The following is a 57671-nucleotide window of genomic DNA, read 5'->3' as shown; positions in this document are numbered from 1 at the left end:
GCTGGGCGTTTCGTGGACGCTCACCTGGAGTCGCATGTCGGCGGCGCTTAAGATGCTGCGCCTGCCCGACGAGGTCATCTTTACCTTTGATATGGCACTCAAGCATATCGAGGTGCTGGGACGCACGGCGCACGATCTGTGCGAATCGGTCATGCTGCGCAGCGTTGGCCGTGCGCCTGAGGGATTTTCGCGCACCGACTCGCTGGCGGGTATCATGGGCATGACCTTTATCAAGGCGATGGAGTGCAGCCACACGATGGACGAGGCTATGCTCTGCCGCGGCTTTGCCGGTGCGTACCCGGCGCCCGGGCGGAGCGGCTTTGGCTGGCGCGATGCGGTTTATGCGGCCGTCGTGGTGCTGCTCGCCGTGTTGTGCGTGGTGCTGTAGCGCGGGCGGCCGAGCCGTCGATGTGGATAGGGAAGGGCGACGTTTTGGCAAACGATACGAATGGCGTGATGGGCGCGAGCGGTGCTACTGGCGCCAAGAGCGTGCCGCTCATCGAGTTTCGCGACGTGGTGTTCTCCTATGCGGGGCATACGGTTGTCGATGGTGTGTCGCTGCAGGTCGATCGTGGTGAACTCGTTGCCCTACTCGGTCCCAACGGCTGCGGTAAGACGACGATTATGCGCCTTATCAACGGTCTTGAACTAGCGGACGCGGGTGCGTGCCTGTTTGACGGGCACGTGATCGATGCGGCATATCTCAAGGATTCCGCAGCCGCTCAGCGGTTCCATCAGCGCGTGGGCTTTGTGTTCCAGAATGCCGACGCCCAGCTGTTCTGCGCTACGGTGGGCGAGGAAGTTGCTTTTGGCCCCGCGCAGATGGGGCTGCCGACAGACGAGCTCGAGCGCCGCGTCCGCGATGCCGTGGAGCTGTTCCAGGTTGCCGATCTGGTCGATGCCTCGCCCTGTCAGCTTTCGGGCGGGCAAAAGAAGCGCGTTGCGCTGGCTGCGGTGGTGTCGATGAACCCCGATATCCTAGTGCTCGATGAGCCCACCAACGGGCTCGATGAGGACTCGTGCGACATCGTAGTCAACTTTTTGCTGGCCTACGTTGCTGCCGGTAAGACGGTTTTGATGAGTACGCACCATCAAGATTTGGTGCGCCGCCTGGAGGCCCGTGCCATCTATATCGATCGATATCACCATGTGGTCGAGGCGCCCGTGCCGTCGTATGGAACCGAAAGCGGTGCTGCGGAATAGTTGCTGCGTAGGGTATGTATGGCCGCCTGTGCGACTCTGCCGTGATGGTATAGTTAACCAGGTTTTATGGGGGTGGCTATGCCAAGTTGGAACATTCATATCGCTCAAACGGAGCGCTTGCTGGCACGTGCTAGCGTGCTTGCCGATAGCGTGCGCGACCGCAATGCCTTTTTGTTTGGCTGCGTGGTTCCGGATATCTTCGTGGGCTATATGGTCCCTGGCATCGCCGATCCCATTCCGTATCGCATTACGCACTTTGCAAAGCCCGAGCCTATCCCTAAGCCGCGCGAGCACGAGTTCTGGGATACCTATGTGGCGCCGCTGCTTAAAGGCGCACCCGCGGGCGAACCTGCTGAGGCTACCTCGATTGTCGAGGAGCGCGAGCGACTGAACCGCGTGCACTATCCTCAGCGCTACAGGGATGCCGAGCCGGTTGTCGGTCCCGGCGCCTGTGAGTTCTCGCTTGCGTCCGAAGATGTGGCGCAGTCGCTGCTCGATTTAACGCTGGGCGTCTGGTCGCATCTGGTGGCCGACACGGTATGGAACACGCGTGTGAACCAGTATCTGGAAGCACACGGCGGCAAGCCGTGCGAGGAATTCCGCATTAAAAAGCAGGGCGATTTTGACTGGTTTGGCAAGACGCTGGGCATCGTTTCCATTCCGCGTGCGACCGATCGCCTCTATACCGCTGCGACGCGTTTTGGGCAGTATCCCATCCATAAAGAATATGTGCTCAAGACTATCGGCGTCATGCACGAGATTGTACGCGAAAACCCCGGCGAGCCCGATCATCCGCCGTATCGCCTGCTAACCGAGGAGTTTTTCGATGCAACGTTTACCGAGGTCATCGAGCTGACCGAGGCGGGATTTGCGGCTCGCGTTGCTGCTTCTGACGTTCCCGCAGTCCCCCTGATCGCTAGCTGCTAGCCGGCCGGCTTAACGGTGAACAGTTCATTCCAATTGACCAACGGCTCCCGTCGCAGGGCGTCTTCGGTGGTGCGCTCGGCATCGGAGAGGCTTGCGACTGAACACAAATCGATGATGCGGCATACGAAGAAGGTCTAAAAAGGGCCCGGAAGGCAAAGCCTTCCGGGCCCTTTTGCAATGCAAGCGTGCTTGCAAGTGCGATTTAGCGCACCTGAGCGACGTAAGCGACGTTGGTCGAGGAGACCTTGTCCTCGAGCTGAACACTCATGCGGGGATCGCCGGCGGTAGCGACGGTCAGATCGCCGGCCTCGACGTAGCCGAGCTCCTTAGCGGTCTCGATCGCCTTGACGATCGTGCCGTTGACGGTGCCCTGGGTAATCTCGGCCTGGTGCGGGATAACGCCCCAGTACATGATCATCTGCTGGACGGCCCACTCGTGGCGGGAGAACGCGCAGATCGGCATGTTGGGACGGAAGTGCGAGATCAGGCGTGCGGTACGACCGGTGGTCGTCGGCACGGTGATGCACTTGGCGCCAACGGTGGTGGCCATGTTCACAGCGGACATACCCACAACGTTGTTGACGACGCGGGTGCCGTGAGCGTCGGCCGGAACCTCGAGCGGAGCGTGGGCCGGGAGGTACTTCTCGGTCTCGAGAGCAATGCTGGCCTGCATCTTAACGGCCTCGACCGGGTACTTACCGGCAGCGGACTCGCCAGAGAGCATAACGGCGTCGGTGCCGTCGTAGATGGCGTTAGCAACGTCGGCAACCTCGGCGCGCGTCGGGCGCGGGTTCTGCTGCATGGAGTCGAGCATCTGCGTAGCGGTGATAACGGGCTTGTAGGCCGCGTTGCACTTGGCGATGATCTCCTTCTGGATGTGCGGAACGAGCTCGGGCTTGATCTCGATACCCAGGTCGCCACGGGCGACCATGATGCCGTCGGAAGCCTCGAGGATCTCGTCGAAGTTCTCGACGCCCAGGGCGCACTCGATCTTCGGGAAGATCGTCACGTGCTCGCCACCGTTCTCGCGGCAAAGCTTGCGGATGCCGCGGACGGACTCGCCGTCACGGATGAAGGAAGCGGCGATGTAGTCGATGTTCTCGGTCAGGCCAAAGAGGATGTCCTGACGATCGCGCTCGGTGATGGCGGGCAGCGAGATGTTGACGTTGGGCATGTTGACGCCCTTGCGCTCGCCGATCAGGCCGTCGTTCTTAACGACGCAGGTCATGTCCTGGCCGCTGACGGACTCGACCTCGAGGGCAACCAGGCCGTCATCGATCAGGATGAGGGAGCCCTTCTCGACCTCGGAAGGCAGAGCCAGGTAGTCGAGGGAGATGTGCTCAGCGGTGCCGTGGAAATCCTCGGACGTGGGCTGAGCGGTGACGACGATCTTATCGCCGGTCTTGACGGCAACCTTCTTGCCGTCGACCAGAAGGCCGGTGCGGACCTCGGGGCCCTTGGTGTCGAGCAGGATGCCGACAGGCAGACCGAGCTCCTTGGAAATACGGCGGACGCGCTCGATGCGACCGTGGTGCTCGTCGTAGGAGCCGTGCGAGAAGTTAAAACGGGCGACGTTCATGCCCGCCTTGATCATCTCGCGGATGGTCTCGTCGCTATCGCAGGCGGGACCCATGGTGCATACAATCTTAGTGCGCTTGTACATTCAGACCTCCATCTGACATCGTCTTGCGCTGATAGATAAACCATAAGAAATAAAACCGAGATGATTATAACGAAATGCCGACCGAATACCCCAAAAAATCGACCGTATGCCGAAATGGAAGTTCATTTTTTGCGGGAAAAACGGTATATGAAAAATCTTTACCAACCACTCCAACCGCTGCTATCTGGGAGATATGTCAGTTTGGCGATGTGCCGAAGAAAAAACGTTTTACCAATGTTGAGCATCACACGGTCTGCACCGTTGCGTGCGGACCATATTTCCAAACCGATTGTTTTGGCTAGACGCGTCGCTTTGGGGTACCATAGCTCCACTATCAACTGCCGCTCAGCACGGCAGCCTTGATGAGCCCTTGCCCTTCTCCTGGGAATTATGATCGGGCATCAATCTGCTGAGTGGCCCGAATCCCAGGAGGGGACTCTATATGCAAAAGGAATACCTGTCCGCCGCGGCGGAGGTGCTCAGCGACCAAGGTGTCGATGAGAACCTCGGCCTGAGCAACGACGAGGCGTCTTCGCGCCTCGCCAAGACAGGCCCTAACAAGCTCGAGGAAGCCGAGAAGACACCGCTGTGGAAGCGTTTCTTTGAGCAGATGGCCGACCCCATGGTCATCATGCTGATCGTTGCCGCCGTCATCAGTGCGCTCACGGGCATGGTCAAGGGCGAGCCCGACTTTGCCGATGTTGCCATCATCATGTTCGTCGTTATCGTCAACTCGGTGCTGGGCGTGGTCCAGGAAGCCAAGAGCGAGGAGGCCCTCGAGGCCCTGCAGGAGATGAGTGCGGCGCAGTCCAAGGTGCTGCGCGACGGCAAGCTCGTGCACCTGCCGAGCGCCGAGCTCGTGCCCGGCGACGTGATCATGCTCGAGGCGGGCGACTCCGTCCCGGCCGACTGCCGCGTGCTCGAGAGCGCCACGATGAAGATCGAAGAGGCCGCGCTCACCGGCGAGTCCGTGCCCGTAGAGAAGCACGCCAACGTGATCGAGCTCGCTGCGGGCACCGATGACGTGCCGCTCGGCGACCGTAAGAACATGTGCTATATGGGCTCCACCGTCGTGTACGGCCGTGGTCGCGCCGTCGTGGTCGGCACCGGCATGAACACCGAGATGGGCAAGATCGCCGGCGCCCTGGCCGAGGCCAAGGAAGAGCTCACGCCGTTGCAAGTGAAGCTCGCCGAGCTCAGCCGCATCCTTACCATTATGGTTATCGTCATCTGCGTCGTCATCTTTGGCGTTGATATCATCCGCCACGGCGTGGGCAACGTTCTTACCGACCCGACCGCCCTGCTCGATACCTTTATGGTCGCCGTCTCGCTCGCCGTCGCTGCCATCCCCGAGGGCCTGGTCGCCGTCGTGACCATCGTGCTATCGCTTGGCGTGACCAAGATGGCTAAGCGCCAGGCAATCATCCGCAAGCTCTCTGCCGTCGAGACTCTCGGCTGCACGCAGACCATCTGCTCCGACAAGACCGGTACCCTTACCCAAAACAAGATGACCGTCGTCAAGCACGAGCTCGCTGCGCCCAAGGAGAAGTTCCTGGCCGGCATGGCGCTGTGCTCCGATGCTCAGTGGGACGAGGAGCTGGGCGAGGCCGTGGGCGAGCCGACTGAGTGCGCGCTCGTCAACGACGCCGGCAAGGCGGGCCTCACTGGCCTGACTGCCGAGCATCCGCGCGTGGGCGAGGCCCCGTTTGACTCGGGCCGCAAGATGATGTCCGTGGTCGTCGAGACCCTGGATGGCGAGTACGAGCAGTACACCAAGGGTGCGCCCGACGTGGTGATCGGCCTGTGTACCCATATCTACGAGGGCGATAAGGTCGTCCCCCTGACCGAGGAGCGCCGCGCCGAGCTCGTGGCGGCCAACAAGGCCATGGCCGACGAGGCCCTGCGCGTACTGGCGCTGGCAAGCCGCACCTACACCGAGGTTCCCGACGACTGCAGCCCCGCTGCGCTCGAGCATGACCTGGTCTTCTGTGGCCTGTCCGGCATGATCGACCCGGTCCGTCCCGAGGTGGCCGACGCTATCCACGAGGCGCACGACGCCGGTATCCGCACCGTCATGATCACGGGCGACCACATCGACACCGCCGTGGCCATCGCCAAGCAGCTGGGCATCGTCGCCGATCGCAGCCAGGCCATCACCGGTGCCGACCTCGATCGCATGAGCGACGAGGAACTCGACGCGCACATCGAGGACTACGGCGTGTACGCCCGCGTCCAGCCCGAGCACAAGACACGCATCGTCGAGGCTTGGAAGTCGCGCGACCAGATCGTGGCCATGACGGGCGATGGCGTCAACGACGCCCCGTCCATCAAGCGCGCCGACATTGGCGTTGGTATGGGCATCACCGGTACCGACGTCACCAAGAACGTCGCCGACATGGTACTTGCCGATGACAACTTCGCTACCATCATCGGCGCCTGCGAAGAGGGTCGTCGCATCTACGACAACATCCGCAAGGTCATCCAGTTCCTGCTTTCGGCCAACCTTGCCGAGGTGTTCTCGGTGTTTATCGCCACGCTCATCGGCTTTACCATCTTCCAGCCGGTGCAGCTGCTGTGGGTGAACCTGGTCACCGACTGCTTCCCCGCGCTTGCGCTGGGCATGGAGGATGCCGAGGGCGACATCATGAAGCGCAAGCCGCGCAACGCCAAGGACGGTGTCTTTGCCGGACATATGGGTCTGGACTGCGTGGTCCAGGGCCTAATCATCACCGCGCTGGTGCTGGCGAGCTTCTTTGTGGGCGTGTACTTTGACATGGGCTACATCCACATCGCCGATATGATCGCCGGCAATGCCGACGAGGAAGGCGTGATGATGGCGTTCATCACGCTCAACATGGTCGAGATTTTCCACTGCTTCAATATGCGCAGCCGTCGTGCGTCGCTGTTCACCATGAAGAAGCAGAACAAGTGGCTGTGGGCTTCCGCCGCGCTGGCACTGGTGCTGACGGTGATCGTGACCGTGCAGCCGACGCTTGCCGAGATGTTCTTTGGCCCCGTGACGCTTGAGCTCAAGGGCGTTGTCGCTGCCCTGGGCCTGGCCTTCCTGATCATCCCGCTGATGGAGATCTACAAGGCGATCATGCGCGCGGTCGAGAAGGAGTAAGTTAACCTGTCCGGGCCCGCCCCTGCGTGTTTTCTTCTTCGCTGGTCCTCGCGCTTCGCGCTGCGGGATCGCTCAGAAGAAAACGCTCCCAGGGTGGGCCCTACGGTATCCTTACTGGCTTTTCTCCCGCGCGGATGATAAAGGGCTGAGGGAAAGTGTGTGAGTCGGTCGAGCATTTGCTCGGCCGACTCTTTTTTGTGGGAAAATACCTGCTCAGTTGTGATTTATGGTGCTGGGAGGCGCTTGTGGGCAAGGCTAAGGCTAAGGCGAAGAAAAAGACGACGGGGGCGCGGGCTAAGCGTGATCGTCGTCGGAAGCTCGCGACCGAACCCCCTGCATCTGCTGAGGAGTTGCTGGCGAGTGTACCGGGGCTTGACGCGCTGCAGGATGTTCCGGCGTTTGATGACCTGCCGGTCGATGAAGCTCAGCAGGCTGCCTTTGATGATTTCTGCGCACATGCCGAGGAGCCCGAGCAGATGCAGCTTGGCGCCGTGGTGCGCTTGGATCGTGGGTTTCCGCTGGTGGCGACTGCCGACGATACCTTCCGCGCCGAGCATGCCGTGGGATTTGCCAAGTCGCGCGGTGGGGACGAGGTCCTGCTGCCTGCCGTGGGCGATCGTGTGGCGGTGCGCCGCGCTCCCGGGCACGATATGGGCGTGATTGAGTGCGTGCTGCCGCGCCGTACGAGCTTTGAGCGTTGGCGCGGCCGTGCCCGCGGAGAGCGCCAGGTGCTCTGCTCCAACGTGGATAGCGTGCTAATCGTGCAGGCGCTCGGTCCCGGTGGGGTGCTGCTCGACCGCGTGGCGCGCTCGCTGGTGTTGGCGCTCGACTGCGATGCCGAACCGGTGGTGGTGCTCACCAAAGCTGACCGCTGCGATGCCGAGGAGCTCGAGCGCGATCTGGACCGCGTGCGTCGTCTGGTGGGTCCGGACGTGCGCGTGATCGTGACGTCTTCTGCCGAGGGCCGCGGCCTGGACGAGGTCCGTGCCTGCGTGCCTGCCGGGAGCTGCGCCATGATTCTGGGCGAGTCGGGTGCCGGCAAGTCGACGCTGCTCAATGCGCTGCTGGGCCACGATACGTTGGCGACCGGCGGTGTGCGCGAACGCGACGACCAGGGCCGTCACACTACCGTCGCGCGCGTGATGGTGACGCTGCCGGGCGACGCCGGCGTGATCGCCGATGCCCCGGGCCTGCGCAGCCTACCGCTCGTGGGTCACGAGCGGGGACTGGCCCGCGCCTTCCCCGAGATTGTCGAGGCATCGCGCGCGTGCCGGTTTGGCGATTGCACGCATACCCATGAGCCGGGTTGCGCCGTTCGCGAGGCCGAGGACGCCGGGCAGATCGATAGCCTGCGTCTGGAAACGTTCCAAAACCTGGCGTTATCCATGCGCGTGAGTGCTCAAATGCTCGATCCCGATGTCCATCTGTAATTGATTTTTCCTATGACAGCCGTTTCCCAACTGTTCGGGAGACGGCTTTTTGCTGCGGAAAAGCCTCGAAACATGCAGTTTGCTGACGTGCTGACCAAAACCTTGCCACGAGCTTGACGGGCTGGTCAGCTTTTGGTCAGCGATTGGTTTGACATCGAAAACCAAGATTGCGATTGCGCCGCTTTGCACTCTGACCGCCCAGACAATGGTGGTACGGGCATTCGCCCGGCACTGCCATGAGAGGAGCGGCCGTGAACAAGAGCAAGCGCATCGCCATCAGTCTGGTCGCGGGCGTGCTCGCTGCTCTGCTCTGCATGGTTTACGGCTCATCGATCCGCTCACAAGCCGAACAGGTCCAGGCTGAGACCTTGGCCAAGTACGGTGGCGATCGCGTCGAGGTATGCGTCGCGGCGCGCGATATCGATGTGGGCGAGACCCTCGATGAGACCAATGTCATAACCCAGGAGTGGCTGACGAGTCTGCTGCCGCGTGACGCGGCGACCGAGCTGCGCCAGGTGCGCGGCGACGTGACGACTTCGCGTATTCCCAAAAACGCCGTGATCTGCAATGTCTACACCAAGGTCGAGAGCCGCAAGCTCGAGGTGCCTAAGGGCAAGGTCGCCGTTTCGGTGGCGGTCGATGCCGAGCACTCGGTCGGCGGTGCTACGGGCGTGGGCAGCTACGTGGATGTGTATGTGCAAAAAGACGGCGTGACCGATCGGCTGTGCGGCGCGTACGTGATCGATACCAGTGAGGATTCCGGTGCCACGCGCGAGGGCAAGATCGAATGGGTGACGCTGGCGGCTGACCCCGAAGACGTCAAGGAACTGCTGGGAGCCTCGGGCAAGGGAACGGTCAGCTTGACGATTCCCGCCACGGCGCGCGGCAAAAAGAGCGGAGGCGACGAGTGATGAAGGCGATCTGGCTTGCGTGCTGCGCGTGCGGCGATTACGGGCTGTTGCAGCGGGAAGTCGAGGGCCGTGATGTGGGTGCACAGGTGCTTCGCGTGGGTGACCTGGACGGGCTGGTTTCCATGGCGCGGGCGTTTCCGTCGCGCCGCGGGGCTGCCATCATCGCGGCGTCTCTGTTTGATACTGAAGATGTGCGCAAGACTGTTGCGCGCCTGACGGCCGAAGGCCGCGTGAGTCGCGTGGTCGTGTTGATAGAAGCGCTCGATCCGTCGGATATCGAGGGGCTGTTTCGCGCGGGGGCGACCGAGGTCATCGCTGCACACAGTATATGCGGCAACGGGCGTGCGGGCGAGGGAGCGGTTGATTCCGATCGGCGCATGACGATTGAGCCCGATGCTTTTGTTGATAGGGAACCCGGGGCGCCTCGCGCTACAAGAGGCCCGCGTGTTGATGATTATGGAAAAGCGGAAGCCGAGCATGGTCGGCGCCCCCGGAACCCCCTTGTAGACGATGACGCTGGAGGGCCGGCGCAGCATGCTGGCGACTCCCCGGCTGTAGATATGGGATACGTGCACGGCGTGAATCTGGCGGATGAACTCGACGAAGTTGAGGGCTTTGCCGGGTGCGGCGAGTTGTCGCTGATGCAGCATGAGCAGATTGTACAGAACGAGCCTGCCTCGCAGACCGAACAAGCTGCCATGCCGGCTTGGACGCAGCGTGTGGTTGCGGCGGGGGAGACGGGTGCGCTGCCACCGACGCCCGCCCCGCCGCCTCCGATGCCGCCGGCAGACGCTGCCGCTCCGCCGCATCGAGCTCCGGTCATCTGCGCTATTTCGGGTTCGGGCGGTTGCGGCAAGTCGACGATCGTTGCCGCCATGGCACACACATCGTCGCTGTTGGGCTTGCGTGCCGCCGTGCTCGACCTGGACCTGATGTTTGGAAACCTTTACGACTTGTTAGGCGTCGATGCTCCGCGCGATATGGCGGCACTTATCGAGCCGTCGGCGGCGGGCACGCTCACCGAGCCGGATATCGTAGCCACATCGATGCGCGTGGCGCCGGGCGTTACGCTCTGGGGTCCCGTCGCGGCGCCCGAGCAAGCCGAGCTCATGGCGCGTCCGGTGGAGCTACTGCTTGATGTTCTGCGTCGCGAATCCGACGTGGTCTTTATCGATACTTCGGTCTTTTGGGGCGACGCCGTGGCGGCTGCGGTGGCGGCGAGCGACCGTTGCCTGGTCGTTGGCGATGCGGCGGTGTCGTCCGCGACATCGGCGTCGCGCGTCATCGAACTGGCAAGTCGAGTAGGTGTGCCGCGCACGCGCATGAGCGCCGTGTTCAACCGGTTCGGTGCGCGCGGGGCAGACGAGGACGTCGCCATGCGCTTTGAGATTGCCTGTGCGTTGAGCTCCAAGATTCGTATCGCCGATGGCGGGCAGGATCTCGCCGCGCTCATGGCGTTTGGGCGCGCTGACGAGGCGGTGGGGCAGACCAGCGCTTTTGCGACTAGCATGCGCGAGGCCACGCGCGAGATGCTCGTGGAACTGGGGTGCGCCGTCGGCCCTTGGAGCGATATGGTCGCCGACCGTGCAACGCGTACCGAACGCCCGCGTATCCGCCTTCCCTGGTCGCGCGAGGGTGATCAGCGATGAGCCTGCAAACGAGGATTAAGGCTGCCGGCGCTGCAGCGGCGGCAGCGCCTGTAGATGCGGGGCGTCGCCGCGCGGTGAAACGACGCACCAAGCGCGCCGTGATGGACCGCATGGGTTACGACGAAGTGGCGCGTATCAGCGCCTATATCGACCCGGCACTTGCCCGCTTGGAATTGCGTCCTGCGGTGGAGGCGGCGCTCAATGTTGAGGAGTCGACCGATCTCGCGACGCCCGAGCGCGAGACCATCATCGACGAGATCTTGGATGACGTGGTGGGCTTGGGGCCGTTGCAGCCGCTCATCGAGGACGACACCGTTACCGAGATCATGATCAACGGCTGCCGCTCGGCTTTCTTTGAACGCGGCGGCGTCTTGTACCCCATCGAGCATGCGTTTGAGGATGATGAGCAGATCCGTGTGCTTATCGACCGCATTATCTCGCCACTTGGCCGCCGTATCGACGAGCGCAGCCCCATCGTCAACGCCCGCCTCAAAACGGGCTATCGCGTCAACGCGGTGATTCCGCCTGTGGCGATTGACGGACCGATTCTCACCATCCGAAAGTTCTCGGACCGTATCTGCTCGCTGGACGAGCTCGTGGGGTTGGGATCGCTGCCGCTTTGGTATGCGCAGCTGCTGTCGTGTGCGGTGTCGCTGCGACAGGACCTGGCGGTTGCGGGAGGCACGGGATCTGGTAAGACCACCCTGCTCAACGCGTTGTCATGTGAGATTTCCACCGGCGAGCGCATCGTGACGATCGAGGACTCTGCCGAGCTCAAGTTTGCGCATCATCCGCACGTGGTGCGCTTAGAGGCGCGCGAGGCTTCAATTGAGGGCGAGGGCGCGGTGACGATCCGCGACCTGGTAACTAATGCCCTACGCATGCGCCCCGACCGCATCGTGGTGGGCGAGGTGCGCGGTGCCGAGTGCTGCGACATGTTGCAGGCCATGAACACGGGCCACGACGGGTCGCTCACCACACTTCATGCGGGTTCAGAACAGGAGACCGTGGTGCGTCTGACGTTGCTTGCACGTTATGGCATCGATCTGCCGAGCGAGCTCATCGAGGAGCAGATTGCCATGGCGCTCGACGGCATCGTGATGTCCGAGCGCCACGCCGATGGCAGGCGTTTCGTCTCCTCGTATTCGGGGGTGCGACGCGCCGCATCGGGTGGCGTAGAGCTCGAGCGCTATGTGACGTTCGATGCCGCCGAGCGCACCTGGACGCTTGACCGCGAGCCGCCGTTTATCGCAGAAGGCCTGCGGTCGGGGACGCTCACACAAGAGGAGGTGGACGAATGGAGATCACTGTGCCCCTCGTCGTAGGGGGCTTGGCAGGGCTTTCTGTCGCGACGGCGTGCGGAGTGGAACCTCGTGTGCCGCAGGTACCGCCGGCGGAGCTGGCACGTCAGGCGCTCGAGACGGTGGCAGAGAAGCTGCCGCGTGAGCTGGTGGAAAACGATCTGCTGAAAAAGATCGCCCGTTCGTGGGCATCGCTGGCTCCGGCGCATCGCCTTGGCCTCGTGATCGAAGATGCTTCGGGACGTTTGGCGTTTCTGCTGCTATCGAGCGGTGTCTGCTGCGTTTTACTAACGATGGTGTCGTTATCGCCCCTCGGATTTGCCTCGGGACTTGTTGCTCCGTTTGCCGTTGGTGCCGCTTGGGATGGCTTTGAGAGCCGGCGCGAGCAACACGATGCAGAAGAGGCAATGCCCGAGGCGTTTACCGCACTTTCCATGTCGCTTGCCTCGGGACATTCGCTGGCCCAGGGCATGCGCTTTGTGGGCGCTCATGCGCAAGAGCCAGTGCATACCGAGTTTTTGCGGGTGGCGGCGGCGATCGATTGCGGCATCTCGGCGACCGACGCGCTCGATGACTTGCTCGTGCGTATCGACGCCCCCGGTCTTTCGCTTGTGACCTTGGCGCTTAAGGTGTCTCAGCGCACCGGCGCTCCGCTTGCCGACTTACTGTCCGAGGCGTCGAGCATGGTGGGGGAGCGCATCGAGCTCAAGCGCCGCCTGGATGTTAAGACGTCGCAGGCTCGCATGTCTGCGCATATGGTCGCGGCGATGCCGGCGGGCATGTGCGCGGTGTTGGCGCTGCTTTCGGCAGATTTTCGTCGCGGTCTTGCGACGCCCGCCGGCGCGGGCGCTGTGGTGTTGGGTCTTGCCCTCAACGCCGTTGCCCTGGTGGTTATCCGGCGCATTATGCGGGTGGAGCTATGAGCTCCCCGGTTGCAGTTGCGGCTTGCCTGTGCGCCCTGAGTGTATTTGTCGCGACGGGTTTGGATCGGGCGGATGCACGCAAGATCGCAGGGGCCTGCAAGCGCGAGGCGGTGCTGGTCGCTGCCGCGGGTCGCTCGGTGGTCGATGCTCTGACCGCGCGAGTGAAGGGCGCGGTTGGAGCGGGCGGCCCGGCGCGAGTGTCGCTCGGCGAAGTTTCCGAGATGATTGATGTTGTGCGCTTGGGTCTTTCGGCCGGTCTTTCGTTTGATGCGGCGCTTGAGATTTTCTGCGCCAACCGCCGGTCAGTGCTGGCTCTTCGCCTTGAGCGCGCCTGCATGGCGTGGCAGGTGGGCGTGGGCACGCGTGAGGACGAGTTGTTGGCCGCCGCGCGCGACCTGGACGTGCGAGCGCTCGAGACCTTTGCCATCACGGTGGGGCAGGCGCTCGCCCTGGGTGCCCCACTTGCCGAGACGCTGGCCGCTCAAAGTCGCGAGATCCGTGCGGCTCATCGCGCCGCGGTCGAGCGCGAGATCGAGCGTGCGCCCGTCAAGCTGCTGATTCCCACCGGCACGCTCATCTTGCCGGCGTTGCTTCTGTCCATATTGGGCCCGCTGCTGGGAGCAGGCGGGATGATGTAGGGAGGAATACATGAACACGATGACTGACACTGCTGGCAAGGTGCAGGGCTGGGCGTTTTGCCGGGCGGCACATGTTCGTCAGCGCGCCAAGGAACTATTGCAGGAGGAGAGTGCGCAGGGTACCACCGAGTATGCCATCTTGGTCGGCGTGCTCGTGGTGATCGCGATTATCGCCATCGTCGCATTTAAGGGCAAGGTCCAAGATCTATGGAACGCTATCAGCGAGGGCATCAACAGCCTGTAGAGGGCGAGCGCCCCGTCGGGGTGCTGCTGGTGCTTGCTTGCCTGACCGTGGCGATAGCGGCGGTGCTTTGGGGGCTTAACGCCGCGCGGCAGCAGCGTCCTGGGACCGCCTCCGATTTGGGCTCAGATTCGGCGGTGGCGTCTCAAAAAGATGAGATGCGAGATGCGGACGATTCGGATGTCGCTGTCACGGCGCAAACCTTTCTGCGGACGCTCGACAAGCGGTCTGGCACTGCGACGGATTCGCCTGGGGGCAACGCGATTGTGGTCCGGCTTGCATGGTCCGAGGACCGACCGATGACCGAAGCGGCGGCGGATATGCTGCGTTCCTATCGCGAGGTACCCACGGCGCAACTTGCTCTGAGCGGCTATCTCGACATCAAGGGAAACGTGTGGGGCGCCATCGTGCGTGACGGACGCGGCTGGGTCGATATGGTGACGGTTGCTGCGGATACTGGCGATGCTTCGTGTCGTCTGCGCGCCGTGCGCCTGGTCCCGCAAACAATAAGCTCAAAGGAGGGGTCGTGAAATGCATGGCGTTCTGCGTGAGGAGGTTGCCCAAGCGACTGTGGAATACGCCATCGTCACGGTGGCGCTGTTATCGATCGTGCTGGCGATTGCGGGGCTTTGGCGTGCTGGCACCGATGGGCGCTTGGCGGCGCTGGTCGAGCGGGCGGCGTCTCACGGCGTCACCTCGACATCGGTTGTCGACGCTGCTGCGGGTGCTGAGGACATCGCGCTGTATTGATATCGCGCGCGAGGACCGGGCGCAGTCTACGGTCGAGGCCGCTTTTTTGCTGCCGACGTTTCTGACGCTCATCCTTCTCGCACTGCAACCGGTGTGTCTGCTCTATACGCGCGCGGTCATGGAGTCTGCCGCCGCCGAGACCGCGCGGCTCATGACCACGACGACGGCGGAGGACGACGATCTTAAGGAGTTCACCCGCCGCCGACTTGCCGCAGTGCCCAACGTTTCGATCTTTCATGCCGGCGGGCCGTTGTCGTGGGATATCGAGCTTGGCCGGGTCGGTGCGGGTGGCGCCTCGTCCGTGTCCGTTTCCGGCGAGGTCAAGCCGTTGCCTGTGATCGGTGCGTTTGTGCAGGCTATGGGTGGTACCGCCGAGGGCGGCTACGTTGAGCTCAAGGTCGATGTCTCGTATCAATCGCGTCCCGAATGGCTGGAGGGAGATTATGATTCGTGGATTGCTGCATGGGATTAAGCGTTTCTGGTCTAGACGCGTTTTGACGCACCGTCCGAGCTGCCATCGCAAGCGAGGCGGCTTTATGGGTCGAGCCGGTGTCGATCTGTTTATCGAAGACGGTGCCTATACCACGCTTTCTTCTGCCGTGGTCATCCTAGTGGTGCTCACATTGTTGTTTTCGTCGACCGCGGCGATATGGAGCATGTCGCGTGCCGGGGACACCCAGGTGGCGGCTGATAGCGGCGCGCTGGCGGGTGCCAACGTGGTGTCGTCCTATCACACGGCTGCCACGGTGGTTGATGCGAGTATCTTGAGTCTGGGGCTGGCGGGGTTTGCCACGATCGGGACGGGCCTGGTCGCCATCCTCATCCCGGGTGCCGAGCCGGTTGCCGGCAATATGGTCGACACCGGGATCGAGATCATTAAAACGCGCAACAAGTTTGCCAAAAGCGCATCGGAAGGCTTACAGAAAATCGAGACGGCTCTGCCGTATCTGATCGCCGCGCGTGCCACGCAGGCGGTGTCGGCGCAGGATACCGATAGTGTGACCTATACCGGTACGGCGCTTGCCGTGCCCAGGACATCCGAGTCTGACTTCGCTGCGCTCGAGGGGTCCGAGATCTCGACCGATGCCATTAAAGACACATCAGATGATTTAGAGTGTGCGGCCGAGGAGCTGCGGAAGGCTTCTGAGGACACGGCGAAGGCTAAAGAGCGTGCTTGGCTGGCGGATTGTGGTGGGTCTGACAAGGGCTCGGTCGGCAGCTGTTCTTGCATGTGGGAGCGTGCGAAAAGCCTAACGGATCTCTCCGGTGTTCAAAATCCGCATTACTCATCGAGCGTTACGTGGGAGCCCCAAGTTGCCCTTGATCGCGCGAAGGACTACTACCATTGGCGTCTGACAAATGAGAAGCCCCACGGCTCGAGTGTCGAGATGAAGGCAGAGTCTGCGGCGCGTAAGGCGTTTTATACCTATGCGAGCGCGGAGGTCGATCGGGCGCATATAACCGAGAACGGAGACAGGGTTTCCTCCTATATTCCGCTGCTGCCGCGCAACTCTGATGAGGTTCGGGCGACGGAACTCTATACCGATGCGGTGTGGCCGACTAGCGTGAACGATGACAAGGCGTATCTGCATTACGGGACGACCTGCCCTAACTATAAGAAAGGGACGCCGAGCGGATTTGCTTCGGTTGCCGATTACGATGGACAGGATAAATGCAGCAAATGCCATTTTGGCGTTTTGTCGCTTGGTGCTGTTGCGGCGCCTTCAACCTCTATCGAAAACGGCTTCGAATATCACTTCGACGAGTTCAAAAAGGCCTTGGAGGAATACGTCAAATGTCGGAACAAAGAGCTTGAGCTCATGCGTCAGACCGAGGATGAGGCCGACCGTGCGAGCAATGCGTTTGACCAGGCCATTAAAGCGCTTTCGGGCGAGCGTCCGCGTATCGCTCCGCCCGGTCGCAACGGCGTGGTTGCCTTTGCGGTTTCGGGTGCCATCTCGAGCCCCGATGAGCTCAACTCTTCGTTTAACACGGCAGTCAGGCTTGGCGATCGCGGTGCCATCTCTGCCGCGGTGCTGGCGCCCGATGAGGCGACGGCGCAAAACAACGTGCTTTCGCGATTTTTCTCGACATTGAAGGAACGCTCGGGTGGCGTTGCCGGCGTACTCGATGGCGTCATGGATGTCTGGGGACGGCTGCTTGTGGGATACGGAGACATCCAAGGTTCGGCCGACGAACTTATGGACGAGATGATTAAAGGCCTAGGAGGGGGCAGCGGCGCGTTGGGCTCCATCGCATCGTGGCTCGGCGATACCGTTTCGGCGTCCGTGGCGGCGCTGGGTTTGGAACCGTGCGACTTGCGCCTGCGAAAGCCGGTGCTGACTGATTCCGCCAACGTCATTAAGAGCCCGGGGTCTGACATTGCTGGTCTCTCTCAAGCGCAAGACAAACTGCGAAGTATTCCGTTGGGCGTGACCGATCCCAAGGCGCTTTGCGAGGCGTTGGAATATCAAGTCGAACGCACCATCAGCGGTACGGTGTTCACGCTTGCGGAGATTCCTCTGCCCGGCGGCGGCTCCATCCCACTTACCGTCGATGTCACCACACTGGCGGGTGCCCTGGGCGGTGGGTCGTAATGGGCATCCGCACGCGCCTGTGCGAGGAGTGCGCCCAGGCGACGGTCGAGATGGCCGTGGTCACGCCCGTCCTGCTGGTTCTGGCGCTTATCGTGTACAACGTCATGGTCTTTGCCGGTGCGGTCGCACGCTTCGATCGCGTGGTGCCCGATATCGTGCTAGCACATGCCGTGGCGCCGAGCGGGGAGGGCGATGGCAGCTCCATCGATGCTTCCGCGACCGTTCAGGCTCAGATCCAACATGCCATGGAAGGCTATGACTTGCTGATCGAGGTCTCGAGCGAACAGGGTGCGACGACATCGGATGGCGGTTTGCTTTCGCTTTCCGGCACGTTTAGGACCTACACCTGCACCATGCACTATGAGCCGTGGCCGACTTCTCTCAGCATCGCTGGCGTTCCGCTGGGGGCGCCGACAACGTTGTCGCACGAGCGCGCGGTGACGGTCGATCCATGGCGCCCGGGGGTGGTCATGTGACCGCGGTCTCGTCCTACATCGCCTACGCGCGGGCACTCAATAGGCTGGGTTGGACGCCGGCGGAGTTTGTGGTGGCGGAGTCGTTTGTCGTGCGCCTGCGCGGCATGCTGGGACGGCATCCGGTTGCCGCCAACGGCTTGCCGCTCGTCATGGCGTTTCCACGCTGCTCTTCGGTCCATACGTGTTTTATGGCCTATCCCATCGATATCGCCTTTATCGATGCACGTGGCTATGTCCTCGTATGCTACGAAAACGTACGTCCCTGGCGTATGTGCTCCTGCCCCGGCGCCTGGGCCGTACTAGAGCGTCCTTCAATCATTGTTTCGACCCCTGCTCTCCAACGCGTGCCGGCTTAAGAATTGGCGACAGCGGACTTTCGTCATACGAAATTGGGTAAGATGGAGGAGAAGATGCATGGATGTTGAGATCCATCCCAACGCTAAAAAGCACCTGACGGAAAAGCAGGTGCTTAGCGCTTGGCTTGCGGTTACTGAGTGCATTCGTCGCGAGCCGAAGGGCGAGCCGCTGAGATGGCTTGCGATTGGATGGCTCCCAGACGGACGAAGCGTGGAGCTTGTCGCGGTCGAGCTTGTCCGTGGGGGCTTATCATTCATGCCTTGTCTCCAGTCCAGAAGAAATTTTGGCAGGAGATTGAACGGGCTCGGCAAAGGGGTCGATGATGGGCAAGACGTATACGGCCGCTAATGGTCAGGTTGTAACGGATGAAATGATTGACGCGTGGTGCGAGTCGTACGAGCGCGGAGAGTTTCCGGATGGCGAACACACCGTTGGTGGGATCGTGCATGGACGGCCCCCACTCTCAGGTGAGGGGACGGCAACGCTGTCGGTCAAGATTCCTCTGGGAATGAAGGAGGCCATTCGTCGACGGGCGGCTGCCGAGGGGATGACTCCAAGTGAGTTTGCCCGTGCGGCTCTGAGCGAAAAACTTCTTGCTGCCGGCTGATGCCTCTGACGTGCCGATTTAAAGAACCGAGGCTGTGCTCAAAAACTTTTTTAAAATTCTCGGTTGACCGGAACGCGTCCTTGGTTATACTAATCAAGCCTTGAAACAAGGCACACCTCAAATGGCTGGGTAGCTCAGTTGGTAGAGCAGAGGACTGAAAATCCTCGTGTCAGGGGTTCGATTCCCTTCCCCGCCACCTTGAATTGACTAGGACCTCTGCAAAGGGGTCCTTTTCTTTTATGCAGCTCCCACATGGAATCGAACCCCGTGAGGGCGCGGAGCTGAGTAAACGCGTAAGCGTTTGCCAGCGCAGCTCGCAAGGCGCGTAAGCGCCGCAGCGGTCCGTCCGCGCAGCGCGCGGACGCGATTCCCTTCCCCGCCACCTTGAATTGACTAGGACCTCTGCAAAGGGGTCCTTTTCTTTTATGTAGGGTTCTGCGGAAACTGCGTCCCAGAATAAGGGCTCAGAACGGGACACACTTTCCGGTGCCTGCCTCCGGCGCGCGTACACACCTCGTCGCACCATTCCGAGCCCGCCCGCCCCAGACATTCCTCCCACTTTCGCGTCACTTTACAGACCGTTCGGTCGCCTGTCCGCACACGCGGGTATACTCAAAACGATACTTATCCTATGCAATACGATGCGGGTTCGACCTGCATGATCCGAAGGGGGCAGTGATGGAGAGGATACTCGGCGTTAATCTCTCTGGCTGGTTTATTCCCGAGCCTTGGGTGACCCCGTCGCTGTACGCGGCGACCGGTACATCCAACGCGGCCGAGCTACAGGAGGCCATGGGTACCGCCGCCTATAACGAGCGCATGCGCCGCCATTACGAGACGTTTGTGAGCGAGGACGATTTTCGTCGCATGGCGCAGATCGGTCTCAATGCCGTGCGTCTGCCGGTGCCCTGGTATGCCTTTGGCTCACAGGAGTCCGATGCCTCCTACATATCGGTTGTCGATTACATCGACCGCGCAATTGAGTGGGCTGCCAAATACGACATCCGCGTGCTGCTCGATCTGGCAACCGTGCCCGGTGGCCAGGGCGATTCCAACGATTCGCCCACCACGCCGGAGGCTGTTGCCGAGTGGCATTCGTCCACCAACGGCCGTCATGTCGCACTCGACGTGCTCGAGCGCTTGGCCGATCGCTATGGCGAGGCCGAGAGCCTGCTGGGCATTGAGCTGCTGGACACGCCGCAGATGAGCGTTCGCAAGAGCCTCTTCACCATGACGGATGGCATTCCCGCTCACTACCTGCGCAATTTCTATCGCGATGCCTACGAGCTCGTCCGTTCGTATATGCCCGAGGATAAGATCGTCGTCTTCTCGTCGTCGGGGCATCCCAGCGAGTGGAAGCATTTTATGCGCGGCGCCAAGTACAAGAACGTCTACATGGACCTTCACCTGTACCATTACCGCGACGAGTATGCGCTCGACATCACGAGCCCCCGCGGGCTGACGACGGCGATTTCGCGTAACAAGCGCGAGCTTAAAGAGGCGATTTCGACTGGGTTCCCCGTGCTGGTGGGCGAATGGTCGGGCGCGGCGATCTTTGCTAACTCGTCGGTTACGCCCGAGGGCCGCAATGCCTACGAGCGCGTGTTTATCGCCAACCAGCTGGCTTCGTTTGCGCCGGCTGCCGGTTGGTTCTTCCAAACGTGGAAGACCGAGAAGCGCATTGCAGCATGGGACGCCCGCGCGGCGCTCGGTACGCTCGAGCGCGGCATGATTGAATAGGTTGATATGACGCAAAACAGCGCCCATACGGGCAAACTCTATGTGGTCGGCACGCCCATCGGCAACCTAGGCGACCTGTCCCCGCGCGTTGGCGAGGCTTTTGCCGCCGCCGATGCCATTTGCTGCGAAGACACGCGTGTGACGTCAAAGCTGCTGATGCACCTGGGTATTTCCAAGCCGCTTGTCCGTTGCGACGAGAATGTGATCGCTAGCCGCGCTGCCGGCCTGGTCGACCGTCTGCTGGCGGGGGAGACCCTCGCCTTTGCCTCGGACGCCGGCATGCCGAGCGTGTCCGATCCCGGCCAGGCGCTGGTCGAGGCGGCGCGTGAGGCCGATGTGCCTGTCGAAGTTATTCCCGGACCCTCTGCTTGCGTCACGGCACTCGTTTCGTCCGGCATTCCCTGCGAGCATTTTTTCTTCGAGGGCTTTTTGGGCCGAAAGCACGGCGACCGTGTGCGCCGTTTGCAGCGCCTTGCCGTGGTGCCCGGCGCACTCATCTTCTACGAGTCTCCACATCGCATCGTGGCGACGCTCGAGGCCGTGGCGGAGGTCTTTCCCCAGCGTGAGCTTGCCGTCTGCCGCGAACTCACCAAGCTGCACGAGGAGGTCTTGCGCGGGCTCGCTGACCAGCTTGCCGAGGAGCTGCGTGCTCGCGGCGAGGTAAAGGGCGAGATTGCGCTGGTCATCGCGCCGCCGAGCGAGGACGAGGAGGCCGGCATCGCGCCGGTTGGCGCTGCGGTAGCGGATCCCGACGATGCCCTGCGCGAGGATATCCGCACCGCGCTCGAGGAGGGGGAGCCCGCCTCTGCGGTGGCCAAGCGCCTGTCTCAGAAGTATTCGCGCCGCAAGCGCGATGTCTATGCCATGGTGCTCGATATGCAATAGATGGAGGATATCCAGCCCTTGCGCTAGAATCATCCCCTGTATGCAACGTTTTTCTGGAGGACAAACCCCATGGATCAAAGCAAGCCTTCGTTCTTTATCACGACGCCCATCTACTACGTCAACGCCGATCCGCACCTGGGCACGGCTTATTCCACCATCATCGCCGACGTTCAGGCTCGCTATCGCCGCTCCGCCGGCTATAACGTCAAGTTCCTGACCGGCATGGACGAGCACGGCGAGAAGGTCGCCGAGGCCGCAGCCAAGCATGGCATGACGCCGCAGGAGTGGACCGACAGCCAGGCTCCGCACTTCAAGGAGCTTTGGAGCAAGCTCGAGATCTCCAACGACGACTTCATCCGCACCACCGAGCCGCGCCAGCATCATGCCGTGCAGTACCTGTGGGAGCGCATGAAGGAGTCCGGCTATCTGTATAAGGGCAGCTACGACGGTTGGTATTGCGTGCCTGACGAGACCTACTTCACCGATACGCAGGTCCAGAAGGGCGACGAGGAGTACGGCAGCGTCGGCCAGCATCTATGCCCCGACTGCCACCGTCCGCTTGAGCGCGTCCAGGAGGAGTCCTACTTCTTTAAGCTTTCCGCCTTCCAGGACAAGCTTCTCAAGCTCTATGACGAGCACCCCGACTTTGTCGAGCCTGCGTTCCGCATGAACGAGGTTCGCAGCTTTGTCGAGGGCGGCCTCAACGACCTTTCCGTGAGTCGCACGAGCTTTGACTGGGGCATCCAGGTTCCGTTTGACGAGGGCCATGTGACCTATGTATGGTTTGACGCGCTGCTCAACTATATGACGGCCGTCGGCTACGGTGTCGACACCGACGAGGCGCGTGCCGAGCTGGCCTATCGCTGGCCCGCGCAGTTCCACATCGTGGGTAAGGACATCATCCGCTTCCACTGCGTCATTTGGCCCGCCATGCTCATGGCCATCGGCGAGGCCCTGCCCGAGCACGTCTTTGCCCACGGCTTCCTGACCGTGCGCAATGCCGAGACCGGCAAGGCCGAGAAGATGTCCAAGAGCCGCGGTAACGCCATCGCTCCGCAGGATGTTATCGACATGCTGGGCGTCGAGGGCTATCGCTACTACTTTATGACCGATGTCGTTCCCGGTACCGACGGCGCCATCAGCTTCGATCGCATGGAGCAGGTCTACAACGCCGACCTGGCCAACAGCTGGGGCAACCTTATCTCGCGTTCGCTCAACATGAGCGGCAAGTACTTTGACGGTTGCGCGCCCGCCAAGCCCGCATCGTTCGATGCGTTCGACAACCCGCTGGCAAAGATCGCCGATGGCCTGGTCGACCGCTACATGGCCAAGATGGACGTGCTCGATTACGGCGGAGCCAAGGATGAGGTCATGGAGCTCATCCACGCCGCCAACCACTACATCGAGGACTCCGAGCCCTGGGCACTTGCCAAGGACGAGGCCAAGGCTGACGAGCTGGCGTTTGTGATCTACAACCTGCTCGAGGCCATCCGCATTGCCGCTCACCTGCTGATGCCGCTCATGCCTCAGACCTCTGCCGAGGCCCTGCGCCGCCTGTCCTGCGAGAACGAGGCCGCGACCGACGACCTCAAGGGCATTTGCGCTTGGGGCCTGCTTGCTGGTGGTCAGCCCGTCGAGAAGGGCGATCCGCTGTTCCCGCGTCTGGCGTAGAGACCGCGCGAGCGCCATATCGGCAATTTGCTGTTTAGATGTAAGGGCATGGCCGCAACGGTCCATGCCCTTTCGTTTCAAGACGCCGCCATCATGCTAAGGAGGCAACTATGACAACTTCGCCTTTGGCAAACCCCACGGCAACAAGGGAGCTGCTGGAGGAGTTTGGCCTTGCGACCAAGCATCGCCTGGGCCAGAACTTTCTAATCGACAATCATGTGATCGAGCGTATCTGCGAGCTTGCCGAGCTTGCAGGTGACGAGCGCGTACTCGAGGTGGGTCCGGGTTGCGGTACGTTGACACTTGCGTTGCTGCAGGAAGCGGCGTGCGTTACGTCCATTGAGGCCGATCCTGAGCTCGAACCGGTGCTCGACGCCCACGCCGCCGACTATGCCAACTTCCGCTTTATCATGGGCGACGCGCTTAAGGTGGGCCCGGAGCAGATTGAGCAGGCTGCGGGCGGTGAGCCGACGGTATTTGTCGCGAACTTGCCCTATAACGTGGCGGCGACGATCATTTTGCAATTTTTCCAGACGATGCCGGCGCTCAAGCGCGCCGTCGTCATGGTGCAAAAGGAGGTTGCCGATCGCATTGCCGCAGTGCCGGGCAACAAGACCTATGGCGGCTATACGGCAAAGCTTGGCCTGTATGCGCAGGTAACGGGTCGCTTTGAGGTGCCGCCGCGTTGCTTTATGCCGGCGCCACACGTGGACTCGGCCGTCGTGCGTATCGACCGTGTTGACGGTGTGGTGCCCGAAGGACTCGATCGCGAATTTGTGGCCCGCGTGATTGATGCTGCATTTGCTCAGCGTCGCAAGACCATCCGCAATTCCATGAGCGCCAACGGCTTTGCCAAGGACGTGCTCGATGCCGCCTTTGAGGCTTGCGGTATCGCACCCACCACGCGCGCCGAGACGCTCGATGTTGCCGACTTTGTCCGTCTGGCCCGGGAGCTTTCCCATGACGCTTAATGCCGAACGCGTGACGTTTACCAAAAAAAAGAAGACGGTTGCTTGTCCCGTGCCCTTGGCACCGCTTGCCGACACACATGCGCATCTGCTTTCGTTCTGGGGCAAGGATGTGCCCGAGACACTCGTGCGTGCCAAGGCGGCAGGCATCGACCTGTTGGTGACGGTCTTCGATCCCATTGCCGATAAGCGCAGCGTGACGGACTATAGCGACTGGCTCGTGCGCGAGATTCTGCCGATGCAGGATATCCCGCAGATCAAGTATCTTGCCGGCGTGCATCCGTATGGCGCGCCGGACTATACCGACGACGTTCACGCACAGGTTGTTGCTGCGCTTGATGACCCTTTGTGCGCCGGTATTGGCGAAATCGGTCTGGACTACCACATGGACTATGACGACGATATCGCGCCGGCGCCCCACAGCGTGCAGATTGATTGCATGGCACGTCAGCTCGAAGTCGCCATGCGCTGCAATGTGCCGGTGGAGTTGCACCTGCGGCACGAGGACTCGGATGGGGAGCGCACCTCGCATATGGATGCGTACAACGTGCTTCGTGAGGTGGGCGTGCCCCAGGTCGGTTGTGTGCTGCACTGCTTTGGCGAGGACCGCGCCACGATGGAGCGCTTTGTGGAGCTGGGCTGCTATATCGCCTATGGTGGTGCGGCCACCTTTAAGCGCAACGAAGACGTGCGCGAGGCATTTGCGGCAACCCCACTCGATCGAATTTTGTTCGAGACGGATTGCCCGTATATGGCTCCGGAGCCCATCCGCGGTCTTGAATGCGAGCCCGCAATGATCTCCATTACGGCAAACGCGCTGGTTAACGACCGTGTCGATCGCACTGGTGAGGACGCCGAAACAATCGCGCATGCCGCTTGGGAAAATGCCTGCAAACTTTTTCAAAAATAGTTCTTGCGTTCGCGGTGACGCTCCGTTATTCTAATTCCTGCACGCGGGCGTGGCGGAATTGGCAGACGCGTACGGTTCAGGTCCGTATGGGGGCAACCCCATGAAGGTTCAAGTCCTTTCGCCCGCACCATTAAATGAAAGAGCTCCCAGCAATGGGGGCTTTTTTTGTTATGGGCCCATCGCGGGGACTTGAACCTGCGAAGGAGCGAGCGTCAAGAAAACGCGGAGCGTTTTTAGCGAGCTGGCGAGGACGCCGGCAGGCGGCCGATGCCGGTGCGGATCCGCGAAGCGGATACGCGGACGTCCTTTCGCCCGCACCATTAAATGAAAGAGCTCCCAGCAATGGGAGCTTTTTTGTTATGCACGATCTCCTTGGACGGGTATCCTAATGCCAACGTGTGCCTATCAGAGGAGAGACCATGCTGTTTTCCGGTATCATCGCCGCCCTTACCAGCCTTTTGATTCCCATCATCATTTTGTTGCTCCTGCTCCCCAACGCCTGTTATGTCGTTGAACAGCAGCACGCCGTAATCATCGAGCGCTTGGGTAAGTTCAATCGTATCGTCAACGCGGGCTTCCACGTGAAGGTGCCCGTGATTGACCGCAAGGCCGCCACGGTGAGTCTGCGCACCATGAAAAATGGTTTTGGCATCGACGTTAAGACCCAGGACAACGTGACCATTGGCCTTGAGGTCTCCGCTCAGTACCACGTGAGCTATGACATGGGCGCCGGCCCGGCAGATTCGGGCATCTACAAGAGCTACTATATGCTGCAGGAGCCCGTCGACCAGATGCGCGACTTCATCACCGACGCCCTGCGCTCCTCCATCCCCGTCTACACACTCGATGAGGTCTTTGCCAAGAAGGATGACATCGCCAAGGATGTCAACGCTACCGTTTCCGAGCAGATGGCCGCCTACGGCTTCACCCTCGTGTCGACGCTCATCACCAAAATCGCACTGCCGACCGAGGTTGAGAACTCCATGAACGACATCAACGCTGCCCAGCGCAAGCGCGCTGCCGCGCAGGAGCTCGCCGAGGCCGACCGCATCAAGCGCGTCACCGAGGCGACCGCCGAGGCCGAGGCTATGGAAAAGGCGGGCGAGGGCATCGCCAACCAGCGCAAGGCCATCGCGCTGGGTATCAAAGATTCGCTCGAGATCATCCAGGAGACGGGTGTCGGCAATGACGAGGCCAACCAACTGTTCATGTTTACGCAGTGGTCCGAGATGATGACGGAGTTCGCTCGCACGGGTAAAACCTCGACGGTCGTGCTGCCGAGCGACTTTTCGCAGTCGGCCTCGATGTTCGAGCAGATGCTGGCCGCCGGCAAAGTTCAAAACGATTCGAAGGAGTAGACGCGCGTGAAATACACCGTCGTTTGCGTCGGTAAGCTCAAGGAGCGCTTTTGGAAGGACGCGTGCGCTGAGTACACCAAGCGCCTAGGTGCCTATGCCAAGGTGGATATCCACGAGGTGGCCGATATCGACCCGGCTAAGGCGGGCGGCGTGGATGCCGCGCGCGACAAGGAGGGGGCGGCGATTCTTGCCGCCTTGCCATCTCGAGCGCATGTGATCCTGCTGGCTATCGAGGGCAAGGAGCGCTCGAGCGAGGAGTTTTCGGCGAGGCTCGACGATCTTATGCTGCGAGGCAGCAGCGACATTGCCTTTGTAATCGGCGGTTCGGACGGCGTGAGCGATGACGTGCGCGCACGAGCCGACGAGATGCTCAGCTTTGGACGCATTACCTTGCCGCATAACCTGGCGCGTGTGGTGCTGCTGGAGCAGATTTACCGTGCCTGCAAGATCAGTCGTGGCGAGCCGTATCACAAATAGGTCGGCAATACGAAACAATGGCGTGGGACAATACCTTTCGTTTTGAGGAATGTGTCTGAAAGGACTATGCGATATGAAGATTGGATTTGTCGGTTTTGGCAATATGGCGAGCGCTATGGCCGATGGCTGGATCGCTGCCGGTGTAGCTGTGAGCGACATGTGCGCCTGCGCGGGTCGCTACGACGCACTGGTTGAGCGCTGCGAGGCGCGCGGAATGGTCGCCTGCCACGATGCCGCCGAGGTTGTCGCCGCATCCGATATCGTGGTCGCTGCGGTCAAACCGTACATGATCGAGAAGGTATTCGCCCCGCTCAAGGATGCTCTTGCCAAAAAGGTCGTTCTGTCGGTTGCCTGGACCTGGGACAGTGCCAAGTGGGAGCAGGTCCTGCCGGGCGTCGCGCATATCTCGACGGTGCCCAACACGCCGGTTTCGGTGGGCGAGGGCGTCATCGCCTGCGAGAAGGCTTCGACGCTTAACGACGAGCAGCGTGCTGTGGTGCTCGACCTGCTCGGTAAGCTTGGCGCTGTCGTCGAGCTCGACACAAGCCTGCTGTTTGTGGGCGGCACGGTGGGTGGTTGCGCTCCGGCGTTTGTCGCCATGGCAATCGAGGCCCTGGGCGATGCGGCGGTCAAGCACGGTATCCCGCGTGCGGATGCTTATCGCATTGTGAGCCAGATGGTGCTGGGTACGGCAAAGCTGCAGCTTGCAACTGGCCAGCATCCTGCGGCGATGAAGGATGCCGTATGCTCGCCCGGTGGTGCCACCATCAAGGGCGTCGTTGCGCTCGAGGACGCCGGCATGCGCAGCGCCCTGGTCAAGGCAATCGACGCAACCCTCCAGTAAAACCGACCAAAAAAGGGACAGGTTTATGTTGGCAGGTTTTTCCTGCGGTTTTGTCCTTTTAGCGAAAAGTGCCCCGCAACTGGCTCAATTCCAGTTGCGGGGCACTTGCGTTTGCCCAGATAAAACCGACCAAAATAAACCTGTCCCTTTTTGGCAGGTTAGTCCCAGAAGCTGTCTTCTTCGTCCTCGGACTTGGGGCCGCGGTCGACATACATCTTATGGGTGCGCTTCTCCATTACAAAGGCAATAATCGCAAACAGCAGGATGCCGCCGGCGAAAAGGATGGCAAAACCGGTGCGGGTGCCAAACAAAAAGGAAAAAACTGCGTCCATTGGGTGCCTTCTTGCGTAGTTGAGTTGGGTCGTAAACGCTCATAAGTATATACTTGCCCATACATGTACAAGGTTGCAACCTAAATGGAATGTATATCGCCGGAGGATCTAATGCTTGATATCAAGTTTGTTCGCGAGAACCCCGATGCCATCGATGTCGCCATGGCTAACCGCCAGACGTCTTGGGATCGCGAGAAGTTCTTTGAGCTCGACGACGAGCGTCGTGCCGTCATCACCGAGGTCGAGGAACTTCAAGCCACGCGCAATGCCGAGTCCAAGAAGATCGGCGCCCTGATGAAGGAGGGCAAGAAGGACGAGGCCGAGGCCGCCAAAGAGGCCGTGCGCGCCGTCAACGAGAAAATTGACGGTCTGGCCGAGCGCCGCACCGCCCTCGAGCAGGAGCAGTACGACTTCATGGCTCACCTGCCCAACATTCCTTGCGAGGCCACGCCGTACGGCAAGGACGAGGACGAGAACATCGAACGCCGTCGTTGGGGCACCCCGCGCGAGTTCGACTTCGACTTTAAGCCGCACTGGGATCTGGGCACCGACCTCGACATCCTTGACTTCGAGCGCGGCAACAAGCTCTCCGGCAGCCGCTTCACCGTTCTCGGTGGCGCCGGCGCCCGTCTTGAGCGCGCCCTCATCAACTTCTTCCTCGATACGCACACCAGCCGTGGTTTTAAGGAGTGGTGGCCGCCCATCGTCGTCAAGCGTCAGACCATGTTCGGCACGGGCCAGCTGCCCAAGTTCGAGGACGACGCCTATCACGTCTCGGGCGACAACTTCCTGATCCCCACCGCCGAGGTCGTGCTCACCAACCTGCACGCCGGTGAGGTCCTCGACGCCGATACCCTGCCGCGCCGCTACACCGCCTTCACCCCCTGCTTCCGCGAGGAGGCCGGCTCCGCTGGTCGCGATACCCGCGGCATCATTCGCCAGCACGAGTTCGACAAGGTCGAGATGGTCAAGTTTGCCAAGCCGGAGGAGTCCGACAAGGAGCTCGAGAGCATGACCGCCGAGGCCGAGTTCCTGCTGCAGCAGCTGGGTCTTCCGTATCGCGTGATTAGCCTGTGCACCGGCGACCTGGGCTTCTCTGCCCGTCAGACCTACGACGTCGAGGTCTGGCTGCCGAGCTACAACGCCTACAAGGAGATCAGCTCCTGCTCCAACTGCGGTGACTTCCAGGCCCGTCGCGCCAACATCAAGTATCGCGACCCCGAGAACTTCAAGGGTTCGCGCTATCTGCACACCCTCAACGGTTCCGGTCTGCCGGCTGGACGTACCATGGCAGCCATTCTGGAGAACTACCAGAACGCTGACGGCACCATCACGATCCCCGCGGTTCTGCGTCCCTACATGGGCGGCCTCGAGAAGATCGAGCCGGTCGCGTAGATTGGCTGCATAAGCGATTTGCTAGGGCACTCCTTTTTGGGGTGCCCTTTTTGTGTGCTGCCATACCATGCTGTGCGGACAGCTCAATAGAAAACACACGAACAACTGTTCTGTATACAGCCATCTACCTGCTATGCTTTTGCTAAATAAGAGCGAGAGAAAGGGGACGCGATGGAGCTGTTTGATGATCGGGTGGTTTTGTTTGAGAGCGACGAGGGCGGGGAGTACCTGCTTGTGACGTGTGAGCCGTCTGGCATGGGTGGCCTGGTGGTTCGACAGACGAGCGAGGGTCCGTTGACCCAATGGTGCTACGAGGAGTCGCCGCATGTGGTTGAGACGTTTGTGGCGCACGAGGGGCTTGTGGCCCTGGAGCATTTCTATGGGGTCCGGACATCTAACCAGGTTGCTCGCATGTTGAGTATCTCGTTTGCCGATTATGATTGTGCCCAGCGGGTGAGATCGCTCCTGAGGGAACTTGATGCTAAGTTTGACGTGATCGAAAAGCCAATCGATCGTACGGGGAACGACGGTATATGCGGAGCAGCATGACAAAACTGCGTTCCACAAAAAAGTTTGAGATTGTGCTTGACTCCAATAAGCTAAAGTGGTTTTATATGTTTTGCGCTGCGGCGTTACCTCAGCTGGATAGAGGGTCTGACTACGAATCAGAACGTCATAGGTTCGAATCCTATACGCCGCACCAATTGAACTTGAAGCCTCCGGCAACGGGGGCTTTTCTTTTTTGGAGACCAGACAGGGATTCGAACCTCGGTCGAGGCGCGAGCGTGAAGCGGACGCGGAGCGTCCGTAGCGAGCGGGCGAGCACGCCGGCAGGCGGGCGAAGCCGGCGCGGATCCGCGGAGCGGATGCGCGGAATCCTATACGCCGCACCAATTGAAATTGAAAGCCTCCGGCAACGGGGGCTTTTCTTTTATGGCAACACCGCATGGATTCGAACCTCGGTCGAGGCACGAACAACTTAATTATCACTCCGTAAAATTTTTTCTAATTGTCGCTTGACCCATCGGGGGCTCGCGTGCATAATAATCCGTGCGTTGCGGCGTTACCTCAGCTGGATAGAGGGTCTGACTACGAATCAGAACGTCATAGGTTCGAATCCTATACGCCGCACCAACTGAACTTTAAAGCCTCCGGTAACGGAGGCTTTTCTTATATCGCGATGCGTCGAAGATCGCGCCAAGCCCTCCAAATGATTAAAAATCAAATTCGATAACTTTTTTTGAAAAAATGCTTGACCATTATTCAGTCCATGTGCATAATAATCAACAAGTTGCGGCGTTACCTCAGCTGGATAGAGGGTCTGACTACGAATCAGAACGTCATAGGTTCGAATCCTATACGCCGCACCATTTGAGATTAAAGCTCCCGGCAACGGGGGCTTTTCTTTTACGTAAACACCGCATTGATTCGAACCTCGGTCGAGGCGCGGGCGTAAAGAAAACGCGGAGCGTTTTTAGCCCGCGGGCGAGCGCGCCGGCAGGCGGGCGAAGCCGGTGCGGATCCGCGCAGCGGATGCGCGGAATCCTATACGCCGCACCATTTGAGATTAAAGCTCCCGGCAACGGGGGCTTTTCTTTTACGTAAACACCGCATTGATTCGAACCTCGGTCGAGGCACGGGCGTAAAGCGGACGATTTCCTGTCGACTCGTGTAAGATTCCGAGTAGATGTCGCGACTTATTCGCGACCACTCCTTCTCAAGCGACCGATCAGGGTGATATTTCGTGGCAGAGCGTCCGACATACAAGCTCAGGTTTCTCGATCCCAAGAAGCGCTTTCCGGCGATGCCCGAGCAGCCTGCGGGACGCTCATATGGCGTGGTCTGGAAACTCTTTGGCGAGGATCAGCATGAATCTTGTTATGTCGTCGAATTCGTTGGCAAAAGCCATGTGTCGCTTTTGGGCTACGTAAGCGTTTCGGGTGAGGTGTACAAGGTGGACCGCCCCGTCAGCGAGGCTCCGCTGCCCAACGATCCCGACATGGAACTGGTCCTTGACGAGTCGGACTCCGGTATTGGTGAGATTATGGTGAGGGGAGCAAACGGCACGATGCGCGCGTGCGCGCGAACCGTCGGCTCTCCCGAAGGTCCCATGCGCGAACAGTCCGATCACGAGACATGGAATTCGACCCGCTCCCTTCCTTACGGTGAGTTCATGGCATCGATGTTCCTGCGCTACGTGATATTCGCTGACTCCGAAAATACCATTGCGAGCACGGCGGACGCCGACGGACTCGACGAGGGTATGCAAAACGTTGTCGACAAGATCAAGCTCGTAAAGTTGCCCGAGCCGGTCGAGGTGTTTTTGGGCTTTAACACGACACCGCTACCTGACGCTATCGAGACACTGCTCTACCGCGTTGACCATGCCGAGAATCCGAGCGGTATCGAGCGCTATGCCGCCGCCCTTATGAGTGAAATTGACTTGCCTCGCTTGCGCACCATCGCCGCTAAGTCCGAGATGAGCCTGGCTCGCATCGATCGCTCAAAGCTTTTCTATCTCAATTTTGATCGCAGCCTGCTGGACCAGGACGAGATTGACATGCTGCTTGCCATCGAGTGCCGTCTTAACCGTCTCTCCGGCATCCTTGAGCACATCGGGGCCGGATTGGTCCCTGCGGCATCCTCGCCGAGCCTTGAGGGCTGCGCGCTCTTTGATGCGTGGCATATCGCCAAGACGACCAACGATGTTCCCCGACTGCTTGATACGGCCTCGAGCGATAACCCGTGGGGCAAACCGGGTACGGTGGCTTGCCAGCCGGGCGGTGAGTGGGATGTGCGTACCCGCTTCGCGCGTATTGTCGAGGCGCTTAACGTGGTCACGCGGCTCGACTATACCTATCGGGCAAACGTTGCCGAGGGGATTATGCTCGTTCGGTTTGGGCAGTCTGTCGTTGATGCCATGCCGCAACGTGAATACGACGCTCAAGATGACGCCTGGCACGAGCTGGACGAGGACACGCGCACGATCTGGGCCGCGGAGCACGATGCGCGCGTGGCGCTCACGCTTGCGGCAGCGTGTTTTGCCGCGGGCACCTGCATCACGCGCTGCTATGTGCAGATTGCTGCTCCCGACAGTGAGCAGGGCGAGTGCGTTGTCGCAACGTATTTCTTTGGGCGTGCGGCCTATCTGGCCGATTGCGTGCCTGTCGCCAAGGATCTTGAGAGCATGGACATGGACGATATGCCGTGCAAGCGTGTGCTTGAGGCGTATGAGTCAACCGCTCCGGAGACGATTGAGCCGGCGGAGGTTCATGCTCGTCCGCGTGATGACCATCGCATGCTGCCGCCGGCGCTGCGCGATCTGCTGCTTGCCGATACGGCTGACGAGCTGGAGGTCATGGAAGAGGACGACGACCCATACGTGGCCCGTGTTGTTGAATTGCGCGAGCAGGCAAAAGTCGACCGTACAGGTGCTTTTGAAGGCTTTTCCCGTCTTGTTGAGGAGTTGGAGGCTAAGTGCGCCGTCGCCGAGCTTTTGGCGACAGGTCCGGTTCAAACGCAGTTTTGCGATAACCAGCTGGTGCGCATGGTGCTACCGGTGTTGGAAGAAGACCGCTCTGTGCGAATCCTTCGTGCGCCCGATGCGCTGTACTTTGCCCAGCACGAGATCTGCAGCTTTTACGCCGAGCAAGAGGACTTTGAACGAGCACTGCCCGAGGTGCGCCATCTTTACGATCTGGCGCGCTCGTCCATGCAGCCGCACTTTGCGCTCATCAACGTGCTTGCGCGTCTGGAGCGCTTTGACGAGATTATCGAGGTGGCGCGCCACGGCCTACGTATTGCCAGCGATCGTTCTGCAATCGGCTACCTGTTCTATCGCTTGGCGTTTGCCTATTGGAATTGCGATCAGCTCGACCTGGCGCTGGCTTGTTACCGTCTGGTGCCGCGCGGCGAGGAGTCGGGCAGCAGCGCGCTGGAAGAAATGCAGGGCCTTATGAACGAGATGGGCGTCAGCGGGCCTCCGACGTTCGAGGAAGCGGTCGAGACCATCCACAAGGCTGGACTAGAGCTGCCGCCAGTGTCCGCCGTGACGAATCAGCTGGCAGATGCCGCTGTGCAACTGGTCGACAACGGTTTCTTTTTCCTGGCGCGCGGTTGTATCTTCCAAATGTGGCGCACCATGGGCAACGACGAGCTCGGCTCCCTCAACCGCTCGCTGGGGTAGGCGAAGCTTTCAAGAAGGAAAGGCTGCTAGGCAATTAGAAAATTTCCTCTTGCCCATCCTTGGCTGTTTGGTTACTATAAAACGGCTGTTACGGAGAGCTGACCGAGAGGCCGAAGGTGCTCGCCTGCTAAGCGAGTATGCCCCAAAAGGGCATCTGGGGTTCGAATCCCCAGCTCTCCGCCAGTATGACTTGAAAGAAGGGTCCCATTTGGGGCCCTTTTTTGTGCGGAGAAAGGAGGCTGGGGATTCGAACCCGAGAGGGCACGGGCGTTAAGCAAACGCGAAAGCGTTTGTAGCCCGTGGGCGAAAAGCCGCCAGGCTTTGAAGCCGGAGGGCATGCGCAGCATGCCCGAACATCCCCAGCTCTCCGCCAGTATGAACTTGAAGAAGGGTCCCATTTGGGGCCCTTTTTATTATCAAGAATGGCGGCTGGGGATTCGAACCCTCAAAAAAGGAGGCATCCTTTCGGACGCCTCCTTTCAGCGGACTTATTATTCTTGCGCCCTACACCTCGGGCGCCTTGGCGACGGTCTCGCTTTCTGCCGTGAGTGGGCGGTTGTCGATGCGACGGCCCAAGCGATCGAGCTTCACGAGCAGCCATTCAATGGGATTCGGCCCTGCGCCTTCCTCGTCGGCAACCAGGTCCATGACGGCGATCTTGGTGCCGTCCTGCTTGAGCGTGACGCTACCCACCTTGTCGCCCACATGCACCGTGCCCGAAAGATCGTCGTAGCTAACCTTTTCGGCCACCTCGCCGGCAAGGGAAAACACGGTCGCTTGCGCCGTGGGATCGGCGAGTGTGGCGTCGATCGTCTTATCCGTCCAGTCGGTTTGGCCAATGCGCGCCATAAGCGGGTTGCCGTTGGCGGTCTTTTCCTGCGTGTTGGCGATTGCAACCGTCACCTTGTGACCATAGTACCAATTGGCAAGGGTTGCGGTATCGGTAAAGCGCTGGTCGGTGGTGGTGGAGTTCAAAACGACGGTGTAGATCTCGTCGCCATCGCGGTTGTAGGCACCCGTAAAGCAATAGCCTGCATCATCGGTGGTGCCGGTCTTGCCACCGATGTTGCCATCTTGGCCTAGCAAATAGTTATGCGTGTCCATGGAATGCGAATGGTCGGTGCCGTCGGCGCCCGTGACCTCGATCCAGGAATCCTCGCTCGCTACGACCTCGCGGATCGTGTCGTTTTTCATGGCTTCCTGCATCATCAGCGCTACGTCGTGTGCGGTTGAGTGCATATCGCCAGCCCACTCATCAAAGTCCAGACCATGCGGGTTTTCAAAAAGCGTGCCGGTGCAACCGAGCTTCTTAGCGCGCTCGTTCATGGCCTTCACAAAGGTGGCCTCGGCGTTTTTGGTCTTAGGGTCGATCTTCTTGCCCACATATTCGGCGAGCACGATGGCGGCGTCGTTGCCCGAGGGAATCATCAGGCCGCGCAGTGCCTGCTCCACGGTAAGCTCGTCGCCTTCGAGCAAGCCGGCGGTTGAATTGCCCACGGTGGCCGCGGTGTTGCTTACCGTGACCTTCTCGTCCATCTTGCAATTCTCGACGGCTAGGATTGCGGTCATGACCTTGGTGATCGAGGCGATTTTGACCTGCTCATCGGCGCCGCGCCCATAGTAGACGGTGCCGTCTTTGCCCATGACGAGGGCATTGGTCGCATCGATATCGGGCAGGTTTTCGGCCGTGATGCCGCGCGTATCGGCGGTTTTGCCGCAAACATTGTCGGTCGTGAGCACTTGGGCGCCGGCGACGGTGGGCACGCCAGCGGCAAGGGCGATAGCGCAGACAAAGCCGGCGGCAAGCTGGGCTGAGCGCTTTGCAAAAGAGATGAGGGACTTCACAGATTTCGCTTTCGACGGGATGGTCTCTTCTGGAACTAGAGTATATCGTTTGCCGGTGTCGGTGATCATCGCGTGCGTGCGTGGCCCACATCCGCGCCCGAACGGGCACAAGGGTGCTTAAGGCCGACTTAATCACCCACGCTTGTTGTGTGTGGTGTGCGTCGCCTCGGGCATAATGGAGCGCGAGAGGAGCACGCATGAACGAGCGCATTTTGGTAGTTGATGACGAAAAGGCCATCGCCGACTTGGTTGGTATCTACCTTACAAAAGAAGGCTTTGACGTACAGGTCGCCTATAGCGGGGCCGATGCTGCCAAGGCAATCCTGGAGCAGGAGTTCGATCTGGCACTGTTGGATGTCATGCTGCCCGATATCGATGGCTTTGAGCTGTTGCGTACGATCCGTTCCAGCCATACCTATCCTGTGATCATGCTGACGGCGCGCGATGCCCAGCAAGACAAGATCGAGGGCCTTTCGCTTGGCGCGGACGATTACGTGGTTAAGCCGTTCCGTCCGCTGGAGCTCATCGCGCGCGTGCACGCTCAGCTTCGCCGCTACACCAGCTACGGTAGCCGCTCGCAGGCGGCCGAGTCGCCGACCATCCAGCTCGACGGCCTGGAGATCAACCGCGATGCTCGTTCCGTAACGGTGGACGGTGCACCGGTGCGCCTCACGCCCATCGAGTATTCCATCTTGCTGTATCTGGTTGAGCATCGCGGCAGCGTGGTAGCCGTGGAGGATCTGTTCCGCGCGGTGTGGAACGAGGATTTTATGCCCGGCTCCAACAATACGGTGATGGTGCACATTCGCCACCTGCGCGAAAAGATTGGCGACGACGCTCAAAAGCCGCGCTTTATCAAAAACGTCTGGGGCGTCGGCTACATAATCGAATAGCGCCTTTGATGGTGGGGAAGTGGATATGACAAAAGACGATAGGCAGGCATTCGAGGTGCCCGATCGACTCTTTGAATACGTACGGGCAGTCGTCGACAACCGCGCGCTTGCGACGGTGCTGCTCTTTTTGCTGAGCCTGCTGCTGATTGGCATCGACAACATCGCCGGAGTCTTAGCGGTGCTGCTTGTCGGCTTTTTGCTGATCGATCGATTCGAAATCGTGCGCCGTTGCGTGGTGATTGGCGGTGCCGCGTGGGCCATGACGTTGGCGATTGGCGCCATGGCGCTCGGCGGCATCGAAGGGCCAGTGCTGTTCGATGCCGGCTTTGTATTCAACATGCTTGGCTTTGTGCTGGCGCTTGCCGTGTGCGTGCTGTTCTTTTGCGGCCGCGCCCTGTACTACCATGGCTACGAGCAGGGCGAGCAGCATGCCGATTGTGTGCTGGCCGCTCGTATTCAAGATCGCCTGATCGATCACCCCGACACCTGGGATAACATCGACGGCGACTTCTTGGAGGTCGAGGGCGCCCTTAACCGCGTGCGTGACCGTGAGCGCAAGGTGCAGCAAGCTCTGCGTGACGAGTCTCATCGCAAGGACGATCTGGTCACGTACTTGGCACATGACCTACGCACCCCGCTTGCCAGTGTGGTGGGCTATCTTTCGCTGCTGCAAGAGGCTCCTGAGCTGCCGGTTGAGCAACGTGCGCACTTTACGGGCGTGGCGCTCGACAAGGCGCACCGGCTCGATGCACTCATCGAAGAGTTCTTCGATATCACGCGCTTTGACTTCCACGATATCGTGCTCACGCGCGGCTATGTTGATCTGGGGTTGCTGCTGGCTCAGGTGGCTGACGAGTTCTATCCCATCCTCAACGAGCAACATAAGGAAGCCCAGGTTGATATTCGCGAGGACCTGACGGTGCTCGTGGATGGCGATAAGATGGCCCGCGTGTTTAACAACATCATGAAAAACGCCGTCGCCTATAGCTATGAGGGCTCGACTATCACGATTGAGGCCAGGCGCCAAGACGATGGCGGCGTGCGCGTGCGCTTTATCAATCAGGGCGATCCTATCCCTGCGGCTAAGCTCAAGGTGATCTTTGAGAAGTTCTATCGCCTGGATGCGGCGCGTGCGACCAATCGCGGTGGTGCCGGTTTGGGCCTTGCTATTGCCAAGGAGATCATCGCGGCACACGGCGGTACCGTTGCATGTGAATCGACGCCCGAACACACGATATTCACCATCGAACTGCCCGCCGCATAGCTAGCGTGCCCTTACAAACACTTGACAATGTGCTCACGTGCGTATGAGCCGCGATTCCTACTATCGATACTGCTGAATTGATATCGATATGGAGGTGTGCGGTATGACGGCTGCTGCGGCTGTGGAGCCCACGGAGCTTGAAGAACTCATGGAAGCGCAGGCCGAGGCCGCGCATGAGCGCGAGGTTGGGGATGCGACTCGCCCCACGGCAGAGGATCTTGCCGCCTCGCCGACGCGCATCGACGTCGAGGGCCTCGACCTGTTCTATGGCGACCACCATGCGCTCAAGGACGTGAATATCAAGATCCGCGACAAGCAGATCACCTCGTTCATCGGGCCTTCGGGCTGCGGAAAGTCCACGTTGCTGCGCTGCTTTAACCGCATGAACGACGGCATCAAGGATTGCCGCATCGAGGGCAAGATTGCGCTCGATGGTCAAGATATCCTGGGCGATTGCGACATCTGCCGTTTGCGCCAGCGCGTGGGCATGGTGTTCCAACGCCCCAACCCATTTCCCATGAGCATCTACGACAACGTCGCCTACGGTCCTCGCGGTATGGGCGTGCGCGACCGCGCCGTGCTCGATGAGCTGGTCGAGGACTCCCTGCGTCGCGCTGCCCTGTGGGACGAGGTCAAGGACAAGCTCAAAGAGTCGGGCCTGGGTCTTTCGGGTGGACAGCAGCAGCGCCTGTGCATCGCCCGCGCACTTGCCGTGCAGCCCGACATTCTGCTGATGGACGAGCCGACTTCGGCACTCGACCCTGTGTCGACGTTGGTGGTGGAGCAGCTGGCCTGCGAGCTCAAGGAGACCTGCACGCTGGTGGTCGTGACGCACAACATGCAGCAGGCCGCGCGTATTTCCGATTCGGTTGCGTTCTTTTTGCTGGGTGAGCTGGTGGAGCACGCGCCCACCGCGCAACTCTTTAAGAATCCGTCCGATCCGCGCACCGCGGATTATTTGACGGGGCGTTTTGGCTGACGCTGTCTTTTACAGGTGCCTTTAGGGTTAAGATGCGGTCATATCGGCCGCAAAGGGGTTCAACATGATCTATTACGTCGAGGACGATGACAACATCAGGGATTTGACAGTCTACGCGCTGCGCAAGCAGGGAATCGAGGCCGAGGGCTTTTCGTGTGATGGCGAGTTTAAAGCTGCCGTGGCGCGACGGGTGCCCGATGCTGTGCTGCTCGATATCATGCTGCCCGACACCGATGGCTTGGCGATTATGCGTCGCCTGCGTGCCGATCGCCTGACGGCGACGGTGCCCATCATGATGCTTACCGCCAAGGACACCGAACTCGACAAGGTGATGGCGCTCGATGGCGGTGCCGACGATTACCTGACTAAGCCGTTTTCGCTCATGGAGCTTGCGAGCCGCTGCCGCGCACTGCTGCGTCGCGGCGGCATGGTCAAGCAGGCGAGCGATGTGCTCAGCGTGGGCGACATCGTGCTTTCGCCTAGCCATCGCGAGGTGACCGTTGCCGGCGAGCCGCTTAAGCTCACCCTGCGCGAGTTCGACCTGCTCGAGTACCTCATGCGCAAGCCCGGCGTGGTCTTTACTCGCGAGTCGTTGCTGCAGAGCGTGTGGGGCTGGGACTTCGACGGCGGTTCGCGCACCGTTGACGTGCACGTGCAGACGCTTCGCCAAAAACTGGGCGAGCATGCCAGCGCCATCGAGACCGTGCGCGGCGTGGGTTATCGCCTGGCCGAGCCTTCTGCCGGTGATGGTGCCGAAGGCGACGACACCGCGGCCACCGCATCGGAGGAGTAACCCGTGGTCTTCGCCCCCCAGGGAAAACATACGCTGTCGCACCGCGTTTTTGTGACGATCTTTGTCTGCGCCATGGCGGTTATCGTGGCGTTTACGGTGCTGGGTGCGTTCTTTGTGCAAAACACTTTGGCGGATGCCACGAGTGCCAATCTGGCGCAGGAAACCGAGCTCATTGCTGCCGCCCTCGACGAGCAGCAGGAGCCCATTCCGTTCTTGCGAAGCCTCGATCGCGAGGATCTTCGTATCACGCTGATCAATAAGGACGGATCTGTTGCCTACGACAACGAGGCGTCGCCTTCCACACTGCCCAACCATGGCGATCGCCCCGAGGTCATCGAGGCCTTTGAGAGTGGTTCGGGTTCCGCGGAGCGCGCAAGCTCTACACTCGACGAGATTATGCTGTATCGCGCCGTCACCCTTGATAACGGCCAGGTCGTTCGCTTGGCGCAGGCCCAGCCTGGCGTTGCGGCGATTTTGCTGTCGATGCTGGCGCCGATGCTGCTTATCGCAGCAGCGGGTGCAGTACTCTCGTTTTTTATGGCGCGCCGTGAGTCCCGTGCCATCATCGCGCCGTTGCAAGAGGTGGATTTGGATCACCCACGCCGTAGCTATGAGCACGCCTATGCCGAGATGGTCCCCATGCTTGAGCGTATCGAGTCGCAGCGCCAGGAACTCAAGCGCCAAATGGCGGTGCTAGCGGACAACGACCGTATGCGCCGCGAGTTCACGGCGAATATCACCCATGAGCTCAAGACGCCGCTTACGGCGATTTCGGGCTATGCCGAGCTCATCGCAAATGGCATGGTCGAGGGCGAGGACGACCTGCGCAACTTTGGCGGTCGCATCTATCGTGAGGCGGGCCGCTTGGCAGCGCTTGTCAACGACATCCTTACGCTGTCTAACTTGGACGAGGCCGAACGTGCAACTGAAGGCGAGGCAGTGCCCATTGGGTCCACGGAGCCTATTGAGCTCTCGCGTGCGATCTACGCGGTTGAACAGCGTCTTGAACAGGTTGCCCGTCAGGCGAATGTGACGATAAGTCATGAGACCAAGTCTGTGGTCATCGAAGGCGTGTCGCGCTTGGTCGACGAGCTCATCTATAATCTGGCAAGCAACGCCATCCGCTACAATCGGCCCGGAGGTACGGTTACGCTGCAGTGCGGCACCAACGACGAAGGCCATCCGTTCCTCGCTGTCGCCGACACGGGAATCGGTATCGCGCCTGAAGAACAGGGCAAGGTATTTGAGCGGTTCTATCGCGTGGACAAGAGTAGGTCCAAGGCACGCGGCGGAACCGGCCTGGGGCTTGCCATTGTCAAGCATGCGGCCCTGTATCATCACGCCACGCTCGATCTGTCGAGCGAGTTGGGCGTGGGAACCACCATTACGGTGACGTTTCCCATACAGCAGGACGAGCCATTCGCATAGCGATACAACATAGATATTGATGTAGACGCCGCATTTGACTTTCGGGTGCGGCGTTGTTGTGCAATTTTACGATTGCTTCCGACATTTTTACAGGAGAGCCTGTTTCTTATGTATAGAGTTTGGTCTCGGTAAAAAGATGCGATAACATACGGACAGTTTTGTCAATCCGAACTGGGGAAATGAAAGGCAAGCTGCATGACCCTTCTCGAACTGTTCCAGCTGCTGAAGAAGCACCTCAAGCTGGTCATCACCCTTCCGGTGGTCTGCGCGATCGCCATGGGCATCGTGTCCTTCGTTGCGATGGACAACACCTATACCGCGACGACGAGCATGTACATTCTCGCCAAGACCGACGATAGCGGTCAGATGAGCTACAACGATCTCTCGGCGAGCCAGATGCTTTCCAACGATATCGCCACGCTGCTGGATAGCGATAGCGTTAAGAGCGGCGCCGCCAAAGAACTGGGCCTCACCGATCTGGATGACTACAAGGTGTCTGTTTCCTCCGAGACCACCACGCGTGTCATTACGCTTTCGGTTACCGGCACCGATGCCAAGGAGACGGCTGAGGTCGCAAAGGCCATTGCCAGCTCGGTGAGTACGGTCGCTCAGAACGTCGGCGCTGCCCAGAGCATCAACGTTATCGACGAGGCTAAGACCCCCGAAGCCCCCAGCGGCCCCAAGCGCACGCTGTATATTGCCGTCGCGTTCCTCGCCGGTATCTTTATCGCAGTTGCCTATGTCGTTTTGGCAGACATGCTCAATACCCGCATCCGCGGTGCCGAAGAGGCAGAAGAGCTCCTGGGTATTCCCGTTGTTGGCCGAATTCCGGCTATGAAAGGTGGTAAATAGGCATGGCTAAGGCAAAGAACACCGATAAGCTCGTTGTGCAGAATGCCGCCAAGACCCTTCTGGCCAACATCCGCTTTGCGAGCGTGGACGACCCCATTCGCACCATCACCGTTACCTCCTCGATTCCCAACGAGGGCAAGTCTACGGTTTCCATTAACCTTGCTCAGGCAATCGCCACGAGCGGCAAGTCCGTGCTCCTGGTCGAGGCCGATATGCGCCGCAGGTCCCTTGCCGACATGCTCGGCGTCCGCTCCCGCGGTGGACTCTATGCAGTCCTGTCCGAGCAGATCTCCATTGACCAGGCAATTGTCGAAACGGGTCAGAAGAACTTCTACTTCCTCGATGCCGAGCCGCATATTCCCAATCCTGCCGACATCATCGTCTCCCATCGCTTTTCCAAGTTGGTCAAGGCACTGTCTGCTAAGTTCCAGTACGTCATCTTCGATGCTCCTCCGGTTGGCACCTTCATCGATGCTGCCGAGATTGCCAGCCTGACCGACGGCGCGCTGTTCGTGGTGCGCGAGAACTTTACCAAGCGCGAAGAGGCGCTCAACGCCATCGGTCAGCTTAAGAAGTCCGAGAAGGTCAAGCTCATCGGTACCGTCATGAATTACTGTGAGACCGAGACCAGCGAGTACTACTATTCTTACTACACCAAGGACGGTAAGAAGGTTAAGAAGGGCTCCGACAATCAGGGGACTTCCAAAAAGGGCATCTTCACCAACCGAGCAAACGTTTAGTTGATTAAGGCTGACCTATGCGTGACATTCATTGCCATATCTTGCCGGGTGTAGACGACGGCGCCGCCGATCTCGATGAGAGCTTGGCGATGCTCGAGGCTGCCAAGCGGGCCGGTGTAACCAGAATCGTTTGCACTCCTCACTGCCGTGATCCCTATTTTGATTACGACAAGATGTGGGATGCCTTTGAGCTGCTGCGTGATAACGCTGACGGTTTTCCGCTCCAGATGGGCTTCGAGGTCAACCATCGAAAGCTCGTTGAGCTTGGTATCGATGCCGCGGAGCACTTGCATTTCGATGGAACCAACGAGTTTCTGCTCGAGCTTTCGACGCATGCCGATGCGTATGCGTTTAGAGAGTACGAGAACACGATTTACGATTTGCAGTGCCGTGGCTACCAGGTGATCATCGCTCATCCTGAGCGCTATCGTGCGGTTCAAAAGGATGTAAGCGTGGCGGAGCGCCTGGTCGATATGGGCTGCAAGCTGCAGGCTTCGGCGGACTTTATTGCCGGCGGTCGCTTTGGTCGCGAGAAAAAGCCGGCCCAGCGCCTGTTCGATCAGAACCTGTACAGCTTCATCGCGAGCGATGCCCATAACGTGGGTCATTACGACTGCCTGGCGAAGGCTCGCGCGAAGTTTAGCGTGCGCGGAGCTCATTTTCGCTAAAATCTGTCCCTAACGTTCGCATTGAATGAAAGGGCAGCCATGGGTATCCAACTTAAGACGGGATGCTTTGATGACGCGGCGTTGGTGCGCCGCGTCGTTTTTATGGACGAGCAGGGCTACGAGAACGAGTTTGACGCTATCGACGAGGATCCGAACTGCATTCATGTGACGCTCTATGTAGACGGCGAGCTTGCCGGTTGCTCGCGCGTGTTTCCCGAGGAACTGGAGCGCGCGGCTGACGCAGAGGCTCCGGTGTCGCCGGCGTGCGACTTGGACGAAGGCGTCGCGGCGGGGGAGACCTACATTATGGGGCGCGTGGCCGTGCTGCCGAGCATGCGCCGTCGCGGTTTGGCGAGCAAGATTGTCGAGGCCAGTGATACCGCCGCGCGTGATGCCGGCGCCAAGCTCATTAAGCTGCACGCGCAGGAATACGTGCTGCCGCTCTATGTAAAGGCGGGCTACACGCAGATTGCCCCGGTGGACTATGAGGATGAAGGCCAGCCTCATGCCTGGATGGCCAAGCGCGTAGATGGCAGATAGGGACGTTCCTTTCCTGCCGGCAGTTTGGGACACTCCTTGGCAATTGGCGCATCAGAGCGCTCGGACATACAATTTTTCGATTCCGTATGTATATATGCGCGCTAATGGGTTATAAAATCTAAGTCTGAACATAGCAGGTCTGCGATGCGGCTCGGGCAACCGGGCCGTTTTTTGCGGACAGGGGTAGCGCGAAAGGACTGCACATGCGTCAATTTAAGACCGAGAGCAAAAAATTGCTCGACCTCATGATCAACTCCATCTACACCAATAAGGAAATCTTCCTGCGCGAGCTTATCTCCAACGCGAGCGATGCCGTCGACAAGCTCAACTTTAAGAGCCTGCAGGATCCGAGTGTCAAGCTCGACCAGGGCGACCTGGCCATCCGTGTTTCCTTTGATAAAGATGCCCGTACCATCACCATTTCGGATAACGGTATCGGCATGACCGCCGAGGAGCTCGAGCGCAATCTGGGCACCATCGCCCATTCCGGCTCCGAGGAGTTTAAGACTGAGAACGCCGAGCAGCAGGGTTCCGATGTCGACATCATCGGTCAGTTTGGCGTGGGCTTCTACTCTGCCTTTATGGTTGCCAGCCACGTAAAGGTTGTCAGCCGCGCCTATGGCGAGGACACCGCCCACGTTTGGGAGTCCGACGGTCTTGAGGGCTACACCATCGAGGATGGCGAGCGTGCTGAGCACGGTACCGATGTCATCCTGACGCTGCGCGAGAACGAGAAGCTCGACGCCGACGGCGAGGCCGAGACCTACGATCGCTTCCTGACCGAGTGGGGCCTCAAGAGCCTGATTCAGCAGTACAGCAACTATGTGCGCTACCCGATTCAGATGATGGTGAGCAAGAGCCGCCAGAAACCCAAGCCCGAGGACGCCGGCGACGACTACAAGCCCGAGTACGAGGACTACCAGGAGCTCGAGACCATCAACTCCATGACGCCGATTTGGAAAAAGCGCAGCTCCGACGTTGAGCAGAAGGATTACAACGAGTTCTACAAGTCCACGTTCCACGACTTTGATGATCCCGCGCGCACTATCAGCTTCCATGCCGAGGGTACGCTTGAGTACGATGCACTGCTGTTTGTGCCGGGTCGCGCCCCGTTCGATCTGTACAGCAAGGACTACGAGAAGGGCCTGGCGCTCTATAGCTCCAACGTGCTGATTATGGAGAAGTGCGACGACCTGCTGCCCGACTACTACAACTTTGTGCGCGGTGTCGTGGACTCTGCCGACGTGACGCTCAATATTTCGCGTGAGACGCTGCAGCAGAATCGTCAGCTCAAGGCCATTGCCAAGCGTGTCGAGAAGAAGATTACCGCCGATCTCGAGGACATGCGCGACAACGACCGCGAGGCATACGAGAAGTTCTTTGAGAACTTTGGTCGCGGTCTTAAGTACGGCATCTACTCGAGCTACGGCATGAAGGCCGACGAGCTCGCCGACCTGCTGCTGTTCTGGTCTGCCAAGGAGCAGAAGATGATCACCCTTGCCGAGTATGCCAAGGGCATGCCCGAGGGCCAGAAGGCAATCTACTATGCCGCCGGCGATTCGCGCGAGCGTCTGGCCAAGATGCCCGTCGTGAAGGGCGTGCTCGAGCGCGGCTATGACGTGCTGTTGCTGACGCAGGATGTGGATGAGTTCACGTTCCAGGCTATGCGTGAGTACGTGGCCGCCGATATGCCCAAGATCTACGAGGACGACGCCGCCCGCGAGGCTGCCGAAAAGGCCGTTGCCGACGGTGCCGAGCCCGAGGTCGAGGATCGTCACCTGGAGCTCAAGAACGTTGCGACTGGCGATCTTGATCTGGCGACCGAGGACGAGAAGAAGGAGGCCGAGGACGCCACCAAGGAAAACGAGGACCTCTTTAGCGCTATGAAGGAGGCGCTCGGCGACAAGGTCGAGAAGGTCGCCGTCTCTGCGCGTCTGACTGACGCTCCCGCCTGCATCACCACCGAGGGTCCGCTTTCGCTCGAGATGGAGAAGGTGCTCCAGAAGGGGCCCGAGGGCGCGCCCGACGGCATGCCCAAGAGCCAGCGCGTGCTCGAGCTCAACGCCAAGCACCCGGTCTTTGACAAGCTTGTCGCTGCCCAGAAGGCAGGTGACGCCGACAAGATCAAGCAGTACTCCGGCCTGCTCTACGATCAGGCCCTGCTGGTCGAGGGTATCCTCCCCGAGGACCCCGTTGCCTTCGCGGCGGCTGTTTGCAACTTGATGTAGTTAAGTAGTTACGCCTTTGGGTCCGCCGTTCTAACGAACCTATTGGTTCCGTCGTTCTAACGAACGACGGACCGGTCGACGCTGCAAACGCCCCTAAGCGGCAATCTGACGTTCAATCGTCGGTCGCGTACCAAAGTACGCTTCCCTCCTCTTTCACGTCACCTTGCTCGCTCAGGGGCGTTTTCGCTGACTTATGCTCAACCTGCGACGCTTTCGTGGCCCTAAGTAGTCATCGGGGACGTTCTTGTTTGACTAGTCGTTTAAGAACGTTCCCAATGACTATTCGGATTGCTAATTTGTGCGGGCTGTGGTTTTGTGACCTGCTGAAATTAAAGATACTGTACAACTGTACACTAACTCATCTTCGTAGTATATTGCTACCCGCAAAACTCAGCACCATTGTGCCGCGAGGCACTAAAGCGCCTACGTACAATGGTTGTCGATAGTACGATTCGATTCAACGACAGGATGGATGGTCCAAGCGTGAGTCTCGGCAGCAAACTATCCAACGCAAAGGTCTCCTTTGCGATATTCAAGCGCGACATTAAGCGACTGCTTGTGAACCCCGTCGCCTTGGTGGTTACCCTGGGCGTGTGCGTTATCCCCTCGCTGTATGCCTGGTACAACATCGTGGCAAACTGGGATCCGTACGGAAACACCCAAGGTATCAAGATTGCCATCGCCAACAACGATCAGGGCACTCAGAATGACTTGGTGGGCGAGCTCAACGCGGGCGACCAAGTCGTCGATCAGCTCAAGGAGAACGATCAGCTGGGCTGGACCTTCGTCGATTCGGCCGCCGATGCCAAAGAGGGCGTCGAGAGTGGTGAGTACTATGCGGCCATCGTAATCCCCAAGAACTTCTCCGACAATCTTGTTTCGATGCTCGATGGCAATTACCATCAGCCGAAGCTCACCTATTACGTCAACGAGAAGAAGAGCGCTATTGCGCCCAAGGTCACCGACACTGGTGCCAATACCATCGAGGAGCAGATCAACTCGGAGTTTGTCTCCACGGTGGGCGAGACCGTCGCGGGCATTGCCAAAGATGCTGGCATCGACCTTAAAGACAAGGCGACCCAGACCCGGGATTCGCTGGCGGGCTCGGTGTCCGAGGCGTCTGATACCCTGGGCGAAGTACGCGATTCCATCGGCGACATGAACACCGCCATCGACAAGACGAGCAGCTCGATTGCTTCGGCCGATGCTGCGCTGGCGGGCCTGCAGGGGCAGGCGCCCTCTCTAACGCAGGCGATCTCCCAGGGCAACGACCTGCTGGGCGAGGCTCGCGCCACGGCGGGCAACTCTATCACCTCGCTCTCCAAGGCACTCTCGGAAGGTAGCCTTGCACTCACCAAGACGTCAGCCTCCGCGAACGCTGCGATTGGCAAGCTAACGGGTACGGTCACATCTACGACCACCCGCATCGACAACTCGCTCGAGTCTCTCCAGGCGACGATCGATCACAATAAGGCCGTTATCGGGCACTTGGAGATTCTCGTTAATGACACGTCGACAGGTTCCGAGGAAATTGACGCGCGCATTGTATCGACCATCGATTCGCTTCGCGAGCAAAACCAGAAGCTGCAGAGCATCAAGGATGGCCTTTCTGCACAGTCGAGCGCCATGGCAAACGACGCTACGGCAATCTCGAACGCGAGCAACGCACTCAACGCGGCAATTCAGACCGGTACGGCTAACCTCGGTCAGGCTCAGACCGATCTGGGTCAGAACGCACTTCCGAAGGCTTCGAGCGCGCTTGACTCCTTTGCCGCCGTTTCGGGCGATTTGACCGGCATTGTGTCGGGTATGACCCCCACGATAGCGAGCGCGCGCGGCACGCTAGCGCAGCTCGACGCCACGCTCAAGCAGGCAAAGACCACGCTATCCCAAACCGACGCCTCCCTTGCCAAGGTTCAGGACAAGCTCGCGACCGCCGCCAATGACATTGCGGCGCTGCAGACCTCTGAGTCTATGGGCGAGTTAGCCGACCTCATGGACGTCGACGTCAATGACGTGGCAGATTTCATGGCATCTCCGGTTGAGCTGACGTCCAAGTCAATCTATCCGGTCAAGAGCTTTGGCTCGGGCATCGCGCCCTTCTACACCAATCTGGCGCTGTGGGTGGGCGGCTATGTGCTCATCGCTATCTATAAACTCGAGGTCGACCGCGAGGGCATCGGTAGCTTTACGGCGCGTCAGGGCTACTTTGGCCGCTGGCTGCTGCTGGTGATCCTGGGCGCGTTCCAGGCCATTATCGTTACGGTGGGCGACCTGGTCATTGGCGTGCAGTGCGTCAATCCGCTGCTCTTTGTGCTGGGCGGCGTCGCAATCTCGTTCGCCTACGTCAACATCATCTATGCGCTGTCCACCACCTTTAAGCATATCGGTAAAGCCATTGGCGTCATCCTCGTCATTGTGCAGATCCCCGGCTCGTCGGGCATGTATCCCATCGAGATGATGCCCGGCTTCTTCCAATGGCTGCATCCGCTGCTTCCCTTCACCTATGGCATCAACCTGCTGCGCGAGACCGTCGGTGGCATGTATTCGTTCAACTACCTGTTCAACCTGTGCATCCTGGGCGTGTTCCTTATCATCGCGCTCTTTATCGGTCTGCAGCTGCGCCCGTTGCTGCTCAACCTCAATCTGCTCTTTGATAAGCAGCTTTCCACGACGGGCCTCATGATCTGCGAGTCCAACGACCTGCCGCGCCAACGTTATTCGCTGCGTACGGCCATGCGCGTCATGCTCGATTCCGATTCATACCGTCGCGAACTGCTCGATCATGCGGTCGCCTTTGAGCATCGCTACCCGTACTACATCAAGGGCGGTTTCGCTGCTGTAGTCGGCGTGCAGGTGCTGCTCTTCATTCTGTCGACGGTTCTCGATATCGACAACAATGGCAAGATCATTCTGCTGGTTATCTGGATTATCTCGGTCATTGCCATCTGCGGCTGGCTCATCAACATCGAATACATCCGTGCGAGCCTCAATACCCAGATGCGTATCTCGGCGCTTTCGGACGAGGACCTTCGCCGCGAGATGCGCGAGCACACGGCTGCCATCCCTGCCGCCCGTCGCATGTTTGGTCTCAACGCCAGCGAGCGTGGCGCCAAGGGAGGCGAACAGCCTACGAGCCGTCTGCCGCATATCGGTGCGCATCGTAAGGCTCAAGATGCCGACGGCGCTGACAACGTAAACGGAAACGACGGGGACACCGCCCCGTTTGGCAAGCACTCTAAAGGAGGTGAGGCATAAATGAAAAACATCCTGCACCTGTTTAAGCGCGATGTCCAAAACGTGTCTCGCTCCGTGATCGGCATGGTCGTCGTGATGGGCCTGATCATCGTGCCATGTCTCTATGCGTGGTTTAACATCGCCGGCAGCTGGGATCCGTACGGCAACACCGGCAATCTTAAGATCGCCGTGGTCAACACCGATGAGGGTTACGAGAGCGATCTGATCCCCGTCGAGGTCAACGTGGGCGAAAACGTAACCGCCACCCTGCGCGGCAACGAGAACTTCGACTGGGTTGTGCTCAACGATCGCGATAAGGCCATCGATGGCGTCAAGTCGGGCGCGTACTACGCTGCCGTCGTTATCCCTAAAACGTTTAGCGCCGACATGATGACGCTTTTCTCGACCGAGGTGAAGCACGCCGATATCGAGTTCTACGAGAACCAGAAGGCTAACGCCATCGCACAGATCGTGACTGAAAAGGGCTCGAGCGCCGTCCAGAGTCAGGTCAACGAGACCTTTACCAAGACCATCACGACCATCGGCCTTAAGACCGTGTCCAGCCTGCTCGACTATATGAGTACCGACCAGGTGAGCAACTTTATCGCCAATCTGTCCTCGACGCTGGGCGATTCGGTCGAGGACCTGCAGGACGTTCAGGCGAGTGCGACGTCGCTCGCGGGCATTTTGAGCTCCACGTCCGATTCACTGACATCGGCGGGCGGCATGCTCAAGCAGACGGGCACCGTTGATGAGTCGACGAAGCAGCTGATGGAGCACGCCAAGAGCGGCATCAATGATTCCAAGGAAGCGCTCAAGGCCGCCAACGATGCCGTTGACGCGGCGATTGACGGAAGCGCGGGCTCGTTCGACAACGTGTCCGCCGAGCTTGCGAAGGCATTCGATGCCGCGAATCAGCATGTTGACCTTACGGTGTCTCAGCTCAACGAAGCCGCAGCGGCGCTCAATACGCGTGCTGACGATATCGATGCGATGGCCGATCAGCTCCGCAACCTTGCCGACCAGGTGAGTGATGACAAGCTCAAAGACGGTCTCGAGTCCGCTGCGACGTCGCTGGGCAGAATTGCCGTGGAGTACCGCAACAATGCGAAGGACCTGACGGCGACCGCAAAGTCCCTTAGGGACGGCATGGCGGAGGTCAACAACTCGCGTGCCGAGGTCGACCAGGCCATCGCCGATGCCAAGGCGGGTATCTCGGGAGCCAAGTCCGACTACGATTCCACGTTCTCGGTTAAGGCCAAGGAGCTCAAGAAGACCATTTCGGGCGTTCTGGATTCCCTGAACGGTATCTCGGGTGACTTGGATAGCGCTGTGAGCGGTCTGACCGACGCCTCTGGCTCGCTCGCAAAGGGCCTCTCCAAGGCTGCGACGCTGGTCAACAAGGCTTCTGATCAGTTGGGCGAGGCGTCGGACAAGATCAGCGCTTTTAAGGACGAGCTTGATAGCGCTCTGATGTCGGGTGACCTGGCCATGATTAAGACAATGATTGGCAACGACCCCGAGGGCCTCGCCGTGTCGCTTTCCGGCCCCGTCGCGCTCGACCGCAAACCGGTCTATCCGATCCGCAACTACGGTTCGGCCATGGCACCGTTCTACACGATTCTGTCGCTGTGGGTGGGCTCGATTGTACTGGCGGCCATGATGAAGGTCTCGGTTAACGATGAGCTCATCAACGAACTCATCCCCGTGCGCCTGCACGAGATCTACCTGGGCCGTTACCTGTTCTTTGGCGGTCTGGCTCTGCTGCAGGCAACGCTCGTGTGCGCGGGCGACATCCTGTTCTTTGGCATTCAGTGCGACAACCCGCTGCAGTTTGTGCTGGCGGGCTGGGTCGCGAGCCTCGTGTTCTCCAATATCGTCTACACGCTTACGGTTTCGTTTGGCGATATCGGCAAAGCGCTCGCTGTCGTGCTGCTGGTCATGCAGGTCGGCGGTTCGGGCGGCACGTTCCCCATCGAGATGACCGGCCCCGTGTTCCAGGCAATCTATCCGTTCCTGCCGTTCACTCATGGCATCAACGCCATGCACGCTGCCATGGCCGGTGCCTACCATATGGAGTACTGGATTGAGCTGGGTATTCTGGCGAGCTATCTGATTCCGTCGCTGGCCCTGGGCGTCGTCTTCCGCCGCCCGGTCATCAAAGCCAACGACTGGATCATCGAAAAGCTTGAAAGCACGAAGCTTATTTAGTGCAACAGCGTGACATTGACAAAACGTCGAGGTTCACTTTGCTGACGCTTTAGTGGGCTGGATTGCGGTGCAACGCTGGTTGTTGCTACAGTAGCGGGGCGTGCCGGGGGTCCGGTGCGCCCCGTTTTATTTGACCATGAGGCGGCACGCGGCCATGCACGTGCGGACACCACGCCCAGACTGAGCGCGAGGATGCCCTATGGCTCAGAATGCCGTTGATGAAATCGAAAACATGCCCGATAGCCCTGTAGCGCGCGAAGACCTGGGTGCCGGCGGCACCTCCCGCGGCGCCGGCGCGCGTTCTCCGTTCTTCTGGAAGGTCTTGCTGCTTTCGGTGGCGGTCATCTGGGGCTATTCCTTTACCACCATGAAAGATGCGCTCGATACCATTCCGGTGTTCGAGCTGGTCTACGTTCGCTTTCTCCCGGCTTCGCTGGTTATGTTCGCCATCTTCCGCAAACGCATCATCGCACACTTTAATGTTCGCAACCTTATCGTCGGGCTTGGTATGGGCGCACTTATGTGGGGCGCGTACGGTTTGCAGACGATTGGCCTGGCACAGACCACGGCGGGCAAGAGCGCGTTTTTGACGGGTACCTATTGCATCCTCGTGCCGTTTGCGAGCTATGTCCTGAGCGGAGAAAGGCTTACCCGTTACAACTTGGGCGCTGCATTGCTGTGCCTGGCGGGCATTGGCCTGGTGGCACTCGATAGCGTCGAGTTCAATGCTGGAGATGCCATCACGCTGGGCGGCGCGGTCTTCTTTGCTATCCAGATGGCGGTGACCGCCAAGTATGGCCGCAAGATGGATATCAACGTCATCACGTTTTGGATGTTTGTGGGCAATGGCGTTTTGAGCTTAATCACGTCGCTACTATTCGAGACTCAGGCGCCTCTGTCCGTGTGGACGCCGAGTTTTATCGGCGTGATGGTCTTCCTCTCGGTGGGCTGCACGTGCGTGGCACTGCTCGTCCAAAACGTCGGTCTGGCGCACGTCCCGGCCTCGACGGGCTCGCTGCTTCTTTCGATGGAGTCGCCCTCGGGTGTGCTGTTCTCGGTGTTGTTGATGGGGGAGGCGCTCACCTCGCGCCTGCTTTCCGGCTTTGCGCTCATCTTTTTGTCGATTATCTTGAGCGAGACGCATTTCGATTTCTTGCGCCGAAAATCACACCCGCATTTGTAAACAACTTGTTGCGCCGCCCTCCCGGGGCGGCATTTTTTATGTCATGCCCTTACAGTTGTACCTTGCACTTTACGCTGTCAAAGTGCGTGCTGCAAAAACGTTACTGGAGGGCATCTATGGCATCAGCTCTGTCCGATCTTCAACCGCAACCAGCGCCTCAGGCTACCGCAGCGGCGCAGACCGCTATCGGCGATGGTCTGGTCAAAGAAGCCCAGGCATTTGCCGGTGAGCTTGCCGCATGGCGCCACGATCTCCATCAGACGCCCGAGCTCGGTAACAATCTTCCGCAGACGTCTGCCTATATCCAGGCACGTCTGGACGAGATGGACATTCCCCATACCACGCTTGTCGACGGCTCCTGTGTTGTTGGCCTGATCGGTGCCGGTGCGGCCGCGGCTGCTCAGGGCAATGGTACGTGCGCGGACGAGCAAACCGGTACGGTCATCATGCTTCGTGGCGACATGGACGCCCTGCCCGTTGCCGAGGAATCCGGCGAGCCCTTTGCATCCACCAACGGCTGCATGCACGCTTGCGGTCACGATATGCACGCGACGGCGCTGCTCGGCGCGGCCCGTTTGCTCAAGGCCCGCGAGGCCGAGCTTGTCGACGCCAATGCCACCGTCAAACTGCTGTTCCAGCCGGGCGAGGAAACCTTTGAGGGTGCCCGCGCCGCCATCGCCGACGGTCTGCTGCAGAACCCGCGCCCTCAGGTCGCCTTTGCCATGCATGTCAATAGCCAGTCGCCGCTTGGCCTGGTGCTTTACGGCAGTCCGGCGCTCTCGGGCGTGTACGGTTTCCGCATCACGCTGCAGGGCAAGGGCGGTCATGGCTCGAGCCCCGAGATCTGCATCGACCCCATTACGGCGGGTGTGCACGTGCATCTGGCACTTCAGGAGCTTATCGCTCGCGAAGTGCCGGCGGCCAAGGAGGTCGCGCTTACTGTGGGTAAGTTCGCCGGCGGTCAGGCCGCAAATGTCATCCCTGATACTTGTGTGCTCGAGGGAACGCTGCATGGCTTCGATGTCGAGCTCATGGAGCACCTCAAGGCCCGCATCGCGGAGGTCGTCAAAGGCGTTGCCACGACCTATCGTACGCCGGCGACTATTGAGACGCTCTCGGATGTTCCCCCACTCGTACTCGATGACGATATGACGCAGGCGTCGCTTGGCTACGTGGGCGCGGTGCTGCCCAAGTCCGCCTTCCTGCCGCTGTTCCACGCCATGGCGAGCGAGGACTTCGCGTTGATCTCGAGCGAGATCCCGAGTACGTACTTTACCGTGGGCGCTGCCGTGACTGATACGGACGAGCATTTTGCTCAGCATCATCCCAAGGCACGTTTTAGCGATGCCGAGCTTCCCCTTGGCGCCGCGGCTTATGCCGCCGTCGCTCTCGGATACATTGCGGACCACAAGGAGTAATCCATGTCCCAGCAACGTAAGTTCTTCCCCGGCTGGCTCGTGGTGGCCTCCAGCTTTGTGATCATGGCCACGTGCTACACGATTTTCGTTAACTGCATGACTATTCCTTCCGCACCAAGCCTTCCGAGATCGGCCTGAAGCCGCTCGGCGAGAACCCGGGCGATCCGTCCGTCTCGACGGCTGGCGACAAGGACGAGCACACGGCGCCCGAGGTTAGCGTCGGCTGGTCTCGTATCAAGAAGAGCCCGGCATTTTGGCTGCTTGTCGTCGCCTTCCTCTTTATGGGCTTGGTCAATGGCGCCATCCTGCCCAACCAGGTTACCAACATGACGAGTGTTACCGTCAACGGTGCCAAGATTGTCACGGGCGGCCACGATCCCATGTGGGCGGGTACCGTACTTTCGGCCTACATGGTCACCGTCGTTATTGCCAAGATTTCGCTCGGTGCGATCTATGACCGCTTTGGCCTGCGCTTTGGCAATATCCTTGGCTCCGTTGCGTGCATTATCGCCTGCGTGGCGCTGTGTTTCCCGACGACGGACCTCGGTCCTATTGTCGCCGCTGTGAGCTTTGGTGTTGGAACGTGCATGGGCACCATCACGCCTACCATCGCCGCGTCCAAGCAGTTTGGCATGGCCGACCTGGGTAAGGTCACGGGCACCATTACCTCGCTCGAGATGGTCGGCGGCACCGTGGGCGCCATTGTCTCGGGCGTGCTGTTCGATGCCACGGGCTCCTTTGCGAGCACCTGGATTGTGTGCCTGGCGTGCTCCGTGGTCATGCTCGTGTTCCTGCTGGCATCCGAGCCCATCGCCGCCAAGCTGCGCGCAAGCGTGGCGGGGGAGTAGCGGGTCGCCGCCTATTCCTGTTTGCCTGTTCTGCCCGTGGCTGCCCTGGAAGCCGAATGGATGCCCGTACTGTCATTCGGTTTCCAGGGCAGCCACGGGTCTACGAAATGAGCTCTTTTCCTCCGTCCCCAAGGGATCACGTAATCCGAAGGGGACGGAGGAAAAGGGATCACAAACCGCGGCGGCGTGTCTGGCCGAACGAGTCCCCATACCCTCGTTCGGTCAGACACGCCGCCGCGTTGCTGCTTTGTGCCGTATAATGTCCACTACCTATGACGCGATACAAAAGAAAGGTGTTTGCCCATGCAGGCACAGAAGGCGGAGGGAACCCGCGACCTTATCGGCGCCGAGATGCGCGCTTGGCAAAAGATGCAGCAGATCGCTGCCGGCGTGTTCGAGCCGTTTGGTTTTAAACCCATCGAGACGCCCGCGATCGAGCAGGTGGACGTCTTTGTCCACGGCATCGGCCAGTCGACCGACGTCGTGCGCAAGGAGATGTTCCGCGTCTTTAGCGGCGCCAACCTGGAGCGCGTCTTTACCGAGGGCACCGACACAAAACTCAAGCCCAAGCAGCGCCTGGCGCTTCGTCCCGAGGGCACGGCCGGTGTGGTGCGCGCAGTCGTGGAGAACAACCTGGTGCCCCAGGGCTCCACGCCGTTTAAGGCGTACTACGCCGAGGCCATGTTCCGCGGCGAGCGTCCCCAGAAGGGCCGCCTGCGTCAGTTCCACCAGGTGGGTATCGAGTGGCTCGGCGCTCCCGATCCGGCGGCAGACGCCGAGTGCATCATCATGCTCATGGAGTTCTACAAGCGCCTGGGCTTCGATCTTTCCAAGCTCCGTCTGCTCATTAACTCGATGGGCGACGCTCAGTGCCGTCCGGCTTACCGCGAGCAGGTCAAGCAGTTTATCCTCGATCACGCTGACGAGATGTGTGACGAGTGCCGCGAGCGCGCCGAGCTCAACCCGCTGCGTGCCTTCGACTGCAAGAACGACCACTGCCGCGAGATCATGGCCGACGCGCCGCTGATGGGCGACAACCTGTGCGACGAGTGCCGCGAGCACTACGAGCAGGTCAAGCGCTATCTGGATGCCGCCGGTATCGAGTATGTCGAGGATCCCACCCTGGTGCGTGGTCTGGACTACTACACCCGCACCGTCTTTGAGGTCGAGGCTCCCGGTGCCGGCGTCGGCTCCATCGGTGGCGGCGGCCGCTACGACGGCTTGGTCGAGCTCGAGGGTGGCAAGCCCACGGCAGGCGTCGGCTTTGCCGTCGGTTTTGAGCGTGCGCTGCTGGCCCTGCAGGCCTTTGGCAGCGACCTGGGTGCCGAGGAGGCCCCGTGCGTCTACGTCGCCAATGCCGGCAAGGAGCTGCGCCAGAACGTCTTTGCCATCACGCAGGAGCTTCGCGCCGCTGGCATCGTGACCGAGGCCGACTACCAGGGTCGTTCGCTCAAAGCTCAGTTTAAGCAGGCCGACAAGGTTGGCGCCAAGCTCATTTTGGTCCTGGGTGGCGACGAGCTTGCCGCCGGCAAGGTCAAGGTGCGCGACATGGAGAGCCATGACGAGGCCCTCGTCGATCTGGCCAACGTGGTCGAGGCGGTTCGCGAGCGCCTGTAGCGCATGATTTTTGAGCTGTAGTGCCGCTGAGGCGCCCAGCTCATTGCGAACGATTGTTACGGGGGTGTTTCGCTTTTATGCGGAATACCCCCGTTTGTGTATGCCGTCCACCGAGAAATACGACCATTTAGGGCAAAAACCCTTGCAATGCAGAAAATACTTTTGTGTGGTAAAGCGCAATCAGTGTCGAAAGTATTTCCCAAGCGCCTATAATGAATACCGCATGTTACGTGCATAGAAGGAGGAATGGGAGGAAACGTGGCTGAGAACCTAAGCAACCAGTCTGTACCCGAAGCCGCGGCGCGCGTCGCTGCCGTGGTCAACCGCCTCGTTAACCGAATCGGCTCGAATGCCGAGTCCAGGGAGCGTCTCGCCGAGATCGAGATCCCCGAGGAGCTGCGCGACAACTTGGCGCTGTTCCTGCGCCTGGAGCGCCGTGTGCTTAGCGAGTATGATCCCGAGATCGCGGACCTGTTCGACAAGATCCTGACGGCCGAGATTGTGGCCAATGCCGGAAACCCCGGCGCCCGTGCTGCCGACGAGTCCGTCGACGAGCAGGGCGTGCCCACCGCCGACGAGCCTACTGCTGTGGCGTTTCGTGAGGTCGTCGATCTGATTGACAGCCTGCCGCTCGATAAGCAGCAGGTTATTGTCCGCGCCTTTACGAGCTTCTTCCATCTGGCAAACCTGTCGGAGGAGAACTACCGCGTGACGCAGCTGCGCGAGCGCGAGGCAGGTGCGTCGACCGATACCGAGGTCGATCCCGCCAACGAACTCACCGTCGCCTATCACCAGTTGGTAAACGAGATGGGTGTCGAGGGCGCCAACGAGCTGCTCGACAAGCTCGAGTTCCACCCTGTCTTTACCGCACATCCCACCGAGGCCCGTCGTAAGGCCGTCGAGGGCAAGATTCGCCGTATCTCCAACCTGCTGGAGGAGCGTCCGCGCCTGGGCGGCTCCGACCTGGTGGAGAACGAGCGCCATATGCTGCAGGAGATCGACGCTCTGGTGCGTACGAGCCCCATCGCGCTCAAGAAGCCCACGCCGGTCGAGGAAGCCGATACCATCATCGACATCTTCGATAACACACTGTTCGATGTGATCCCCGTCATCTACCGTCGTTTTGACGACTGGGTGCTGGGCGACAAGGCCGGTACCGTGCCGCCGCTGTGCCCGGCGTTCTTCCATCCCGGCAGCTGGATCGGTTCCGACCGCGACGGCAACCCCAACGTTACCGCCAAGGTGAGCCGCGAGGTCGCCGCCAAGTACTTCACGCACATGGTGCTCAAGCTCGAGGACAAGTGCCGCCGCATCGGCCGCAACCTTACGCTCGAGGCCGCCTACAGCAAGCCGTCGGCAGAGCT

51 protein-coding genes and 6 tRNA genes (2 of these 57 cut by a window edge) are annotated in these 57671 nt (G+C 60.0%); 54 read left to right on the top strand and 3 right to left on the bottom strand.

The annotated features are described in order from the left end of the window. The 3 genes from DWW51_RS01895 to DWW51_RS01885 form a co-directional block, all read left to right on the top strand. Positions 1 to 388, top strand: partial view of an energy-coupling factor transporter transmembrane protein EcfT gene (locus DWW51_RS01895; RefSeq protein WP_117773237.1) — the end only. Its footprint begins 449 nt before the window's first position; the window shows 388 of its 837 coding nt (coding positions 450–837); its start codon lies off the left edge, out of view; its stop codon occupies positions 386 to 388. A gap of 44 nt (positions 389 to 432) precedes the next feature. Next, a complete protein-coding gene (locus DWW51_RS01890; protein ID WP_231501543.1) occupies positions 433 to 1203 on the top strand; it encodes an energy-coupling factor ABC transporter ATP-binding protein in 771 nt (256 codons plus the stop codon). Positions 1204 to 1281: 78 nt separating this feature from the next. Next, positions 1282 to 2130, top strand: coding sequence for a hypothetical protein (locus DWW51_RS01885; RefSeq protein WP_117736236.1), 849 nt, complete (start codon positions 1282 to 1284; stop codon positions 2128 to 2130). A 202-nt stretch (positions 2131 to 2332) separates the two neighbouring features. On the opposite strand, the gene pyk is transcribed toward DWW51_RS01885, so the two are convergent. Then, positions 2333 to 3793 carry a pyruvate kinase gene (gene pyk, locus DWW51_RS01880; RefSeq protein ID WP_117637393.1) on the bottom strand — a complete coding sequence of 487 codons (1461 nt, stop codon included), beginning with the start codon at positions 3791 to 3793 and terminating at the stop codon, positions 2333 to 2335. A gap of 442 nt (positions 3794 to 4235) precedes the next feature. On the opposite strand from pyk, the gene DWW51_RS01875 reads away from it, so the two are divergent. From DWW51_RS01875 to proC, 26 genes are all read left to right on the top strand, one after another. Beyond that, entirely contained in the window at positions 4236 to 6917 is a 2682-nt protein-coding gene (locus DWW51_RS01875; RefSeq protein WP_117773233.1) for a cation-translocating P-type ATPase, read from the top strand. A gap of 476 nt (positions 6918 to 7393) precedes the next feature. Beyond that, entirely contained in the window at positions 7394 to 8347 is a 954-nt protein-coding gene (rsgA, locus tag DWW51_RS01870; protein WP_197032140.1) for a ribosome small subunit-dependent GTPase A, read from the top strand. A gap of 251 nt (positions 8348 to 8598) precedes the next feature. Beyond that, the gene (cpaB, locus tag DWW51_RS01865; RefSeq protein WP_226790441.1) at positions 8599 to 9258 is read left to right on the top strand and encodes a Flp pilus assembly protein CpaB; all 660 of its coding nucleotides are present in this window, start codon (positions 8599 to 8601) and stop codon (positions 9256 to 9258) included. Continuing rightward, positions 9258 to 10907 (top strand): P-loop NTPase, encoded by a 1650-nt coding sequence (locus tag DWW51_RS01860; protein ID WP_117773231.1) that lies wholly within the window; start codon positions 9258 to 9260, stop codon positions 10905 to 10907. The genes cpaB and DWW51_RS01860 overlap by 1 nt, the downstream gene beginning before the upstream one ends. Then, the gene (locus DWW51_RS01855) at positions 10904 to 12232 is read left to right on the top strand and encodes a CpaF family protein (RefSeq protein ID WP_117773229.1); all 1329 of its coding nucleotides are present in this window, start codon (positions 10904 to 10906) and stop codon (positions 12230 to 12232) included. Before DWW51_RS01860 ends, DWW51_RS01855 begins: the two co-directional genes overlap by 4 nt. Next, positions 12205 to 13131: a type II secretion system F family protein gene (locus tag DWW51_RS01850; protein WP_117634303.1), complete on the top strand. Its 927-nt coding sequence runs from the start codon at positions 12205 to 12207 to the stop codon at positions 13129 to 13131. The genes DWW51_RS01855 and DWW51_RS01850 overlap by 28 nt, the downstream gene beginning before the upstream one ends. Then, entirely contained in the window at positions 13128 to 13769 is a 642-nt protein-coding gene (locus tag DWW51_RS01845) for a type II secretion system F family protein (RefSeq protein ID WP_117773227.1), read from the top strand. Before DWW51_RS01850 ends, DWW51_RS01845 begins: the two co-directional genes overlap by 4 nt. A gap of 10 nt (positions 13770 to 13779) precedes the next feature. Further along, the gene (locus DWW51_RS01840) at positions 13780 to 14013 is read left to right on the top strand and encodes a hypothetical protein (RefSeq protein ID WP_117628991.1); all 234 of its coding nucleotides are present in this window, start codon (positions 13780 to 13782) and stop codon (positions 14011 to 14013) included. Next, complete coding sequence (locus DWW51_RS10170) at positions 13977 to 14540, top strand: hypothetical protein (protein ID WP_147344014.1); 564 nt, start codon at positions 13977 to 13979, stop codon at positions 14538 to 14540. Before DWW51_RS01840 ends, DWW51_RS10170 begins: the two co-directional genes overlap by 37 nt. A 1-nt stretch (position 14541) precedes the next feature. Then, positions 14542 to 14760, top strand: coding sequence for a hypothetical protein (locus DWW51_RS10270; protein ID WP_055250538.1), 219 nt, complete (start codon positions 14542 to 14544; stop codon positions 14758 to 14760). After that, a complete protein-coding gene (locus DWW51_RS01830; RefSeq protein WP_231501542.1) occupies positions 14735 to 15232 on the top strand; it encodes a TadE/TadG family type IV pilus assembly protein in 498 nt (165 codons plus the stop codon). Before DWW51_RS10270 ends, DWW51_RS01830 begins: the two co-directional genes overlap by 26 nt. A 64-nt stretch (positions 15233 to 15296) precedes the next feature. Then, the gene (locus DWW51_RS01825; RefSeq protein ID WP_117773225.1) at positions 15297 to 17357 is read left to right on the top strand and encodes a hypothetical protein; all 2061 of its coding nucleotides are present in this window, start codon (positions 15297 to 15299) and stop codon (positions 17355 to 17357) included. Continuing rightward, positions 17357 to 17833, top strand: a complete 477-nt coding sequence (locus tag DWW51_RS01820; protein ID WP_117773223.1) for a hypothetical protein — start codon at positions 17357 to 17359, stop codon at positions 17831 to 17833. Before DWW51_RS01825 ends, DWW51_RS01820 begins: the two co-directional genes overlap by 1 nt. Then, positions 17830 to 18189, top strand: a complete 360-nt coding sequence (locus DWW51_RS01815) for a DUF192 domain-containing protein (protein WP_231500755.1) — start codon at positions 17830 to 17832, stop codon at positions 18187 to 18189. Before DWW51_RS01820 ends, DWW51_RS01815 begins: the two co-directional genes overlap by 4 nt. A gap of 58 nt (positions 18190 to 18247) precedes the next feature. Continuing rightward, positions 18248 to 18538, top strand: coding sequence for a hypothetical protein (locus DWW51_RS01810; RefSeq protein WP_117773219.1), 291 nt, complete (start codon positions 18248 to 18250; stop codon positions 18536 to 18538). Further along, positions 18513 to 18797: a ribbon-helix-helix domain-containing protein gene (locus tag DWW51_RS01805; protein WP_035137167.1), complete on the top strand. Its 285-nt coding sequence runs from the start codon at positions 18513 to 18515 to the stop codon at positions 18795 to 18797. The genes DWW51_RS01810 and DWW51_RS01805 overlap by 26 nt, the downstream gene beginning before the upstream one ends. 123 nt (positions 18798 to 18920) lie before the next feature. Next, a tRNA-Phe gene (locus DWW51_RS01800) sits at positions 18921 to 18993 on the top strand. A 482-nt stretch (positions 18994 to 19475) separates the two neighbouring features. Next, complete coding sequence (locus DWW51_RS01795; protein WP_117773217.1) at positions 19476 to 20537, top strand: glycoside hydrolase family 5 protein; 1062 nt, start codon at positions 19476 to 19478, stop codon at positions 20535 to 20537. 6 nt (positions 20538 to 20543) lie between these two features. Continuing rightward, positions 20544 to 21422, top strand: a complete 879-nt coding sequence (gene rsmI, locus DWW51_RS01790; RefSeq protein ID WP_117773215.1) for a 16S rRNA (cytidine(1402)-2'-O)-methyltransferase — start codon at positions 20544 to 20546, stop codon at positions 21420 to 21422. Between the two features lie 69 nt (positions 21423 to 21491). After that, positions 21492 to 23093 carry a methionine--tRNA ligase gene (metG, locus tag DWW51_RS01785; protein WP_089572678.1) on the top strand — a complete coding sequence of 534 codons (1602 nt, stop codon included), beginning with the start codon at positions 21492 to 21494 and terminating at the stop codon, positions 23091 to 23093. A gap of 110 nt (positions 23094 to 23203) precedes the next feature. Further along, positions 23204 to 24064: a 16S rRNA (adenine(1518)-N(6)/adenine(1519)-N(6))-dimethyltransferase RsmA gene (gene rsmA / locus DWW51_RS01780; protein WP_117628985.1), complete on the top strand. Its 861-nt coding sequence runs from the start codon at positions 23204 to 23206 to the stop codon at positions 24062 to 24064. After that, complete coding sequence (locus DWW51_RS01775) at positions 24054 to 24971, top strand: TatD family hydrolase (RefSeq protein ID WP_117773213.1); 918 nt, start codon at positions 24054 to 24056, stop codon at positions 24969 to 24971. The genes rsmA and DWW51_RS01775 overlap by 11 nt, the downstream gene beginning before the upstream one ends. Before the next feature lie 43 nt (positions 24972 to 25014). Further along, positions 25015 to 25101: transfer RNA gene (locus tag DWW51_RS01770), tRNA-Leu, on the top strand. A 289-nt stretch (positions 25102 to 25390) separates the two neighbouring features. Then, on the top strand, positions 25391 to 26329 hold the full coding sequence (locus DWW51_RS01765; RefSeq protein ID WP_055250521.1) for an SPFH domain-containing protein: 939 nt from the start codon (positions 25391 to 25393) through the stop codon (positions 26327 to 26329). Positions 26330 to 26335: 6 nt separating this feature from the next. After that, positions 26336 to 26806 (top strand): 23S rRNA (pseudouridine(1915)-N(3))-methyltransferase RlmH, encoded by a 471-nt coding sequence (rlmH, locus tag DWW51_RS01760; RefSeq protein WP_117773211.1) that lies wholly within the window; start codon positions 26336 to 26338, stop codon positions 26804 to 26806. Positions 26807 to 26879: 73 nt separating this feature from the next. Then, positions 26880 to 27650, top strand: coding sequence for a pyrroline-5-carboxylate reductase (gene proC, locus DWW51_RS01755; RefSeq protein ID WP_117773209.1), 771 nt, complete (start codon positions 26880 to 26882; stop codon positions 27648 to 27650). 158 nt (positions 27651 to 27808) lie between these two features. Here proC and DWW51_RS10265 read toward each other — a convergent pair whose 3' ends face one another. Then, a complete protein-coding gene (locus tag DWW51_RS10265) occupies positions 27809 to 27982 on the bottom strand; it encodes a DUF6724 family protein (protein WP_168170424.1) in 174 nt (57 codons plus the stop codon). Between the two features lie 111 nt (positions 27983 to 28093). On the opposite strand from DWW51_RS10265, the gene serS reads away from it, so the two are divergent. The 7 genes from serS (at position 28094) to DWW51_RS01720 (ending at position 33746) form a co-directional block, all read left to right on the top strand. After that, positions 28094 to 29377, top strand: coding sequence for a serine--tRNA ligase (gene serS, locus DWW51_RS01750; protein ID WP_117647930.1), 1284 nt, complete (start codon positions 28094 to 28096; stop codon positions 29375 to 29377). 171 nt (positions 29378 to 29548) lie between these two features. Next, positions 29549 to 29926: a hypothetical protein gene (locus DWW51_RS01745; protein WP_117583806.1), complete on the top strand. Its 378-nt coding sequence runs from the start codon at positions 29549 to 29551 to the stop codon at positions 29924 to 29926. A 77-nt stretch (positions 29927 to 30003) separates the two neighbouring features. Then, a tRNA-Arg gene (locus DWW51_RS01740) sits at positions 30004 to 30080 on the top strand. A gap of 354 nt (positions 30081 to 30434) precedes the next feature. Then, positions 30435 to 30511 (top strand) — tRNA-Arg (locus DWW51_RS01735). 159 nt (positions 30512 to 30670) lie between these two features. Beyond that, a tRNA-Arg gene (locus tag DWW51_RS01730) sits at positions 30671 to 30747 on the top strand. 374 nt (positions 30748 to 31121) lie between these two features. Next, positions 31122 to 33563 (top strand): lipopolysaccharide assembly protein LapB, encoded by a 2442-nt coding sequence (locus tag DWW51_RS01725; RefSeq protein ID WP_117773207.1) that lies wholly within the window; start codon positions 31122 to 31124, stop codon positions 33561 to 33563. A 92-nt stretch (positions 33564 to 33655) separates the two neighbouring features. Further along, positions 33656 to 33746: transfer RNA gene (locus DWW51_RS01720), tRNA-Ser, on the top strand. Between the two features lie 321 nt (positions 33747 to 34067). On the opposite strand, the gene DWW51_RS01715 is transcribed toward DWW51_RS01720, so the two are convergent. Continuing rightward, entirely contained in the window at positions 34068 to 35408 is a 1341-nt protein-coding gene (locus tag DWW51_RS01715; protein WP_197032134.1) for a D-alanyl-D-alanine carboxypeptidase family protein, read from the bottom strand. A 197-nt stretch (positions 35409 to 35605) separates the two neighbouring features. Between DWW51_RS01715 and DWW51_RS01710 the strand changes: the two genes are divergently transcribed. The 18 genes from DWW51_RS01710 to DWW51_RS01630 form a co-directional block, all read left to right on the top strand. Beyond that, on the top strand, positions 35606 to 36301 hold the full coding sequence (locus DWW51_RS01710) for a response regulator transcription factor (RefSeq protein WP_117773204.1): 696 nt from the start codon (positions 35606 to 35608) through the stop codon (positions 36299 to 36301). Between the two features lie 25 nt (positions 36302 to 36326). After that, positions 36327 to 37565: a sensor histidine kinase KdpD gene (locus DWW51_RS01705; RefSeq protein ID WP_117773202.1), complete on the top strand. Its 1239-nt coding sequence runs from the start codon at positions 36327 to 36329 to the stop codon at positions 37563 to 37565. A gap of 103 nt (positions 37566 to 37668) precedes the next feature. Then, positions 37669 to 38544, top strand: a complete 876-nt coding sequence (pstB, locus tag DWW51_RS01700) for a phosphate ABC transporter ATP-binding protein PstB (protein WP_192934545.1) — start codon at positions 37669 to 37671, stop codon at positions 38542 to 38544. Positions 38545 to 38608: 64 nt separating this feature from the next. Next, a complete protein-coding gene (locus DWW51_RS01695; protein WP_089572665.1) occupies positions 38609 to 39337 on the top strand; it encodes a response regulator transcription factor in 729 nt (242 codons plus the stop codon). Between the two features lie 3 nt (positions 39338 to 39340). Next, a complete protein-coding gene (locus DWW51_RS01690) occupies positions 39341 to 40765 on the top strand; it encodes a cell wall metabolism sensor histidine kinase WalK (RefSeq protein WP_117773200.1) in 1425 nt (474 codons plus the stop codon). Between the two features lie 195 nt (positions 40766 to 40960). Next, positions 40961 to 41617 (top strand): YveK family protein, encoded by a 657-nt coding sequence (locus tag DWW51_RS01685; protein ID WP_055250503.1) that lies wholly within the window; start codon positions 40961 to 40963, stop codon positions 41615 to 41617. Positions 41618 to 41619: 2 nt separating this feature from the next. Continuing rightward, a complete protein-coding gene (locus tag DWW51_RS01680; protein WP_117773198.1) occupies positions 41620 to 42357 on the top strand; it encodes a CpsD/CapB family tyrosine-protein kinase in 738 nt (245 codons plus the stop codon). Between the two features lie 17 nt (positions 42358 to 42374). Next, the gene (locus DWW51_RS01675) at positions 42375 to 43025 is read left to right on the top strand and encodes a tyrosine-protein phosphatase (RefSeq protein WP_022094060.1); all 651 of its coding nucleotides are present in this window, start codon (positions 42375 to 42377) and stop codon (positions 43023 to 43025) included. Between the two features lie 39 nt (positions 43026 to 43064). Beyond that, positions 43065 to 43565 (top strand): GNAT family N-acetyltransferase, encoded by a 501-nt coding sequence (locus DWW51_RS01670; RefSeq protein WP_117773196.1) that lies wholly within the window; start codon positions 43065 to 43067, stop codon positions 43563 to 43565. Between the two features lie 203 nt (positions 43566 to 43768). Continuing rightward, positions 43769 to 45793, top strand: coding sequence for a molecular chaperone HtpG (gene htpG / locus DWW51_RS01665; RefSeq protein ID WP_117773194.1), 2025 nt, complete (start codon positions 43769 to 43771; stop codon positions 45791 to 45793). Between the two features lie 483 nt (positions 45794 to 46276). After that, positions 46277 to 49051, top strand: coding sequence for a YhgE/Pip domain-containing protein (locus DWW51_RS01660; RefSeq protein ID WP_231501541.1), 2775 nt, complete (start codon positions 46277 to 46279; stop codon positions 49049 to 49051). Beyond that, complete coding sequence (locus DWW51_RS01655) at positions 49052 to 51241, top strand: YhgE/Pip domain-containing protein (protein WP_117773191.1); 2190 nt, start codon at positions 49052 to 49054, stop codon at positions 51239 to 51241. A 199-nt stretch (positions 51242 to 51440) separates the two neighbouring features. After that, positions 51441 to 52424: a DMT family transporter gene (locus DWW51_RS01650; RefSeq protein ID WP_117773189.1), complete on the top strand. Its 984-nt coding sequence runs from the start codon at positions 51441 to 51443 to the stop codon at positions 52422 to 52424. Positions 52425 to 52540: 116 nt separating this feature from the next. Then, entirely contained in the window at positions 52541 to 53842 is a 1302-nt protein-coding gene (locus tag DWW51_RS01645; RefSeq protein ID WP_197032133.1) for a M20 family metallopeptidase, read from the top strand. Positions 53843 to 53845: 3 nt separating this feature from the next. Beyond that, on the top strand, positions 53846 to 53980 hold the full coding sequence (locus tag DWW51_RS10430) for a hypothetical protein (protein ID WP_255413075.1): 135 nt from the start codon (positions 53846 to 53848) through the stop codon (positions 53978 to 53980). Then, positions 53935 to 54690 carry an MFS transporter gene (locus DWW51_RS01640; protein WP_117758236.1) on the top strand — a complete coding sequence of 252 codons (756 nt, stop codon included), beginning with the start codon at positions 53935 to 53937 and terminating at the stop codon, positions 54688 to 54690. The genes DWW51_RS10430 and DWW51_RS01640 overlap by 46 nt, the downstream gene beginning before the upstream one ends. Before the next feature lie 303 nt (positions 54691 to 54993). Then, complete coding sequence (gene hisS / locus DWW51_RS01635) at positions 54994 to 56307, top strand: histidine--tRNA ligase (RefSeq protein ID WP_117773187.1); 1314 nt, start codon at positions 54994 to 54996, stop codon at positions 56305 to 56307. 258 nt (positions 56308 to 56565) lie between these two features. Beyond that, positions 56566 to 57671, top strand: partial view of a phosphoenolpyruvate carboxylase gene (locus DWW51_RS01630; RefSeq protein WP_369832555.1) — the start only. Its footprint extends 1708 nt past the window's final position; only the first 1106 of its 2814 coding nucleotides appear in the window; it begins with the start codon at positions 56566 to 56568; the stop codon falls past the right edge of the window.

Origin of the sequence: Collinsella sp. AF15-51 (assembly GCF_003462845.1) — a bacterium.
GTDB lineage: Bacteria > Actinomycetota > Coriobacteriia > Coriobacteriales > Coriobacteriaceae > Collinsella.
Note: the sequence above shows the minus strand (reverse complement) of the source record. Positions and strands in the feature narration are given on the sequence as shown.

Coding starts and splice junctions, on each gene's coding strand:
- DWW51_RS01775 (WP_117773213.1), top strand. CDS start 24,054: ATGACGCTTAATGCCGAACGCGTGACGTTTACCAAAAAAAAGAAGACG.
- DWW51_RS01650 (WP_117773189.1), top strand. CDS start 51,441: ATGGCTCAGAATGCCGTTGATGAAATCGAAAACATGCCCGATAGCCCT.
- DWW51_RS10270 (WP_055250538.1), top strand. CDS start 14,542: ATGCATGGCGTTCTGCGTGAGGAGGTTGCCCAAGCGACTGTGGAATAC.
- hisS (WP_117773187.1), top strand. CDS start 54,994: ATGCAGGCACAGAAGGCGGAGGGAACCCGCGACCTTATCGGCGCCGAG.
- metG (WP_089572678.1), top strand. CDS start 21,492: ATGGATCAAAGCAAGCCTTCGTTCTTTATCACGACGCCCATCTACTAC.
- htpG (WP_117773194.1), top strand. CDS start 43,769: ATGCGTCAATTTAAGACCGAGAGCAAAAAATTGCTCGACCTCATGATC.
- rsmI (WP_117773215.1), top strand. CDS start 20,544: ATGACGCAAAACAGCGCCCATACGGGCAAACTCTATGTGGTCGGCACG.
- DWW51_RS01745 (WP_117583806.1), top strand. CDS start 29,549: ATGGAGCTGTTTGATGATCGGGTGGTTTTGTTTGAGAGCGACGAGGGC.
- DWW51_RS01845 (WP_117773227.1), top strand. CDS start 13,128: ATGAGCTCCCCGGTTGCAGTTGCGGCTTGCCTGTGCGCCCTGAGTGTA.
- DWW51_RS01840 (WP_117628991.1), top strand. CDS start 13,780: ATGAACACGATGACTGACACTGCTGGCAAGGTGCAGGGCTGGGCGTTT.
- DWW51_RS01670 (WP_117773196.1), top strand. CDS start 43,065: ATGGGTATCCAACTTAAGACGGGATGCTTTGATGACGCGGCGTTGGTG.
- DWW51_RS01855 (WP_117773229.1), top strand. CDS start 10,904: ATGAGCCTGCAAACGAGGATTAAGGCTGCCGGCGCTGCAGCGGCGGCA.
- DWW51_RS01765 (WP_055250521.1), top strand. CDS start 25,391: ATGCTGTTTTCCGGTATCATCGCCGCCCTTACCAGCCTTTTGATTCCC.
- DWW51_RS01875 (WP_117773233.1), top strand. CDS start 4,236: ATGCAAAAGGAATACCTGTCCGCCGCGGCGGAGGTGCTCAGCGACCAA.
- DWW51_RS01695 (WP_089572665.1), top strand. CDS start 38,609: ATGATCTATTACGTCGAGGACGATGACAACATCAGGGATTTGACAGTC.
- DWW51_RS01825 (WP_117773225.1), top strand. CDS start 15,297: ATGGGTCGAGCCGGTGTCGATCTGTTTATCGAAGACGGTGCCTATACC.
- pyk (WP_117637393.1), bottom strand. CDS start 3,793: ATGTACAAGCGCACTAAGATTGTATGCACCATGGGTCCCGCCTGCGAT.
- DWW51_RS01810 (WP_117773219.1), top strand. CDS start 18,248: ATGGATGTTGAGATCCATCCCAACGCTAAAAAGCACCTGACGGAAAAG.
- DWW51_RS01675 (WP_022094060.1), top strand. CDS start 42,375: ATGCGTGACATTCATTGCCATATCTTGCCGGGTGTAGACGACGGCGCC.
- pstB (WP_192934545.1), top strand. CDS start 37,669: ATGACGGCTGCTGCGGCTGTGGAGCCCACGGAGCTTGAAGAACTCATG.
- DWW51_RS01820 (WP_117773223.1), top strand. CDS start 17,357: ATGGGCATCCGCACGCGCCTGTGCGAGGAGTGCGCCCAGGCGACGGTC.
- DWW51_RS10430 (WP_255413075.1), top strand. CDS start 53,846: ATGTCCCAGCAACGTAAGTTCTTCCCCGGCTGGCTCGTGGTGGCCTCC.
- serS (WP_117647930.1), top strand. CDS start 28,094: ATGCTTGATATCAAGTTTGTTCGCGAGAACCCCGATGCCATCGATGTC.
- DWW51_RS01680 (WP_117773198.1), top strand. CDS start 41,620: ATGGCTAAGGCAAAGAACACCGATAAGCTCGTTGTGCAGAATGCCGCC.
- DWW51_RS01885 (WP_117736236.1), top strand. CDS start 1,282: ATGCCAAGTTGGAACATTCATATCGCTCAAACGGAGCGCTTGCTGGCA.
- proC (WP_117773209.1), top strand. CDS start 26,880: ATGAAGATTGGATTTGTCGGTTTTGGCAATATGGCGAGCGCTATGGCC.
- DWW51_RS01655 (WP_117773191.1), top strand. CDS start 49,052: ATGAAAAACATCCTGCACCTGTTTAAGCGCGATGTCCAAAACGTGTCT.
- DWW51_RS01685 (WP_055250503.1), top strand. CDS start 40,961: ATGACCCTTCTCGAACTGTTCCAGCTGCTGAAGAAGCACCTCAAGCTG.
- rsgA (WP_197032140.1), top strand. CDS start 7,394: ATGCAGCTTGGCGCCGTGGTGCGCTTGGATCGTGGGTTTCCGCTGGTG.
- DWW51_RS01850 (WP_117634303.1), top strand. CDS start 12,205: ATGGAGATCACTGTGCCCCTCGTCGTAGGGGGCTTGGCAGGGCTTTCT.
- DWW51_RS01705 (WP_117773202.1), top strand. CDS start 36,327: ATGACAAAAGACGATAGGCAGGCATTCGAGGTGCCCGATCGACTCTTT.
- DWW51_RS01805 (WP_035137167.1), top strand. CDS start 18,513: ATGGGCAAGACGTATACGGCCGCTAATGGTCAGGTTGTAACGGATGAA.
- DWW51_RS10170 (WP_147344014.1), top strand. CDS start 13,977: ATGGAACGCTATCAGCGAGGGCATCAACAGCCTGTAGAGGGCGAGCGC.
- rsmA (WP_117628985.1), top strand. CDS start 23,204: ATGACAACTTCGCCTTTGGCAAACCCCACGGCAACAAGGGAGCTGCTG.
- DWW51_RS01795 (WP_117773217.1), top strand. CDS start 19,476: ATGGAGAGGATACTCGGCGTTAATCTCTCTGGCTGGTTTATTCCCGAG.
- DWW51_RS01710 (WP_117773204.1), top strand. CDS start 35,606: ATGAACGAGCGCATTTTGGTAGTTGATGACGAAAAGGCCATCGCCGAC.
- DWW51_RS01860 (WP_117773231.1), top strand. CDS start 9,258: ATGAAGGCGATCTGGCTTGCGTGCTGCGCGTGCGGCGATTACGGGCTG.
- DWW51_RS01645 (WP_197032133.1), top strand. CDS start 52,541: ATGGCATCAGCTCTGTCCGATCTTCAACCGCAACCAGCGCCTCAGGCT.
- DWW51_RS10265 (WP_168170424.1), bottom strand. CDS start 27,982: ATGGACGCAGTTTTTTCCTTTTTGTTTGGCACCCGCACCGGTTTTGCC.